The organism is Martinezella multihospitum (assembly GCF_900094585.1).
Classification (GTDB): Bacteria; Pseudomonadota; Alphaproteobacteria; order Rhizobiales; family Rhizobiaceae; genus Rhizobium; species Rhizobium multihospitium.
Map to the genome: position 1 here is coordinate 197,678 of NZ_FMAG01000002.1, position 55,624 is coordinate 253,301.

The window sequence follows — 55,624 nt, forward strand, 5'->3', positions numbered from 1 at the left end:
GTTCTCCGGATTTCGGCGAGCAGGGCGTTATGGATCGTTTCGGCCAGATCGAGCCGAAGCTCTTCATCGCCTGCAGCGGCTATTGGTATGGCGGCAAGCTGCAGGACGTCACCGCAAAGGTCAGCGCTATCGCACAGCGCCTGAAAGCGCCCACGGTCATCGTGCCCTATGCCGGTAATGCCGAAGCCGTCGTGGCCGCGACCCCGGGCGCGAGGACCCTTGGTGATCTCGTCGCGCCCTTTGAGGCGAAGCCGGTCGAATTTACGCCCGTGTCCTTCTCCCACCCGCTGTTCATCCTGTTTTCTTCAGGCACCACAGGCGTCCCGAAATGCATCGTGCATTCCACCGGCGGCGCCTTGCTGCAGCTCCTCAAGGAGCATCGCCTGCATTGCGGCGTCACACCTGGCGAAAAGGTCTTCTATTTCACCACCTGCGGCTGGATGATGTGGAATTGGCTGGTGACTGGCCTTGCCGCCGGCGCGACGCTTTGCCTTTACGATGGTTCGCCCTTCGCTCCCGATGGCAATATTTTGTTCGACTATGCGCAGGAAGAAAAATTCGCACTGTTCGGCACCTCGGCCAAATATATCGACGCCGCGCATAAGAGCGGCCTGACGCCGAAGGCCTCGCATGATCTCTCGAGCCTGCGGCTGATGACCTCCACCGGCTCGCCGCTGTCGCCGGAAGGCTTCACCTTCGTCTATGAGGGCATCAAGGGCGATATCCAGCTCGCGTCCATTTCCGGCGGCACGGATATCGTCTCCTGTTTCGTGCTCGGCAATCCGCTGCAAGCGGTCTGGCGCGGCGAGATCCAGGGGCCGGGCCTGGGCCTTGCCGTCGATGTCTGGAACGACGAAGGCAAGCCGGTGCGCGGCGAGAAGGGCGAGCTCGTCTGCACCAAGGCCTTTCCCTCCATGCCGGTCATGTTCTGGAATGATCCGGACCGCGCCAAATATCGCGCCGCCTATTTCGAGCGCTTCGACAATATCTGGTGCCACGGCGATTTCGCCGAGTGGACGGAGCATGGCGGCCTTATCATTCATGGCCGCTCGGATGCGACCCTTAATCCCGGCGGCGTGCGCATCGGCACGGCCGAGATCTACAATCAGGTCGAGCAGATCCCCGAGGTTCTGGAGGCGCTCTGCATCGGTCAGGATTGGGACGATGACGTCCGCGTCGTGCTTTTCGTCCGCCTTGCCGCCGGCGTCTCCCTGACCGAAGATCTGGTCAAGGCAATGAAGACCCGCATCCGCACCGGCGCCTCGCCGCGCCATGTGCCGGCGAAGATCATCGCCGTTGCCGATATCCCGCGCACGAAATCTGGCAAGATCGTCGAGCTTGCGGTGCGCGAGGTGGTGCATGGCCGCCCGGTCAAGAACAAGGAGGCGCTCGCCAATCCGGAGGCACTGGATCTCTTCGCCGGGCTGGAAGAACTCAAAAGTTAAGGTGAGCCTTAAAACTGAGGGGCAAACGATGACCATCGTTTGGTAACCTCGCGTTAAGAAAGCTTGGTCAAAAGTAAAGGCCAACTTGAGACCGTTCGCATGAGCTGGAGCGGATTTGGAGCCGGCCATGGTTCCCGAGACATGAAGTTCCCCGACTCGAGCTTGCTTTCGACAGCATAAACTTCAAAGGCAGCGCGGTTAGCTGCCTTTTTTTCGTTTCCCCGCCACGAATCCGTGTCTGCTCTGTACATTGACGCATTGAGCAAGTATGTGCACCCTTGAAGAAGAGGTTCGCGACGTGCGAACCACGATGATCGCCGCCGACTGGCGCGCGAAGAATTCCGAAAGACAGATGATGACTGAATTCGAAGGCATCGCTCCTGCGATTGCCCAGGCTTTGGCGAAGCGCGGTTACGAAACGCTGACGCCGGTGCAAAAGGCCATGCTCGATCCGGACCTCGCCGGCAAGGATGCGCTTGTCTCGGCCCAGACCGGCTCGGGCAAGACGGTTGCGTTCGGCCTGGCGCTGGCGCCCGGCCTGCTCGATGGCGCTGAGCGTTTCGGCCCGGCCGGAGCGCCGCTGGCTCTCGCGATCGCCCCGACGCGCGAACTGGCGTTGCAGGTCCAGCGCGAGCTGGAATGGCTTTATGCGCTGACGGGCGCGACCATTGCCTCCTGCGTCGGCGGCATGGACATGCGCACGGAACGGCGCGCACTGGAGCGCGGTGCCCATATCGTCGTCGGCACGCCCGGCCGTCTTTGCGATCACATCCGCCGCAATTCGCTCGATATTTCCGAACTCAAGGCCGTCGTGCTCGACGAAGCCGACGAAATGCTCGATCTCGGTTTCCGCGAGGATCTGGAATTCATTCTGGAATCCGCGCCGTCCGAGCGTCGCACCCTGATGTTTTCCGCTACCGTGCCGCGCTCGATCGCCAAGCTCGCTGAGAATTACCAGCGCGATGCCGTCCGTATAGCGACAGCGTCCGAGGCGAAACAGCATGTCGATATCGAATACCGCGCACTGACCGTGGTCCCGAGCGATAGGGAAAACGCCATCATCAACGTGCTGCGCTATTACGAAGCGCGCAACGCTATCGTTTTCTGCTCGACGCGCGCCGCCGTCAATCATCTGACGGCCCGCTTCAACAATCGCGGCTTTTCGGTCGTCGCTCTCTCGGGCGAACTCAGCCAGAACGAGCGCACCCACGCCCTGCAGGCCATGCGCGACGGCCGCGCCCGCGTCTGCATCGCGACCGATGTCGCCGCCCGCGGCATCGACCTGCCGGGTCTGGAACTGGTCGTTCACGCCGATCTGCCGACCAATCCCGACACGCTTTTACATCGCAGCGGCCGCACCGGTCGCGCCGGCAACAAGGGCGTCAGCGCCCTGATCGTGCCGCTCAGCGCCCGCCGTCGCACCGAGCGCCTGCTGGAAGCCGCCCGCATCCGCGCCACCTGGGCAAAGCCACCTTCGGCTGAAGAGGTGAGCCAGCGTGACGACGAACGTCTTCTCGCCGATCCGGTCTTTACTGGGGCGCTTGCCGAAGACGAGCAGTCGATCGTGCAGCAGCTGCTGGAGCGCCACGGCGCCGAGCAGGTTGCTGCCGCGTTCCTGCGGCAGTACCGGACCGGCCACTCCGCGCCCGAGGAGCTGCAGGACGTGCCGGCCGAAGGCGAACGCAGGAAGCCGCGCCGGGACGATTTCCCGGTCACGCCTCGCGACGAGGGCTCGTCTGCGGGCCGCAACGACTTTACCGATGGTCTCTGGGTATCGTTGTCTGTCGGGCGCAAGCAGAATGCCGAACCGCGCTGGCTGATCCCCATGCTTTGCCGTAACGGCAATCTGACCAAGCGCGACATCGGCGCCATCAAGATGCAGCCGGAAGAGACCTTCGTCGAGCTCTCGCAGGAGAGTTTCGAGCGCTTCCTCGCCGCCATCGGCCCGGACAAGACCCTGGAGCGTGGCATCCGCGTCAAGCCGCTGGCCGGCATGCCGGATTTCCAGGCCAAGCGCGAAGGCGGCTTCGCAAAGAAGAAGCCCTTCGCCGACAAGGGCGCTCGCGGCAATGATGGCCCGAAGCCGAAATGGAAGTCCGATCGCAAGCCGGAACGCGGGCATGCAGGCGAAGGCAGCGTTTCCGAACGCTCCGACAAGAAGCCCTGGTCAAAAAAGCCTGGCAAGCCGGGCTTCGCCAAGAACGACGGCCCGCCAAAGGGTGGCAATCCGAATTCCAGGGCTGCCCGCAAGGCTGCGAAGACGCGCGGGGAGTGAGCTCGAACGCTCTCGTGATCAGTTCAAAGGATCGTCGGGCTTCGGTTCCACACCTCTGTTGATCCAATAGTGCTCGGATATTTTTCGGCTGTTTTCAATGATATGGGCGGCGATCTCCGGATTGCCGCCCATGAAGGTCTCGGGGTCGGCGCCACATAGCAGCAGAAAAAGCTTCTGGTGCGCGACCGCGGCAAAATAGTCGCGGGGCGGAGGCATCTCCTGCGATCCGCTGGCGCTCAGCTCGTCCGCAGCCTGCCGGCTTGCATCCTCGATCGCCTTGTAGATCGTCGCCAGCATGACCCGTTCGGCCCGATCCTGGATATCGGCATATTGTCGCTCGGCCGGTGTCGGAACTGGGCAGCTCTCGTTCATTTGGTGCATCTCCTGCGTGAATGTCTCATCAATTGAACGCAAGCCAATGTCATGCGATTGCGTCCACTTTGGGCCGGTATAAAGATCTCTCCGGGGTTAGAAAACAGAGCCAAGGCCAGAGCATGGTCACGGGCGGGCTGAGATAGATGGTCGCGCTTAGGTCAGCGCGGCGTTTCGGTTCCTGTTACAGATGCTTCGCCACGACGGCATGTCGCGGGTAATCTGTGAGTAGACTGCAGAAGTCGCGAAAATGTCTGCCTGGTGCGGCAGGCGGTTATTCGGCTTGACATTTGGATAACGTCGAGGAGAAGATTGCCCATGGGGTTGCGATCACCCCACGAGGCTACGGCTGAAGAATCGCGTCCTTGAACCCGAGCCAACGGAGGACGCGCCGTGCCGTCATTTCTGGAAATCACACCCGACAAACTGAATCGTATTATCGGCACGCCCAGCTTGCCGACGATTATCGATGCCCGCACTGACGAGGATTTCGCTGCGGATCCTCGCCTTATCCCCGGTTCGATCCGCCGTGATTATCGAACGGTAACCGACTGGGCGAACGAACTGACTGGGCCAGCCATCATTCTCTGCCAGAAGGGACAGAAACTCGGTCACGGAGTTGCTGCCCATCTGCGCGTCGTTGGAAAGGAGGCGGAGGTTCTCGAAGGCGGTTTCGAAGCATGGCGAAGCGCGAAGTACATGCTGGTCGCCGATGAAAAGCTGCCTCCCCGCGATGCCAAGGGGCGGACCGTATGGGTAACAAGGGCACGGCCAAAGATCGATCGCATCGCTTGTCCATGGCTGATCCGGCGCTTCATCGATCCGTCAGCGATCTTCCTGTTCGTTCCGGCAACCGAAGTTGCGGCTGTTGCCGATCGCTTCAAGGCAACACCATTCGATATCGAAGACGTCTTCTGGAGCCATCGCGGCGAGCTGTGCACCTTCGATGTCATGATTGAGGAATTCGGTCTCCGCACCGAACCTCTCCTTCATCTTGCAACCATCGTTCGGGGCGCCGATACCGCCCGGCCCGACCTGGCACCTGAAGTCGCCGGGCTGCTCGCGGCGTCGCTCGGGCTTTCGCGGATGTTCAACGACGACCTGGAGCAACTGGAAGCCGGCATGACGCTCTATGATGCCTTCTATCGCTGGTGTCGTGATGCGACGGAAGAGACGCATAACTGGCCAAACCCGCGGAAGGTATGAAAGGCTATGACTGACCTCGTAAAGAACGCTGCCGCGCGAACAAGCCCGGCCGATCAGGACATCGTCCCCCTCCGTGAGGCCCTCAAGGTCTGGACCCGTGTTGCCGCTTTAAGCTTCGGCGGACCGGCTGGGCAGATCGCCGTCATGCACCGCATCGTCGTCGATGAAAAGAAATGGGTGGGAGAACACAGGTTTCTTCATGCTCTGAACTACTGCATGTTGCTGCCGGGTCCCGAAGCGCATCAGCTTGCCATCTATATCGGCTGGCTGCTGAACAGGACCCTGGGCGGCATGATCGCGGGCATTCTATTCGTCCTGCCGGGCTTCCTGGCAATTCTCGTGCTCAGTTACGTTTACGTCCTGTTCGGGAATCTGACCTTTATCGAAGGGATGTTCTTCGGGCTCAAATGCGCCGTGCTGGCGGTCGTCGTCCAGGCGGTCTTTCGCATCGGGGGGCGAGCCCTCAAGAGCAGGACTATGGTTGCTTTGGCCTCCGCCGCCTTCGTGGCGATCTTCTTCCTGCATGTTCCGTTCCCCATTATCATCATTGGAGCGGGGCTTATCGGCTACTTGGCCTCTCAGGCAGGGGTTGCGGCCTTCAAAATGGGGGGAGGGCACAAATCCGGCTCCGGGACAATTCTGGAAGACAAGGACTCCGTTCTTGGCGAGGAGATCCCGTTGCACGCTCGACCAAATCTCGCCTGGTCTCTGAAGACCTCGGGTGCGCTGGCGGCCGCGTGGCTCATTCCGGTTGCGATCCTCGTGATTACGCTCGGTACCGACAACGTCTTTTCCAAAATCGCGATATTCTTCAGCGAGATGGCAATCGTGACCTTTGGGGGTGCGTACGCCGTGCTGGCATATGTCGCGCAGGAGGCCGTGCAGCAATTGGGCTGGCTGCGGCCGGGCGAGATGCTGGACGGTTTAGGGATGGCGGAAACGACCCCTGGACCGTTGATCATGGTAACACAGTTCGTTGGGTTCCTGGCAGGCTATCGTAATCCCGGCACCCTCAGTCCTCTTGCGGCAGCAACCCTTGCCGCCGTGCTGACAACATGGGTCACCTTCCTGCCGAGCTTCCTTTGGATTTTCGCAGGCGCGCCATTCATCGAGAAGATGCGCGGAAATGTCGCCCTGACCGGAGCCATGTCGGCAATAACGGCGGCGGTCGTGGGGGTCATCCTGAACCTTGCGATCTGGTTCGGGCTCCATGTGCTGTTCCGTGAGACCACGAATTTCACCTATGGTTCTTGGAGGATGGACGTGCCTGTCCTGACCTCGCTTTCATTGCCCTCGCTCATACTGACCCTATTGGCCGCGATGGCCGTCTTTCGCCTGAAGATGTCGGTGATAACGACCTTGTTGACATCTGCCGCTTTGGGGGTCGGCTGGACCGTCCTTGGTTCCTGACCGAAGAGGCATTCGCTCCCTCATCTGCGAGACGTCAGCCAAACGCCCACCAGCGTCACCGCCAGCCCCGCGAACATCGCCGTCGTCAGCGGTTCGGAAAACAAGGCCCAGGCCCATAGCATGGTTACGGGCGGGCTGAGATAGATGGCCGCGCTGACCTGCGCCACCGGGAAGAGGCGCAGGCTGGTATAATAGACCGAATAGGCCGTGAAGGTCGCGATCAGCACCAGCCATATCATGCCGATCGCGAAACCGCGGGTCAGCGGCGGCGCAAGATCGCCCTGCATCATCGCGCAGATGCCGAAAAGCACCGAGGCCATCAGCGTGTGGATGCAGAGGCTCTGGTGAACGGGCATGTGCCAGCTGCGTCGCCGTTTGTGCAGGACCGATGCGAAGGCAAAGACGAGCATCGAGCCGACGGTCAGTCCATAGGCCCACATGGGAGCCGAGCCGAAGCTGAGGCTGTCGACCGACACGATCAGTACACCTGCGACCGCGATGGCCGTCCCCAGCCATTGGCGCCGGCTTAGCCGCTCTCCCAGCACGGGTTGTGACAGAGCCGCAATCGCGAGCGGCAGCAGATCCGAAATCAGCGCCACCAGCCCCGTCGGTACCCTTTGTTCGATCGCGAGCGCAAAGCCGCCGAGATAGAGGAAGACCGACATCACGCCGAACAGCATCTGTTCGGCGATCGTGCGCATCCGCATCCGCGGACCGATCGCGAGGGCAAACGGCAGCAGGATCAAACCGGACAGAAGCGTGCGCCAGAACAGGACCAGCATGACGCTGGCCTCCTGGCTGGCATAGCGGATGCCGATAAAGCCGGAGCTCCAGCTGACGATCAGCAACGCCGCCATTAATGGCCAAAGGAAGCGGCGTTCGTTCGGCGCGGTCCGGGATAGGCTCTGGTCTGTCATCAGGCTCTCGATTGAATGGCTTTCACGGGCAGCCATAGGCGAGAGCCGGATAGATAGCACATGACAAATATCGATCATGACATGACATTTGAGTTTTTTAGCTCATGAATATTTGCCTAATGCTGCCGGAATATGCATTCTCCCTGAAGAATTGTTATCTGAAGCGAGTTTGCCATGACCGAACTGACAAGCCGTCGCTTGGAAATCGACGCTCTGCGCGCCTTGTGGGCAATCCGCCATCACGGCGGTATAACCCGCGCTGCCGAGGCGTTGGGCCTGTCGCAATCCGCCGTCAGCCACAAGATCAAGCGGCTGGAGACGAGCCTCGATTGTGACCTCTTGAGCCGCAAGCCCGGAGCGTCGATGTTCACCACAGCCGGCGAGGACCTGCTTGACTATGCCGGGCGCATCCTCGGCCTGCATGACGAGGCGCTGCTGAACCTCTCGAAGACATCGCTTGCCGGCCGCGTTGCCCTCGGCCTTACCGAGGATACGACCTGTACCGACCTTGCCCGCATCTTGGGGCGTTTCCGTCGCCTGCATCCGAATGTCTCCGTGCGCACCAAGGTCCGCATGAGCCTCATCCTTCGTGGAATGCTGGAGCGAGGGGAGCTTGACGCCGCGATCGTGCAGGTTTTCGCCCATGAGGTCCGCCCGACCGATGTCGTTCTCTTTCGCGAGCAGCTGCATTGGGTCAAGCATCCGGACCTGGCTCTGCCGCCGGACGGCCCGATCCCTTTCCTCTCGTTCGATGACGAATGCTTCTATCGCCGATGGGCGCTCGATATCGGGCAGGATGGCGGCGCGGTTCTGGAAACCGTCTTCGAATGCGCGAGTGCTGCGGGCATCATCGCGGCCGTGACCTCGGGCCTGGGCGTGGCGTTGCTGAACGGCCGCCATTTGCAGCCGGATATGGAGATCCTCACTCACGGCTTGCCGATGCCACCCGATTTGGCCTATGTGGTGCGCCGTGGACGCAAGGTCAGAAATCCCGCGCTCGATACTCTGGTCGCCGAGATCGAAAGCGAAATCAGCCGTTACGGAGGCCTGGCTCTGGCGAGTTGAGCCGGTAGGGCCATTGACGATCCGACAATCGATGCCTCCATCCGGTCAGCATCCCTCGAATACTCGCTGATGTTCTGTGGCAAGCTGTTCCCGAGATTTGCAGGCCTTGCGCGACTGAGGCAGAATGCCGTTCTCTTAGGCAGCGAAATGGAGTGGCGCGCTTATGCTGATTGGCTCATGTCATTGCGGCAAATCAGGCTGGACACTCGAAGGCGATCCAGGCTCGGTCACGGCCTGCAATTGCACGCTCTGCCGGCGTTACGGTGCGTTGTGGGCCTATGACTACGAAGGGGAACGGGTCTCCGTGACCGGGTCGACGGCTTCCTATGCCCGCGCGGAAAAGCAACCGTCCCTCGAAATATTGTTCTGCCCATCCTGCGCCAACGTATTGAGCTGGCGCGGCCTGCGGCTTCAGAAGGATGGCCGCCGGCGCATGGCCGTCAACCTGCGGCTGGCGCCGCCGGATCTCGTCGCCGACCTGCCGATCGATCATTTCGATGGCCTCGACACGTTCGAAGATCTTCCTTCCGATGGGCGTTGCGTGCGCGATCTCTGGTTTTGACGACGAACCGAGATTGTTTCAGTTCGCCAGCACCCTCGGCGAGGGGAAGGTGATCTCGACCAGCGTGCCCTCGTTCGGAGCCGAGTTGATCGAGAAGGTCGCCCGGTTGGCGTCGACCATCGCCTTGGTCAGCGGCAGGCCTAGGCCGGTGCCGTCGCCGCGCTTGCGGGAGTTGGTAGACACCTGCCGGAAGGGCTTCATCGCCTGTTCCAGCTCCGAGCGCGTCATGCCGACGCCGGTATCCCGGATGCGCATTACGACGCTGCCATTGCCCTCATAGGCCGTCGATACGACGATCTGACCGCCCGATGGCGTAAAGCGGATGGCGTTGGAGAGGATATTGAGCGCGATCTGCTTGATCGAGCGCAGGTCGGCGACGACATTCGGCACGGCCTGAGACAGCGCCGTGCGGATGATGACGCGCTGGCTATTGGCCTGCGGCTGCACCAGCGACACGGCTTCGGTGATCGCTTCATTCAGGCCGACGGAGGCGAAATCCAGGTCCATCTCGCCGGCTTCGATCTTCGAAATGTCGAGGAGATCGTTGACGATATCGAGCACGTGGCGGCCGGAGCGGCCGATATCGGTGGCATATTCGACATAGCGCGAATGGCCGATCGGCCCGAAGCGCTCGCCGGCCATCATGTCGGAAAAGCCGATGATGGCGTTGAGCGGCGTGCGGATTTCGTGGCTGACGCGGGCCAGGAAGTCCGTCTTGTGCGCATTGGCGGTTTCGGCGGCGCGCTTGGCGTTGCGCAGCTCCTCTTCCGTGCGCTTCCATTGCGTGATGTCGCGGATGACGGCGCAATAACCGTTCGAGGAGTTCAGCCGACCCATGGTCATGAACAGCGGCACGAAACCGCCGGAAGCCTCGCGCCCGATCACTTCGCGGCCGTCATTGAGCACGCTCGCGACGCCATGGCCTGAAAGGCCGCCGAGATAATCGAGCACTGCCTTCTGGCTCTCATGCGCAAACAGCATGACGAAGGGTTTGCCGCGCGTTTCCTGGTCGTCATAGTTGAAGAGGGCGCTTGCCGAGCGGTTCATCGAGCGGATCTCGCCGTCCTGGCCGATGATGATGACGCCATCCGTCGCCGTTTCCAGCGTCGAGCGCAGTTCCTCGATCTCGACCTGCAGCTTCGCGACCTTTTCGAGGATGCGCTCGGGGCGGGCTTCTTCAGGAATTGGCTGCGCCACCGGTGCGGGCGGCTCGCTTCTTTCCACCGGCATCAGCGCCAGCATCAAGGCCGTACCGTCGTCTTCCCAGCGGATCGACTGCAGGCGGGCCGTCACCGGCACCAACGCATCGTCGGCGCGCACGACCATCATCGTGCCGGGCTGTTCGGTCTTGCCTTCGAGATCGTTGCGTTGCAGCAGTGCGTCCAAGCCGCCGACCTGTTCGAGCTCGTCGAGGCTGTCATAGCCGGTCAGCCGCAGGAATTCCGGATTGCCGTGGATCAGGCGATCGCCGGCGTGGACGAGAATCGCGAGCGGCAGCTGGTCGACGATGTCCGGCGACAGGCCCGTGCGCATCTTCACGCGCGGCGGAATGGCGCTGCTCAGCACATCCAGCGGGTCGAAATCCTCCTCCGGCTCGGCCGATGCCGGCGCCGCTTCGGCAGCAGCCACGTCATCCGCTATCGGGCCGTTATCATCTGTAGCCTCGACGAATTTCACGTCCGGCGTTGCTACATTCTCTTCCGCAATTGCCGCTGCCGGCGGCTGGTCATCGGTATGGCCGTGTCCATCCGTCGTTTCGGGTGCCTCGGAGAGGATTTCGTCGGCCGCATTCGGCTGCGGAGGAGCATCCGCACCCTCCTCATGCTCATGCTGCCCGTCGTGAGGCTGCTCCGCCGGCGATTCCGTGCGCTTGCCGAAGGGTTCGAGCTGTCGGGCGATTTCGCGGAAGGCTGCCTGTTCGCTCAGCGAAAGGGCAGTCTGTGTCAATGTCCGACGCTCGTGCAGACGAACGACCTTGTCCGACTCGCGACGGTTCGGCGTCTCGGAAATCCTTAGTGCCGGCGGTTCGTAGTGCGAGACCGGGGCGGTCTCTGCGCTATCCTGAGCGGAGCTTTCAATCTCTTCTGTCGCTGGGGATGGTTCAGCTTCGGTAGCTGGCGATTGCTCGTTGGATATAACTTCTGCTTCGGGGGGTGACTCGGCGACGGACGCGGTATCTTCAGCTGCCTGAGTGCCGAGCGCCATGCCGCGCTTCATCGGGTCTTCGATCGCGTCCGCCAGGCGGACGACGCCGAAGCCCCGGAAGCCGTCGAATTCGCGGCTGCGGGTATAGGTCGGCAAAGCGGCTAGATCGACCGGCACCGTCAGGCTCGTACCCTCCACCGGCCAGTAGATCGTGCGGCCGGACCATGTGTCGCGCCGCGCCAATAGTTCCGCGATCTTGCCGTCCGGATCGAGATTGAAGCGGCGGGCGACATCGGCAAAGGCCGTGCCGGCAATCTGGGCGGAATGCGGTCCCACAGCATCGGCAAATTCGCGGGAAACCTCGCTGAAATGGCCGGCCGCATCGATCTTCCAGACGAAGCGGGTGGCGCGCCCGTTGCGTTTGAAGCTGAAACCTTCCGCAGGTGCATTTTCAATATCGCTGTGGATTTCCGGATTGGTGCGAGTTTCCGGCGGACGCGGCTCCGCTGCCATCGTCGTCTCTAAGGCGGCGTCATCTTCGCTATCTGGCACGGTTTCCGGCTGATGCTCATCGGCGTGAGCTTCGGTCTCGGCAACTGCGCCGGGCGTGCTATCCGCATCGGCACTCGTTTCCGTTCCGGCTTCGCTTGAGTTTCCGGTCGCCGGGGCCACCTGCTGTTGCTCGTCCTCGCGATATTCCGGCGTCTCGTCCAGCTCCTCAATGCCCGCCACCGCATCGATGACGTCGCCGAAGGGGGCGGCCGGAGCGGGCTTCGGCTCCTCATCCGACGCTGCTGCCTCGAGCTCCTTGCGCGTTTCCTCCGCCTGCGGCTCGATGGTGGCGGGGCGAGCCTGGTTGGCAAGGCTTCCTGTCGGGTCGAGATGGCCAAGCACGGTTTCCACGACGAACAGCAGGTGCAGGGCCGGAATTTCAGAAAGCTTGCCGATGGCGGCAGGCAGATAGCCATGTCCGGTCGGGATCGGCCGCTTGATCAGCCGGTCAGGCTGTGCGCCGGCCATGGTCGTCAGCATCCGTGCGGTCTGCGGCGTTATGCCGAGCGTCCTGAAGCCGGCAGAGGCGGTAACGATTTCGCCGTCGCGGCCGATGACGGCAATGTGGGTATCAGGATCGTCGAACCCGTCGATCATGCGCTTGGCGCATTCGGCCGATGAAAGCGGCTTCGAAGAGACCGGAGAGGAAAACAGCACCGCCTCTTCGCCGGCCTGAATGCGGATCAGCTCGACGGCCGCATTGACGACAGCCCGCTGGAAGCCAGAGGCCATGCGGATCAGGAATGTGCGCTGATCGCCGATAGCACCAAGCCCGCGCGCCGTCGCCTCGATCTGGCGGAACGAGACGTCGCCGGGCTTCGGTCCCTGTTCGACGAAATCGTAGATAACGTCATAGCCGAAGAGGTTGGCGCCGGCCCCGTTGGCCCATAGCACGCGATCCATGCCGGTCGAGAACATGACCATGGCTTCACCGCGCGCGAAGCGTTCCCGAACGCGCGGATGCACGGCAATGTCAATGAACGGATATTGAATTGCGGGCATTTTCCAACCTGTTTTGCGGGCGTGATCGCCTCTCGTGATTTAACGGTTTATTAATAACGGCGCCCCGCTTTTCGGTCCAGCGAACGGCCCATTTTTCGGCCGGAAAGGTTAACGCCTTGTGCGGCGCACAAATATGTTGCACTGCACAATATTTTATATTATATACCCCTCACACAGGTTCACGACGGGCGCCTCAGGGAGGGCCCTTTTAGGAGCGTAATCATGGCTACTGTAAAGAAAGACGACGTTTTTTCAACGGCTGCATTCGATCCGTCCAAGTTCTCCGAATCCTTCCGCGACTTCGCGGAAAAGGGTGCTGCCCAGTCCAAGGAAGCCTTTGCCAAGCTGAAGGCTGCCACCGAAGAAGCTGGCAAGACGGTTGAAGCAACCGTGCAGACCGCACAGGCTGGCTCCGTCGAAATCGGCCTCAAGGCGATCGACGTTCTGCGCACCAATGCCGAAAGCTCGCTGGCTCACATGGAAGCCCTGCTTCGCGTCAAGTCCGTTGCAGAACTCTTCGAACTTCAGACCGCTTTCATCCGCAAGCAGGCCGAAGTCACTGTCGAGCAGGCCAAGTCCATTCAGGACACCACCAAGAAGGTTGCTGAAAAGCTGGCAAAGCCCGCCAAGGACGCCGCTGAAAAGGCAATGGCCTCCTTCAAGGCCTAATCACTTCCGATAAGCCTCCCAAGGCACGAATGTCCCGTTTCCAGGTGAAAGCCTGGGGCGGGACTTTTCATTTCGGCCGCAAGCCGGCGTGGCTGGTATCCTGCCGAGCATCATCATTGGATATCTGCAAAGCTTTTTTATATTGCAGGGAGATAGGACTTGAAATAATTTCAAAGTCCTCGTATGTCACCCCCGTTCGCGGCGACGCGAGCATGTGCGGTTGTAGCTCAGTTGGTTAGAGCGCAGGTTTGTGGCACCTGAGGTCGGAGGTTCGAGACCCCCCAACCGTACCATTCTTTCATTTTAGAAGCTCGCTCTACGGATTGCTGTCATCGAGCGATTTCCGTCATGATAGCTGTATGGCTTTCTTTTCGTAGCCGTTTCCTGTCGCGCGCCCTTTCACGACAGATCGAGAGGGGCGTGTTTTCTGCCACGAGCTCATCCACCTTCGAAAGAAATCGGCTGCCTTTTTTCCTTTGCATGCTTTTGATTGCTTTTGGTGAGAAGCATTTGAATTACACGGTCACTATGACGCTCAATTAATGTGAAATAAAAACTCGGCTCTACCGATTTGACAAATGCGATTCTACCCGCAAGGTGAGCGACTTCGCTCTCGTTGAGCTTACCACTTAGATAGTGATGCAATTGCGCCCTTAGGGTTCGCTTGTTGTCACGTCCGATTGTCACTCGCCCATCGTTTGATAGCGTCAAACCGGTCACTTTCCTATGGTATTTCATTGTAACATGAGTTGTTTTCTCATGATTTATTTTCAATGTTGGATAGGGAATTTCCCGCAGTGCTTTTTTTACCGCTTTTGATACGCCGGTGAGGTGTCCGGTGCGCGGTCCAGAAAACGTAAGATCGTCCGCGTACCTGGAATAGATTACATGGTCGTGGGCAACCGCAGCCGAAATCGCCTCGTCGAACGGGAACATGATGATATTCGAAAGCACGGGAGACGAGGGAGCCCCAATTGCCAATCTCAGCAACCGCCCCCCAGAAGGTCGGTGAAAAAGAAGAAGCGAAGACAATCGGACATCATTGGGATCAGTCAAACACTTGGTATGTTTACAATAAGCAACCCAGTCACTTTCAGTAATCGACGGGAAGAAATCTTTAAAGTCCAGCTTGAGGATTGGACCTGAATGACTATGTGGTAGTGCATTGTCCCGAATGCTTTTCCCTTTTCTGTATGCGGTCGCAGCCGAATGCACTGGTAATTTGCTTAAAAGAATATCCACAAACGCGCGCTGTATAAGCTTCAGTTCTCGAGCAGGTTGAGCAATTAGTCTGCTTCCGCCGTTTTTCTTTTTGATGTAATATTCCTTATAGCGGTCTGGAGCATTCGAAATGATGCTTTTAACGGTGTATTCCGGCAATCCCGTTTCTATAGAGAGCTGCTTCAAGAGGTCGGTCATCTCAAGCGCCCTTCATAACGTCAGAGATAGATCGGAATCTTAGTTCGTCGTGATCTTTCCAATAAGTCCGAATTTCAGCCTGCCACCGCATCCGGGTCAGCATTTTCTTTCCAGGTCGCGGATAAAATTGCACAGCAACGTTCTCTGTTGGCCTCGCCACGAAAAAGGTTTGCACGCCCCGTTTATGTGGGACGATCCATTTTGCGAATTCAGCGCATAACAGGTAATCGCTTATACGTTCAGGCTTGCTGCTCGCATCCAGGCAATATAATGCCGTTTCGATCTCTTCGAGTGTTAGCGCCCCATACCACTGAATGAGGCCGACGATCAATTTGATCATGTGGCCGCTGTAAGCTGCGTTGAAACTGCTATGCTCGGGAATTTTTTTCTCGCGCTGGCTGATCGCGTCCTTCACCAATTTCGAAAAAAAACCGGTATCTAAATTTTTCAGATCAGCAATGTCAGCGACACCCAAATCGGCGCGATTTACAACGCAAATCGCGCTATCGCCATTAGCGTTCTCGATGGCTCTAATAGGTCCTAATTTTATGAAAGAGTCTTCGCCGTAACGTTTGTCGTCCATTACGACCAATAGTTTATGTGAAATCTCCTGCACCATCGCGAAAGCGCCAAGTTCGGCGGCACTTCCAAAGCTCTCTGAAAATAACAACACTAAAGTTGATATCTGCGCTATATCGCTTTCGAGACTAAGAAAGTCTTTATAGTCGCCCTTTGGGAAAAAGGCATTTAGTTCTTCTGCCAGCATCGGTTGATATTTTTCGAAGTCTGACGAGTAAGCGACCCTCATGAAGGCATCTCGTAGTGAGAGAGGAGGGGTCGCGGTAGCATCGGTTTTGCCGCCGCAAATAAAAATTATCCGTGTGGGCTGATAGACCCGGATTTTTGCCGGGTCTATCAGTTCCAAAATATTCTCAATTTCTAGATCGTCGATCACTTACCAAAGGCTCGGAAGGTTCCAAAGTCTTACCGAGCGGAGCGGCCTCTGGCGGAGGCGGTAAGGCTTTGGAACCTTCCGAGCCGCAAAAAGGACACCAATTGAGTGAGGTCTAGCGAAGCGCCCGACCAAGCTACATTGCCATTCGCGTAAGTGTATCCGCATTTGATCCAAAAATTTAGGAAAGTCAATATTTCAACCCTGCGTGTTGTCGTTTGTAGAGCATAAATTAAGTGATTGAAATTAGCGCGTTGCCATGTAAATCGTCGTTTCGGGTGGCAAGTATCGGGGTTTTGGTAAATTCGCGGTATATACTAGGAGTATCAAAGACGCACCGGCTGCCACCATCGGCCTGCAGACGAATGTTGGTCAGCGCCGGGATGCTATTCTCTTCCGATCTATACGTCGCAAAATACCGACGCCTTTGGCTTCGCGGTATTATTTCTTGTCTTCAGGCTTCTTCGAGACATGGCCGGGCGATATCGGATCGCTTGCCGGAAAAGTCTCCTCCAGCGCTTCCTCCAGATAATCGTCCTGTTCCTTGTGTTCTTTCTCGTCCGGTTTCTGCTGCTTCTTGTCGCTCATCGTCCTGGCTCCTGATCTCTGTTTGAAATACTAGGCTTCGTCTGGCCTTTGTCCAGCAGCGAGGGACGAACGGTAGGGAATAACAAATCGCACCCATCTCGCAAATGCGGGCCGCATGCCGAAATTATCTTGGAACCGTCCGTATCGCTCGTCGTTGTGTCCATATCGGCAACGAGACGAAAGGAGCAGGCATGTCTGTACCGAACGAGCCGATCCCCGAGACGCCTCCGATGCCGGAACCAGGCTGGATGCCGAAGCCGCCAGTCGAGGAGCCGGATCCGGACAGGCTGCCGGATGAAATTCCCGTTCCCAATCCGGATGAGAACGAGGAACCGCCAAAGCATGCAGCTGCTTCGGCGTTGCCGCATCCGCCATCGTGGTGGAGTACCTTAATGCCGTGACCTTTGCCTGCAGGCAGTGGCGCATCCGCCAGCGCTGTCTCACAGGCCGACGTTCTTTCACAAGAAGGTCCGCCGCTCTTCGCTGACCAGCTCCTGCAGGAAGTCCGCGACGGTGCGCACGCGCACCAGGTCGCGGGCACTTTCATGATAGGTCGTCCAATAGGCGCGCTTGATGGAGACATCCGGCAGGATGCGCGTCAGCTCCGGAAACTGCCTGGCGATATAATCATGCAGGATGCCGATACCGGCGCCGGAGCGCACCGCTTCGGTCTGGCCGATGGCGGTGGAGATCTCGAAGGAGGCATCCCAGCTGCGCATGATCTCGCCTGAAAAATTGAGCGAGGCCGTAAAGATCAGGTCCTCGACATAACCGACGCGCGGATGGAGCTTCAGCGCTTCCACGCTGTCGGGCAGCCCGGCCTGCTCGAGATAGGCTTTCGAGGCATAGAGCCCGAGCGTGTAATCCGTCAGCTTCGATGAGACCAGACGACCTTGCTCCGGGCGTTCCAGTGTGATCGCGATATCGGCCTCGCGCTGCGACAGCGAGAAGGAGCGGGGAACGGGCACGAGCTGGATGCGCAGCTCCGGATAGCGAGCAATCAGCCGCCCGAGCCGCGGGGCGAGAAAGGAAACGCCGAACCCGTCGGGTGCGCCGATGCGCACGGTCCCAGTGATGGCGCTGTCAAGATGGCCGACACTTGCCTGCGCGCGTAACATCTCCGTTTCCATCCGTTCGGCAGCATGAAGGAAGATCTCGCCCTCGGCGGTCAGGTCGCAGCCATTGGTACGGCGCACCAGCAGCCGCGTCTTCAGCCGCTCCTCCAGTGTCGTCACGCGCCGGGAGAGGGTGGCGTGGTTGACGCCCAGCCGTTTGGAGGCGGCAAGGATCTGCCCGGTGCGCGCCACGGCGAGAAACATGCGGACGTCGTCCCAATCCATTTGCACATCCCCTTTCGCACAGGCCCTTTTGCACATGACGGACTTTAATTTTTGCACAACGGTTGCTTATAGCAGCTCATTGATTTGTGCAAATTGAAGTGCCATCCTGTCAGCATCCAAGAAAACGAGGAGGCACATCCATGCGTGAGATCGGTCATTTCATCGGCGGCAAGCACGTCGCCGGCACGAGCGGACGCACGAGCAACGTCTATAATCCGGCAACCGGCGAAGTGCAGGCGACCGTCGCGCTTGCCAGCGTCGAGGAACTTCGCGCCGCCGTCGCAAACGCCAAGGCCGCGCAGCCGAAATGGGCCGCAACTAATCCGCAGCGCCGCGCCCGCGTCTTCTTCAAGTTCGTCGAACTCTTGAACCAGAACATGGATGAGCTGGCGACGCTGCTCTCCAAGGAGCACGGCAAGACAGTCGAAGATTCCAAGGGCGACATCATCCGCGGTCTCGAAGTCTGCGAATTCGTCTGCGGCATTCCGCATCTGCAGAAGGGCGAGTTCACTGAAGGCGCCGGCCCGGCGATCGACATGTATTCCATCCGCCAGCCTGTCGGCGTCGGCGCTGGCATCACGCCGTTCAACTTCCCGGCCATGATCCCGATGTGGATGTTTGCGCCTGCGATCGCCTGCGGCAATGCCTTCATCCTGAAGCCGTCCGAGCGTGACCCGTCCTTGCCGATCCGCTTGGCCGAACTCATGATCGAAGCCGGCCTTCCGGCAGGCATCCTCAACGTCGTCAACGGCGACAAGGCCGCCGTCGACGCCATCCTGACCGATCCGGATATCGCTGCCGTTTCCTTCGTCGGCTCCACGCCGATCGCTCGCTACGTCTATGGCACGGCCGCCATGAATGGCAAGCGCGCCCAGTGCTTCGGCGGCGCCAAGAACCACATGATCATCATGCCCGACGCCGATATGGATCAGGCCGTCAACGCTCTGATGGGCGCCGGCTACGGCTCGGCCGGTGAGCGCTGCATGGCAGTATCGGTCGCAGTTCCGGTCGGCGAAGACACCGCCAACCGCCTCGTCGAAAAGCTGGTGCCGAAGATCGAATCCCTGCGCATCGGCCCCTATACCGACGACAAGGCCGACATGGGTCCGCTCGTCACCAAGGATGCCTATAACCGCGTCAACGGCCTGATCGACCGCGGCGTCGAGGAAGGCGCCAAGCTGGTCGTCGATGGTCGCGGCTTCAAGCTTCAGGGCTATGAGGATGGCTACTTCGTCGGCGGCACGCTGTTCGACCACGTCAAGCCTGACATGGATATCTACAAGACCGAGATCTTCGGACCGGTTCTCTCGGTTGTCCGCGCCAAGAACTACGAAGAAGCGCTCGACCTGCCGATGAAGCACGAATACGGCAACGGCGTCGCCATCTATACCCGCGACGGCGATGCGGCCCGCGATTTCGCCTCGCGCATCAACATCGGCATGATCGGCGTCAACGTTCCGATCCCGGTTCCGCTCGCCTACCACTCTTTCGGCGGCTGGAAGGCCTCGAGCTTCGGCGATCTCAACCAGCACGGCACGGACTCGATCAAGTTCTGGACGCGCACCAAGACGATCACCGCCCGCTGGCCGTCCGGCATCAAGGATGGTGCGGAATTCGTCATGCCGACGATGAAGTAAGCATCGCCATCACTGGCTCGTATCAGCCGCCGTCCATCTTTCGGACGGCGGCTTTTTTATTGCGTTTGTTTTCGATGGAGTCATCTTGTCAGGGCCGCCGTTTTCATCTAGAACAAAACGAGAACAACGGGAGGGCCGAGCGATGGCCGTAACCTATCAGATCGACTATCTCGAATTTCCGTCGAAAGACGGCCTGAAGACCCGCCGCTTCTTCGAGGAAGCCTTCGACTGGAGCTTTGTCAGCTATGGGCCGACCTACCACGTCATCGAGGCTGCCGGAATAGATGCCGGCATTGACGGGGATGCGGGGGAGGCGGCCGGAACGCCGTTGCCGGTCGTGCGCACCACCGATCTAGACGCCGCACAGCGCGCCGTCGAATTCGCCGGCGGCGTCATCACCCGTCCCGCCTTCGATTTTCCCGGCGGCCGCCGTTTTCACTTCCGCGAGCCGGGCGGCTGCGAAATGGCGGTTTGGATTTCCGTGCCATAAGTTTCGGGCATAGGCCGGGCAGCGATCGACAAGGCGGAACCGCAGAGCCTTCGATATAACGTGAATATGAATTTCATATTTTGGAATTGTTCAAAACTAAGAAAGCCACTATATACGGGTCCAGCCCCTAAGCAGCCTTGATTCCAGGAGATCGGCATGCGCTTGACCAAGCAGACAAATTACGCAGTGCGCATGTTGATGTATTGCGCCGCCAATGATGGCCATCTGAGCCGCATCCCGGAGATCGCAAGGGCATACAGCGTGTCCGAGCTGTTCCTCTTCAAGATCCTGCAGCCGCTGACCAAGGCAGGTCTCGTCGAAACGGTGCGTGGCCGTAATGGCGGCGTGCGCCTTGCAAAGCCGGCAACCGATATCAGCCTGTTCGACGTCGTCCGCGTCACCGAGGACAGCTTCGCCATGGCGGAATGCTTCGAGGATGGCGTGGTGGAATGCCCGCTGGTCGATAGCTGCGGCCTCAATTCGGCGCTGCGCAAGGCATTGAACGCCTTCTTCGACGTTCTGACCGAATATTCCATCGACGATCTGGTCAAGGCGCGTCCGCAGATCAATTTCCTGCTCGGCCTCACGGATCAGGATCACAAGGTGATCGCGAAGAAGCCGGCGGTTGCAGCGCCGGCCGCCTGATCAGCCATCCAGAATTCGATCGTGTTTTTGATCCGCGGTTACCTCCGGTAGCTGCGGATTTTCGTTTGTATTGCCTCCTATCCGGGCAATAAGCGGTTCGCGAATTGGGGGAAGAAAACGCCAAATCGTTCTGAATCTGCTAAAATCGTGCAATTTTTTGCCAGAATATTATCAATTCAGGGGTTTTTTCGTCCAAAAATTTCCAAACTCCATAAATTGGAAAAATTTTAGGCGGCGCTTGTTGCTTTCAAACTTAAAATAAAGTTCCATCGGCGCGATCCGGATGGGAACCTCTGGTGGTGTCCACGGCTTCAAAAGAATAACAAATCTGGGAAACGATATCATGAAAAAGATTTCTGTCCTGCTGGCAGTGACAGCCCTGGCTTCGGTCATGGCGACGTCCGCCTGGTCAAAAACACTTGTCTATTGCTCGGAAAGCTCGCCGGAAGGTTTCGATCCGGGTCTCTACACCGGTGGCAACACTTTCGACGCCTCGTCGCGCACGGTCTATAGCCGTCTCGTCGAGTTCAAGCATGGCAGCACCGAGATCGAGCCGGGCCTCGCTGAAAGCTGGACCGTGTCTCCGGACGGTAAGGAATATACCTTCAAGCTGCGCAAGGGCGTGAAGTTCCAGACCACCGATTTCTTCACGCCGACGCGTGACCTCAACGCTGATGACATCATCTTCTCCATCAGCCGTCAGCTGGGCACGGATAGCCCCTGGGCAAAGTATGTCGCCGGCGGCTCCTATGAATACGCCGATGGCATGGGCTTCCCGAAGCTCATCAAGTCGATCGACAAGGTTGACGATCTCACCGTCAAGTTCGTCCTGAACCGTCCGGAAGCTCCCTTCCTCGCCGACCTTGCGATGGACTTTGCCTCGATCCTGTCGAAGGAATATGCCGACAAGCTTCAGGCCGATGGCAAGATGGAGCAGATGAACCAGCAGCCGCTCGGCACTGGCGCATTCACGTTCGTTGCCTACCAGCCGGATGCCGTCATCCGCTACAAGGCAAACGAAACCTATTTCAAGGGCAAGGAAAAGATCGACGATCTCGTCTTTGCGATCACGCCGGACGCTTCCGTCCGTGCGCAGAAGCTGAAGTCCGGTGAGTGCAACATCATGCCTTACCCGAATGCAGCCGATATCAAGGACCTCAAGGCTGACAAGAACCTCAAGGTTCTCGAGCAGGCCGGTCTGAACGTTTCCTACCTCGCCTACAACACGATGGTTGCTCCGTTCGACAAGGTCGAAGTGCGCAAGGCGATCAACATGGCCGTCAACAAGCAAGCCATCGTCGACGCCGTCTTCCAGGGCTCTGCCAAGGTTGCGACGAACCCGATCCCGCCGACCATGTGGTCCTACAACAAGGACATCAAGGACGACGCCTTCAATCCGGACGAAGCCAAGAAGCTGCTTGAAAAGGCTGGCGTCAAGGATCTCAGCATGAAGATCTGGGCGATGCCGGTTTCGCGTCCGTACATGCTGAACGCGCGCCGCGCTGCCGAGCTGATGCAGGCGGACCTCGCCAAGATCGGCGTCAAGGTCGAGATCGTCACCTATGACTGGGCCCAGTATCTGAAGCTCTCCTCCGCCAAGGACCGTGATGGTGCGGCCATCCTCGGCTGGACCGGTGACAACGGCGACCCGGACAACTTCCTTGACACACTGCTCGGCTGCGACGCTGTCGGCGGCAACAACCGTGCACAGTGGTGCAACAAGGAATTCGACGATCTGGTGAAGAAGGCCAAGCAGACGGCTGACCTCAAGGAGCGCTCCAAGCTCTACGAAGAAGCCCAGGTTATCTTCAAGCGTGAAGCACCCTGGATGACCATCGACCATTCGGAAGAATTCATCCCGATGACGAAGAATGTCTCCGGCTACCATCAGGACCCGGTTGGCGTTCACCGCTTCGACGGCGTCGATATCGCCGAATAACAAAAAATCTGTAAGAATGCCCGGCTAGGACCGGGCGACCCGGCGGTCAGACACCCTGTCTGACCGCCGGAAAAATTTGGACAACTGTCATGTTGCGATTTTTTTTCAGCCGCCTTGCGGTGCTGATCCCGACATTCCTCGGCGTATCGATCGTCGCCTTTTCACTCATTCGCCTGCTTCCCGGCGATCCTGTCATGCTGATGTCGGGCGAACGCGTCATGTCGCCGGAACGTCATGCACAGATCTCGCACGATCTCGGCTACGACCAGCCGATGGTCGTCCAGTACGGCAAATATCTCTGGAACGTCCTGCATGGCGATTTCGGCGCCTCGATCACGACAAAGCGTGACGTATTGACCGACTTCTTCACCTTCTTTCCAGCGACGCTGGAGCTGTCGCTCTGCGCCATGATACTTGCGGCCTGTCTTGGCATCCCGGCCGGCGTTTTCGCCGCCGTCAAGCGAGGCACATGGTTCGATCAGAGCGTCATGGGCGTGGCCCTTGTCGGCTTTTCCATGCCGATCTTCTGGTGGGGCCTGCTGCTGATCATCTTGTTCAGCGGCTATCTGCACTGGACGCCGGTTTCCGGTCGTATCGGCCTTATTTATTTCTTCAAGCCCGTTACCGGCTTCATGCTGATCGACAGCCTGCTCTCCGGTCAGAAGGGCGCCTTCTGGTCCGCTTTCAATTCGCTGATCCTGCCGACCATCGTGCTCGGCACCATCCCGCTTGCCGTCATCGCCCGCCAGACACGCTCCGCCATGCTCGAAGTGCTCGGTGAGGATTATGTCCGCACCGCCCGCTCCAAGGGCCTGTCGCCGGTGCGTGTCGTTTCCGTGCATGCGCTGCGCAACGCCATGATCCCCGTCATCACCACGATCGGCCTGCAGACGGGTGTGCTGCTCGGCGGCGCCATCCTGACGGAGAGCATCTTCTCCTGGCCGGGCATCGGCAAATGGATGATCGATGCGGTCACCAAGCGTGATTATCCGGTGGTGCAGGGTGGCCTGTTGCTGATCGCCGGCATCGTCATGTCCGTCAATCTCGCCGTCGACCTGCTCTACGGCTTTATCAATCCACGCATTCGTCACTAGGAGCGGTCCATGAGCACGGTAAGCGTCAAAACCGACCGTCCTTCCGCTCTGGCGGAGTTCTGGTACTATTTTTCCCGCAACAAGGGCGCCGTCATCGGACTTGCGATCTTCGTCTTCGTTCTCTTGCTGGCGATCTTCGCCAGCGTCGTCGCACCCCATAATCCTGACGCCGCTTACGGCAGCGACATGCAGCGCTTGCCGCCGGTCTGGGCGGCCGGCGGCAACAGCAGCTTCCTGCTCGGCACGGACGCCATTGGCCGCGATTTGCTGTCGCGCCTCATCTACGGCACGCGGTATTCGCTGTTCATCGGCCTCGTGGTTGCTTCGGTTTCCGCGGCCGCCGGCGTCCTGATCGGCCTTGTCGCCGGCTATGTTCGCGGCTACACCGACACGATCATCATGCGCGTCATGGATATCATCCTCGCCGTCCCTTCGCTGCTGCTCGCCCTGGTGCTGGTGGCGATCCTCGGGGCTGGTCTGACGAATGCGATGATAGCCATCGCCATCACCTACCAGCCGCATTTCGTTCGCCTGACCCGCGCCTCCGTCATGGCCGAGCGCGACAAGGAATATGTCGTTGCCTCGCGCGTTGCCGGCGCTGGTTCGTTGCGGCTGATGTTCAAGACGATCCTGCCCAACTGTCTTGGGCCGCTGATCGTCCAGACGACGCTCTCCTTCTCGTCGGCCATTCTGGATGCCGCCGCTCTTGGCTTCCTCGGCCAGGGCGCCCAGCCGCCGACGGCGGAATGGGGCACGATGCTCGCGGACTCGCGTGAATTCTTCCTGAGCAATCCTTGGCTCGTCACTTTCCCCGGTCTCTGTATCCTGATTACGGTGCTCGCCATCAATCTGATGGGCGACGGCCTGCGCGATGCCTTCGACCCGAAGCTGAAGAGGTCGTAATGGCACTCCTCGATATTGAAAACCTATCCGTTGAATTCCAGACCTCGTCCGGCCTGTTCCGGGCGGTCGATGGTGTCTCGCTGAAATGCGACAAGGGAGAGATCCTCTCGATCGTCGGCGAGTCCGGTTCTGGTAAATCCGTCTCGATGCTCGCCATGATGGGCCTTCTGCCCTGGACGGCGAAGATCACCGCCGACCGCATGATGTTCGATGGCAAGGATCTGCGCGGTATCTCCTCGCGTCAACGCCGCAAGATCATCGGCAAGGACATGGCGATGATCTTCCAGGAGCCGATGTCGAGCCTCAACCCGTGCTTCACGGTCGGCTTCCAGCTCGGCGAGACGCTCCGCATCCACATGGGGCTTGACCGCAAGGCGCGCCGCGAGCGCTCCATCGAGCTTTTGAAGCTCGTCGGCATTCCGGCACCGGAAGATCGTCTGTCGAACTTCCCGCACCAGATGTCCGGCGGCATGAGCCAGCGCGTCATGATCGCCATGGCGCTCGCCTGCAATCCGAAGCTTTTGATCGCCGATGAGCCGACCACTGCGCTCGACGTGACGATCCAGGCGCAGATCCTCGATCTGCTCGTGCGCCTGCAGCAGGAGCAGGGCATGGCGCTCGTGCTCATTACCCACGACATGGGCGTCGTTGCCGAAACGGCAGAGCGGGTGCAGGTGCAATATGCCGGCCAGAAGGTCGAGGAGCAGCCGGTCAAGGCGCTGTTCCGCGATCCGCATCATCCCTATACGGCAGCCCTTCTCTCGGCTCTGCCGGAGCGTGCCGAAGTCGGCGAGCGCCTGCCATCGATTGCCGGCGTCGTTCCCGGTCAGCACGATCGCCCGACGGGCTGTCTCTTTGCGCCCCGCTGTTCCTTTGCCACGCCGGAATGCGACAAGGGCGTCAAGCGCCAGGGTAGCGAACTCGGCCTGACCCTTTGCAACTATCCGCTGGAACATGGCAAGCCGCTCGGTCACCCCGGCATTGCCGCCACGCAAGCAGCAGGAGGTGCCGCATGACCGGCGCTGTTCTCGAAGGGCGCGATCTCGCCCGCTTTTACACCGTCAAGCGCGGCACCTTCAAACCGGAAGCGACCGTCAAGGCGCTGAACGGCGTCAGCTTCAGCCTGCAGTCGGGCCGCACGCTCGCCGTCGTCGGTGAATCCGGTTGCGGCAAGTCGACGCTCGCCCGTCTGGTGACGATGATCGAACATCCGACGGCAGGCGAATTGCTGATCGACGGCAAGCCGGCAAAGCTTGGCGACCGCAACCTGCGCAGCGCCGTGCAGATCGTGTTCCAGAACCCTTATGGTTCGCTCAACCCGCGTCAGAAGGTCGGCTCGATCCTGGAAGAGCCGCTGAAGATCAACACGGATGATGACGCCGCCACCCGCCGCCGCAAGGCGGAGGAGATGATGGCGCGTGTCGGCCTGCGCCCGGAGCATTACGATCGTTACCCGCATATGTTCTCCGGCGGTCAGCGCCAGCGTATCGCCATTGCGCGCGCCCTGATGCTCCGGCCGAAGGTGCTGGTGCTCGACGAGCCGGTGTCCGCGCTCGATCTGTCGATCCAGGCACAGGTGCTGAACCTCTTGATGGACCTGCAGAAGGAGATGGGTCTTGCCTATCTCTTCATCTCGCACGGCCTTTCCGTCGTCCGCCATATCGCCGACGACGTGATGGTGATGTATCTCGGACGCCCGGTCGAAACCGGCACAGCCGAAGAAGTCTTCACCCGGCCGCGTCATCCTTATACGGCCGCCCTTCTGTCGGCGACGCCGATCGCTGACCCGGAGCGCGAGAAGAACCGCATCCGCCTGCAGGGCGAGCTGCCGTCGCCGCTCAACCCGCCGAAGGGATGTCACTTCAATCCGCGCTGCTGGCGTGCCCAGGACAAGTGTCGCCAGGTCGAACCGGAACTTGCGGGCGAGGGAACGCATAAATTTTCCTGTTTCTTTCCGCTGGATTGATCCAAGTTGTGAATCAGGCAGATGCCAGCTTTACCGCGCCTTTCTGCCTGACCCCTCACCCCAACCCTCTCCCCGCATGCGGGGAGAGGGGTCTGGTCCTGCGAACTGGCTCTGTCGTTCCCTCGCCCCGTTTACGGGGAGAGGGTTAGGGTGAAGGGCCAGGCAATCGGATGCGTCAACGGCACAATCCGCCTGACTATCACTATCGGCCACGATCCAAGGCAGAAAACAGCATGAACGAACCATCCAACACACCTCTCGCCATCATCGTCATGGGCGTGAGCGGCAGCGGCAAATCCTCGATTGGGGAAGGAGTCGCAGCTCAGCTCGGTGTCCATTTCATCGAAGGCGATGCGCTGCACCCGGCCGCCAATGTCGAGAAGATGAGCAAGGGCATTCCACTGACCGACGAGGATCGCTGGCCTTGGCTCGAACGGATCGGCCGTGAGATCACCGCAAGCCTTGCCAAGGGCGAGGGGATCGCCGTCTCGTGCTCGGCCTTGAAGCGTGTCTATCGCGAGCGCCTGCGCGCGTCTGCCGGCGGCCACCTCTACTTCATCTATCTCCACGGATCCAAGGAGCTGCTGACGAAGCGCATGGGCGAGCGCAAGGGCCACTTCATGCCGGCCTCGCTGCTCGAAAGCCAGCTGCAGACCTTGGAAGTGCCGACCGGCGAGCCCGGCGTCGTCACCGTCGACATCGATGCCACGATCGAGGAGATCGTCGATGCCTCTGTCAAAAGCCTGAAGGCTATTCTCTAAATCAGTAATTTAAGGCGCAAACCGGCCCGGAGCATAAGCCGAAATATCGATAAAGGGTGTCTCGCCGGTGATGAGCTCGGCCAGCACGCGGCCGGTCACCGGCCCGAGCGTCAGCCCGTGATGTGCGTGCCCGAAGGCGAACCACAGGCCGTTATGGCGCGGCGCCTTGCCGATGATCGGCATCATGTCGGGCGTGCAGGGTCGCGCTCCCATCCAGGGTTCAGGGTCGAGCCGCTCGCCGAGCGGGAAGGCAGTGCGGGCGACGGCTTCGGCACGGTCGAGCTGGACCGGCGTCTTCGGTGCATCTCGCAAGGCAAATTCGGCACCGGTCGTCAGGCGAATACCGCGGCTCATCGGTGCCAGCAAATAGCCACGCTCGGCATCCAGCATCCAGTTGTTGAGAACCGCATCGCCCTCGGGCGCATAATGCATGTGATAGCCGCGCTTGACACCGAGCGGGAAGGCATAGCCGAAGCGTTTCGTCACGATATCCGCCCAGGGGCCGAGTGCCACGACGACATCCTCCGCCTCGATCGAACCTTCCGCCGTCACCATTCTCCAGGCGGAACCGGCCATGCCGAGCGAGACGGCATCTCCCGTCGTCACACGCCCACCGATGCTCTCGAAATAGCGACGATAGGCCGCCGTTAGCCCATGCGGGTCCAGCACCGACCAGGGATCGCGCCAGCGAAGCGCGCCGGCAAAATTACCCCTTAGATGCGGCTCGGCTGCTGCGATCTCCGCGCTGTTCATCGCGTCGTAGCCGATCCCGAACTCGCGGCTCAGGCGTTCGGCTTCGGCAAACTCGGCGTCGCGCTTCCCGTTCGTACGGAACAGCTCCACCCAGCCGTTCTTGCGGATGAGTTCTTCGGCATGCGAGGCCTCGATGAGGTCGTTGTGCTCGCTGACGGAATGTTCGATCAGCGGCGCATAGGCGCGTGAGATCATTTCATGGCGCTTGGTATTGGAGTTCCACCAATAGCGAGCGAGGAAAGCGATCTGCGCCGGCAGCGCGCGCAGATGGTAATGCGCGTCGATGCGATTGTTGAAGGCATAGCGCAGCAGCAGGCCGAATTGCTGCGGAAAGCCATAGGGCACCACGCCCTCGCGCTGTATGAGGCCGGCATTGCCGAAGGAGGTTCCCTGACCGGGCGGCTGGCGATCGACGAGGACGACCTGTCGCCCCCGCCGCTGCAGATGGATTGCCGTCGAAACCCCGACGATACCAGCACCGAGAACGATTGCGTCCTTTGTCATCTTATCCTGCTATCCGCATGCTCATTGCCTTGTCACGTGACCTTCGGCATAGCCTGGGCCGTGCTCTAAGCATCGAAAATGCCTGCCAAATTTCAGCGGCGCAATTGAAAAATGCGGGTCAGGTCGCACTCTGTTTCAGGCAGGCGTTTTCGGCGCGGATGCGGATCGCAAGGATGATGCCGTTGAGCAGCGAAAAGATCGCGGCGTAAAGCGGCATACCGAAAGCGAGAGGCAAGACGGCGATCTCGCCGACGACAACGGCATAGTTGGGATGGCTGAGGAAGCGATAGGGACCGTTGGTCACTAGTGGCGCGCCGGGCAGGATGATGATGCGCGTTGTCCAGCGCTCTCCAAGCGTCGCCAGTACCCAGAGACGCAGTCCCTGCAGCACCATGAAGAGCAGGAACCAGACGGGATCGACTGGCCTCCCGATGGCGAGCAGCCATAGTCCGATCAGCCAGGCCGCATGCATCGCCACCATAAACGGATAGTGCTCCGAGGCATATTCCCGGGCACCACGGGCAAGGAGCGCTGCGGTGTTGTGCCTGGCATAGATGAGTTCTGCCAGCCGCTGCAGCGTCACGAAGGTCAGAAGCGCGATCGATGGCCACAGCATCAGGCGACCCTTTTCAAGGTGATGCAGCTCGCCGAAAATCCCGGCCCCATGGCGAGCAGGGCGGAACGTTCGGGCAATCCGGCCGCAATGGCGCGCTCCAACACGAACAGCACGGTGGGCGAGGACATGTTGCCATAGTCGCCGATCACCTCGCGCTCGATATCGAGCGAACCTTCTTCCAGGCGGAGTGCGCTTTCCAGCGCTGACAGCACCTTGGCGCCGCCGGGATGGCAGATGAAGCGGTCGATATCGGAGATCAATAGCCCGGATCGCTCCAGGATGCCGGCAACCGCGCCCCTCAGATGTGTTTCGGCAAAGACCGGCAGCGATTGTTCGAGGATGATGCCGAAGCCGGTATCGTCGATCTTCCATCCCATGATGCCGAGACTGTCGGGGAAAAGATGTTCGCCCGTCGATTCGATGTCCGCGATACCGCCTTCGCCGGCGCGGAGCACGCAGGCCGCTCCACCATCGCCGAACAGCGCCGTCGCGATAATGTTCGGCCGTGTCAGCTCATCCAGGCGAAACGCAAGCGAGCAGAGTTCGATCGCGACGAAGAGTATGACGGCGCCCGGCCGGCTTCTTGCCATTTTCGTCGCGACGGCAAGGCCGGACACGCCCGCCGCACAGCCGAGCCCGAAGATCGGCACGCGCTCGATATCCAGGCGGAAGCCCATCTCGCCCGCAAGCCGTGCTTCGAGGCTCGGCGTCGCAAGCCCTGTGGACGAAGCCGTGACGATGCAGTCCACCTCTCTGGCCTCGAGACCGGCGCGCTGCAACGCCGCTGTTGCGGACTGACGGAAAAGTTCGGAGGCTACCTCGGTATAGGCAGCCATGCGATCCCGCCAGCCGTGCGGCTCTTCGAACCAGGAAAGCGGCCGCGCCACATGGCGCTTGCGGATGCCGGTGCTTTCGAACACGCGGGCGAGATATTTGAAGTCCTGAAAGCGGTCCGAAAAGAGGCGGCCCGCCGTCTCGGTGGCATCGGTCTGAAGGATGATGTTGTCGGGTGTGGCGACGGCGAGGCTTAGAAGTTTGACTGTTGCGGTCACGGGTTTCTCCTGTGCCCTTGAGGGGCATGTCGGCGGAAACACGCGATGACGCTCGTCTATTCGATGCCGGACCGGTCACGAAAGAGTGACGGCATCTGAAAATGGGTTTGCTGAAAAAAGTTCGGAACCTATCCGAATAAAAGATGCCGGCGGTGTGTTCTCTCCTCGCAACGTTCATTTTGCCAAGGAGACATTCCATGACGACCAAAGCATTTCGCCTGGCTTCCATCGCCCTCGGCGCAGGCCTGACCCTCGGCGCTTTCGCCGTTCCGGTCTTTGCCGCCGGCGACGATTCCAGCACGACGCCGACCTGCAAGAAGGGCGAGATCTACGATCAGAAGGCGAAGAAGTGCGTCAAGCAGCAGAGCGCCAACGTCACCGACGAAAACCGTGCCGACTATGCTTATTCGCTCGCCAAGAAGGATCATCGCTACGAGGAAGCCCTGGCGGTTCTCGACACGATGAAGAACCCAAATACGGCCGAAGCGCTGAACTATCGCGGCTATGTCACCCGCAAGCTCGGCCGCACGGATGAAGGCATTTCCTATTACCAGAAGTCCGTCGCCATGGATCCGAAATACACGCTGGTCCGCGAATATCTCGGTGAGGCCTATGTCATCAAGGGCCAGATGGATCTCGCCAAGGATCAGCTGGACACGATCAAGACGCTCTGCGGCAATACGAGCTGCGAGGAATATCGCGATCTTCACGCCGCGATCATGAACCCGTCCAGCCTGTGATCGCAGGTTCGGGTCAACGATGAAGGCGACAAGCAGGGAGCTTTGCGAGGGATATGGGAGTGATGCCGGTCGCTCGTGGCGCGATTTCTGCTTATAGTCTGACGGCAACGGAGCCGCCGAAAAGGATGGCGGCTCCCCGACATGCGAATGCCGCGGAGGATGCCATAGCGAGCGAAGAGGATATCAGGACAGGCCTGTCCCAGCACCTGACGCGGCTGTGGCGCTATGGCTTGGTGCTGTCGCGCCAGCGCGACGTGGCCGACGATCTCGTGCAGGCGACCTGCGTGAGAGCGCTGGAGCGGGCGGCTCAGTTTGCCGCGGGCACGAGGCTTGATCGCTGGTTGTTTGCGATCCTTCATTCGATCTGGCTGAACGAGGTCCGTTCGCGCCGGGTTCGTATGGGGCAAGGCTTCGTCGATGCCGACGAGACGCTGGTGTTCGACGGCGCGCAGGAAACCGAAACGCATATTCTGGCCGGACAGGTGTTGCAGCGCGTGCAGGCATTGCCGGAAGCGCAGCGCACCGCCGTGTTCCTGGCCTATGTCGAGGGGCTTTCCTATCGCGAGGTGGCCGAGATCCTTGATGTGCCGATCGGAACCGTCATGAGCCGGCTGGCGGCAGCGCGGGCAAAACTGGCAGATGGTATGGGGATGGCGGCTGACGGAAAATCGTCCGGAGGTGGGCGACTGGGGAATGGAAATGAGTGAATTGAACAAAGAACAGATGGTTACGGACGAACAGCTGACCGCCTTCATCGATGGCGAACTGGATGCCGCCGACCGCGACAGGATCGAGGCGCTAATCGCCAGTGACGAGCGCGTGGCGGAGCGTTTCGATTTCCTGTCGCACAGCACGCTGCCCTTTTCTGAGGCGTTTCAGCCGATGCTTGCCGAGGCGCCGGCTGCGAAGCTGGATGCCATGCTCGCCGCCATTCCCTTGAGAGAGGAGAGCAAGATCCGCGCCGGTGGCATTGGCCGCCGTGGTTTTCTGGCCGCAATGGCCGCGAGCTTCGTGGCCGCCATTGCTATCGACCGCGCGGTGATCGGCATCGGTCGCAAGCTTTCGAAGCCGGACGAGGATACGGAATGGCGTGCCGTTGTGGCGGAATATCTTTCGCTTTACACGGCGGATACGCTGAGTGCTCCGGCCGGTGACCATGCGCAGCAGGTCGCGCAGTTGAATGAGGTCGGTGCCAAGTTGGATCTGCCGCTGGCGCCGGAAGCGATTGCCATGCCGGGCATAGAGTTCAAGCGTGCTCAGATCCTGAACTACGACAGCAAGCCACTCGCCCAGATCGCCTATCTCGACCCGGAAAGCGGCCCGATGGCGCTCTGCATCGTTCAATCTAACAGGGGTGTGGTCGCGCCGGACATGGAAAATCGTCGCGGCATGAATGTCGTCTATTGGTCGAGCGCCACACACGCCTTCATGCTGATCGGTCATGCGCCGATCGATCGCATGCAGCAACTTGCGGCTGATGTCAGGGTGCGCCTCGTCGCCTGAGGGCTGTTTCCGGCGCGACTAAAATGGCGTGATTCAAAAAGAATTTGGCGAAAACCCATCCTGCTGGTATTCTTTGGCCAACGAAAATCGAACGAGCGCCAGCAGCATGCCCCCAAGGCCTTGCGCGGTGCGGTGGAAAAGATACGTGAGTGACCCCGAAAGCGGCCTAGCGCCGCAGGCAGACGGGGCGTCGGCAGCAGAGCGCAGGAAGGGTAAATCCTCCCGGCGCGCGAAGCGTAAGCGCGGTCATGGCCGCCAGAACGCTCATTCTGCGGAGGCTAGCCAGGCAGGTAAGTCCAGCCAGGCGGCACAGCGCCCAGCAGAGGACGAGGCCGGTTCGCCGGCCAGAAAGCGCAAGCGCCGCCGCCGTGCACGCGGCGCAGCCCAGGGCGGCGCGCAGCCTGCTTCCCCAACACAGCAGTTTTCGTCACCGGCGGAGCATCGCGCTTCGCCGGAGCATGGCCACCCCTCCTCGCATAAGAGCGGCAAGAATCGACGCAAGCATCGCAGCAAGCGCGGCCTGCAGGGTCGGCCTCTCGCGCATGAGAAGACGGCACAGATCGTCGCTCCAGCGAATACGCAGGCGAATGTCCACGCTCCGACCCATGACGATCACCGTCAGAACCGGCAGCCACAGCCGCGACGCGAAGGGCAGGGGCAGCATCATTATGCCGAGGCTGACTCCCGGCCGCTCGACCTCTATGCCGCCCTCGATCTCGGCACCAACAATTGCCGCCTGCTGATTGCGCAGCCGACACGCCCGGGTCAGTTCCGCGTGGTCGATGCCTTTTCGCGCATCGTGCGCCTCGGTGAAGGGCTTGGCGCCAGCGGGCGCCTCTCCGGCGATGCGATGGATCGGGCGGTCGAGGCGCTGCGTATCTGCGCGGCCAAACTGAAGACCCGCGAAATCCGCCGTATGCGGCTAATCGCGACCGAGGCCTGCCGTGCCGCCGACAATGGCGAAGCGTTTCTTTCGCGCGTCACCGAAGAAACCGGACTGCAGCTCGAAATCATCGACCGCGAGACGGAGGCTCGGCTTGCCGTTTCCGGTTGCTCGTCGCTCGTCGGGCCGGAGGCGCGCTCGGTCGTGCTGTTCGATATTGGCGGCGGCTCTTCCGAAATCGCCGTCATTCGCATTGGCGAGAATCGCTCCAGCCGGCTTGCCAATCACATTACCCATTGGACTTCGCTGCCCGTCGGCGTTGTCACGCTCTCGGAGCGGCATGGCGGACGCGATGTGACGCCGGAACTGTTCGAGACCATGGTTTGCGAAGTCCAGCGCATGCTCGAGCATTTCGATTGCCCGCCCGTCCAGGGCGCGGCGCGCGACAGCGGCGACTTCCATCTGATCGGGACTTCGGGCACGGTGACGACGCTTGCCGGTGTCCATCTCGATCTGCCGCGCTACGATCGGCGTCGGGTCGATGGCGTCTGGCTGTCTGATGATGAAGTGAGCGCGATGCAGGCCAAGCTCTTGTCCTGGGATTTCGCGGGCCGCGCCGCTAATCCCTGCATCGGGCCGGATCGCGCCGATCTGGTGCTGGCCGGTTGCGCCATTCTGGAGGCGATCCGCCGCCGTTGGCCGAGCCCGCGCATGCGCGTGGCCGATCGCGGCCTGCGCGAGGGATTGCTGACCGACATGATGGCAGACGATGGCGTGTGGCGGCGAGGCCGCTCGCGCAGAGGTCATCGACCGAGGGATACAAAGGGGCCGCAGACGTGACCAAGCCAACCATCGCCGGCAACCGCACGGGCCGCAAGCTCGGCCAGCGCGTCAAGAAAAAGAAGCTGAAGGCCTCGTCGCGGCAATGGCTGCAACGGCATATCAACGATCCCTATGTGCAGCGCGCCCAGCTTGAAGGCTATCGCGCCCGCGCCGCCTTCAAGCTTTTGGAGATCGATGAGAAGCATCAGATCCTGAAGGGCGCGCGCCGTATCATCGATCTCGGCGCGGCACCCGGCAGCTGGTCGCAGATCGCCGCCAAGGTCACAGACTCGACTGAAGAGGATATCCGCGTTGCCGCCATCGACTTCCTCGAAATGGCGCCGATTCCCGGCGTCACCATCCTGCAGCTCGATTTCCTCGATCCGGAAGCGCCGCAGCGGCTGATCGACGCCGTCGGCGGTACGCCGAATCTGGTCATTTCCGATATGGCCGCACCGACGACAGGCCATCACCGCACTGACCACCTGCGCACCATGCATTTGTGTGAAGTCGCGGCGCACTTTGCCGTCGAGGTGCTGGCGGAAGGCGGTCATTTCCTCGCCAAGACCTTCCAGGGCGGCACGGAGCGTGACCTCTTGACCTTCCTCAAGCAGAATTTCCGTCAGGTCATCCATGTGAAGCCCGGCGCATCCAGAGCCGAGTCGGTGGAAATGTTCCTGCTGGCAAAAGGCTTCAAGGGCCGGAAGCCGGAAGGCGAAACGGAAGAAGCGGAAGCCGCCGCCGATCGTTGAGCTCGGCGGCTCTTGATCCATAAATTAGCGAGATTTCGACCACGCTGCGGTTTTGCCGAAGCGTAGGGGTCGTATTGTCACTTGGCGGCAGGCTGTTGTACCTGAGGCTGCAGTGCGTCGACGCGCTTGAGGCCGGCCTTATGGCCGGAAACCATGGCGCCGGCGCTGCGATCCATCCGGATGAAGGGGATGGTCGCAACCACGGTCAGAATCGAGATGCAGAAGAAGGCGATGTGGAAATCGCGGACCTGCAGCTCCGTACCGCTGAAGAAGGTCGAGGTTTCCAGGATCATGGCGGCGACGGCAACGCCGAGCGCCAGGCTGATCTGCTGCATGACCGAGCTCATCGACGTCGCCTGGCTTGCCTGCTTGTCGCTGATATCGGCGAAGGCCAGCGCATTGATGCCGGTGAAGAAGAAGGAGCGGGAGAAGCCGCCGATCAGCAATATCGCGACGATGATGAGATGCGGCGTCCAGGGCTGGAAGAAGCCGGTGCAGATCGTGGTGATGGTGGTGACGGCTGCTGCCGAAAGCAGCGCCGTCTTGAAGCCGACGGCAGTAAAGACGCGGCGGGCAATGAACTTCGTCGAAATCGCGCCGATGGCGCCGGCGAAGGTGATGAGGCCGGACTGGAACGGATTGAGGCCGAAGCCGAGCTGCAGCATCAGCGGTGTCAGGAAAGGCATGGCGCCGATGCAGATGCGGAACAGCGTGCCGCCCGTCACCGAAGCGCGGAAGGTGGCATTCTTCAGCAGCGTCAGATCGAGGATCGGAGCCGGGTGACGGCGCGCGTGGCCGATATAGAGGAAGCCGCAGACGAAGCCGATGACGACGGCAGAGATGCCGATATAGGGCGGCAGCGCCGGCAGGCTGATGACGGACATGCCGAAAACGACGCCGGAGGCTGCAAAAGATGTCAGCAGGAAACCGATGACATCGAGCTTCGGCGGCATGGTCGCTTCCACATCGGGCAGGAAGATCGACGAGAGAATGACGCCGAGAATGCCGACGGGCACGTTGATGAGGAAGATCCAGTGCCAGGAGGCATAGGTGGTGATGAAACCGCCGAGCGGCGGGCCGGCAAGCGGGCCGACGAGCGCGGGAATGGAGAGGAGCGCCATCGCCGACACCAGATCGCTCTTCTGCGTGGTGCGCACCAGCACAAGGCGTCCGACCGGTGTCATCATCGAGCCGCCGACGCCCTGCAGGAAGCGGGCGAAGACGAACTCCAGAAGGCCGCCGGAAAAGGCGCACATGATAGAGCCGATGACGAAGACGCAGATGGCGACGCGGAAAATGTTCTTCGCGCCGAAACGATCCGCCATCCAGCCGCTGATCGGGATGAAGACCGCCAGCGACACCATATAGGAGGTCAGCGCCAGCTTCAGCGTGATCGGGCCGACATGGAGGTCGTTGGCGATGGCCGGCAGCGCTGTCGCGATGACGGTGGAATCCATCTGTTCCATGAAAAGGGCTACGGCGAGGATCAATGGAACGATGCGATTCATGGGCATCCGCCTTGATAGGTCTGTCTTCGGAAAGCCGTCGCTCAGGGTGCGATCAGCCGCTCTGTAGTCCTATGCGAGGCTGCTGCCAATCCTGGATTTTGCTCCATGAAGGCTTGGGGATCACGTCTTCGTGATATCCACTGCCGCATCGGGTAGGACGCAGGATTTGACATATGCTAAGAGCATGGAAATGCTAAGCGCATAAAACGTCGTCCGGTCTATTAGCGGATTTGGATTGTCTTGTCATGACCAAATTTTCGGTTGTAGGCGAGGACCTTCCGGGCCGCTGTCGCCGGCGACGACGATAGGCGCAGCTTACGCTGCGCATCAGCACAAGGAGTGAGTTCATGACTGCCGTCCTGCCCCCGGATACGCATCAGTTCAAATTGGGATCCTGCACAGTCACCGTCGTCAAGGACGGCGCCAACATCATGGACAATCCCTGGGAGACCTTCGGCTCGAACCAGACGCCGGACACCGTTCGCAAATTGCTGGAGCAGAATTTCCTGCCGACGGAAAAGTTCGTCAACAGCTATGCGCCGGCCGTCATCGATACCGGTTCCGACGTGATCGTCGTCGATACGGGTTTTGGTGCGGCCGGTCGCGCTCGTGGCCTCGGCCGCTTTCGTGAGGGGCTGAAAGCTGCAGGCTACGCGCCGGAGCAGGTTACGGTCGTCGCTCTCACGCATCTGCATGGCGATCATATCAACGGGCTGATGGAGGAAGGCGGTCCTGCCTTTCCGAACGCCCGCTATGTCGCCGGCGAGATCGAATATGGGTTCTGGACCGACACGGCGCGCGAGGGAACCCCGGCGGAAGGCGGCCATAAGGCAGTCCTCGCCAATGTCGTGCCCTTCGCCGAAAAGATGACTTTCCTTAGGGATGGCGACCAGATCGTCGGCGGCATGACCGCCATGCTGGCGCCAGGCCACACCCCCGGCCATCTTGTCTTTCATCTCGAATCAGACGGCAGGCAGCTCGTCATGACCGGCGACACCGCCAACCATTATGTCCTGTCGCTCGGTCGCCCGGATTGGGAAGTCCGCTTCGATGCTGATAAGGCACAGGCCGCGAAAACCCGCCGACGCATCTTCGACATGATCGCCGCCGACCGCATCCCCTTCCTCGGCTTCCACATGCCTTTCCCCGCCGTCGGCTTCGTCGAAAAGCAGCCGGAAGGCTTCCGCTACATCCCGAAAACCTATCAGCTCGACGTTTAAGGACGGCAAATGCTATTACTTAAACGCGGAATGTGAGCTCAAGAACGGTCGCGAAAGAGACCGTCATCCCGATGCGCAACAGCGCGGATGGCATCTGCAAAAACAGCAGGCGCCTCCTGAGGCAGATTATGTCCAACCCTTGCAATAATGCGGCGTTGATAAAATGCCGTTTTGAAATGGCGCGCGGCGTGGTCGGTTGTATCGGGTGGATCGACACCGTCATCGGCACCCTGCAGAACAAAGCTCGGCACGACGATGTCAGGTTGCTTGGCTAGTTCTGCCTCTATGGACTGCAGCCGCGGATCCCCCGGAATGCCGCCAAACCGATGTCGATAGGAGTGAATGACGATATCGACGAAATCCGGATTTTCGAACGCCGCAAAGCTCTGCTCATAGGTGGTGTCATCGAAATCCCATGTGGGAGACCATAGCTTCCAGATGAAACGGCAAAGCTCGTGGCGTTTCTCGGTCAATCCCGTCCGGCCGCGCTCCGAGTGAAAGTAATATTGGTACCAATAACGGTATTCTTCCTCGGGCGGGACAGGTTGTCCTGCGGCAGCGATGTTCTGGATGTTGTATCCCATGCCGCAGCTTACCAGTCCGCGAACGCGCTCCGGCCAAAGGGCAGCGAGAATACAGGCTGCCCGGCCACCCCAATCATAGCCGCCAAGCGTCGCCGAAGAGATGCCAAGCGCGTCCATGAAAGCCAGAAGGTCTGAACCTAGAGCGGCTTGCTCTCCTGACCGGAAGGTTTCGTCAGAAAGGAATCGCGTCGAGCCGAATCCACGCAAAAACGGCACGAAACAATGCCATCCATCTAAAGCAAGTTGCTCGGCCACTTGGTCATAAGCATGAATGTCATACGGAAAGCCGTGCAAAAGGATCACCGGCTGGCCGTCGAGTGGTCCGCTTTCGCGATAGGCAATTTCCAGAACGCCGGCTGTGACTGTCTTCATGTGCCATTCCTCTTCCGGCCAGATGCGCATGCGAGAGGCTTTTGAGCATGACAAAACCGGCTCTAGGTCACAATCGAAATTCGCGAAGCTCCGTGCTTTCAATTCCGGACCACGGCATTTCGCCCAAGACGAGGTTCCGTTCCTGCCAGCAGTCGCTGAATGTTCGTACGATGGCGCGCTATCACGTAAAGGCCGCCGGCAATCACCAACAATCGATAAGGTAACGGCTGCTCCAGGCCGCAAATAAGGGCAATCGCAGTCAAGGCTGCCAGGATTGAGCCCAGAGAAACAATCCGAAAAATAGCCAAGGCAACCCCAAAAACGGTCACTGCACCTAATCCCACCGGCCAGGCTATGGCCAGCAAAAGGCCAAGTCCCGTTGCAACGGATTTGCCGCCTCTAAAATTCAACCAAATCGGGCGGCTATGTCCCAGCAACGCGGCAAGTCCGGCCAAACAAACAGCCCAGGGAACCAAGCTTTGTTGGCTCTGCGAACCAAGCGCGGTCGGCAGTGTATCGAACCAAGGATAGAACCAACGGGCAAAGACGATCGCCGCGGCGCCCTTCAGCACATCGATCGCGAGCACCGCCAGGGCGGCCCATTTCCCGAGAGTGCGCAACACATTTGTTGCGCCGGTGGATTTGGAACCAAGTTCCCGAATATCAACGCCCTTGAGCAGTCTTCCCGCCAGATAGCCCGTGGGTATGGAGCCGAAGAGATAGGCGATCGCCAATCCAGCGACATTTGCGATCCAGAAACCCATGAGCGTCACCTCTGTCTAAGTCTTTGCCCGTCATCGGTCGCGAGCAGGAATTGCGATGTCGCGAAACTCTTGGAGACTGTCCGAAAGCTCGTAAAGGCCATGGTCCTATGCTGGTGTCAGTTTGCTCGGGGCATCGGCTGCAAGAAAGTTCGCTCGTAGCTGATGAATGGCGGGTTTTTGCCGAAGCGTTCATTTGCGGCAATTCCGTCCGGGTCGGCTGCAACACGCTCGCGGTATTGCAAGTAGGTTGTCTCATCTGGAAATGTGAATAGTGCGACCGCTGTATTGCCGGGTCCTTCCTCACCTATACCCGGAAAGCTCACTCCGGCCTCTGCCGGCTTGTCCCGGGGTATGAAATAGCCGTGATGTGTTCCGCCATGGCGTTCGATGAGCTCAATCCAAATTCGGCTGTAAGCTTCGAATTCCGAAATTCTGTGGAGATCGATGCGGTAGCGAACTTCGCACGTAACCGGGCTTTTGAGCATTGAAAGACCATTTCCTTAGATCACAGGCAGGCACCAGGGTTCCTGCATCCAATCGGCCGTGACCTTATGCCATGGCGCACCTTTCCGGAATAGACTGCCCGAACTGCTGCTTCTGCCGGAGGCGACCGACGATTACGCAGGTCCGGACAATCCGGTGCGCTGTGACATCTGAAACCAGACGTTCGCAACACCCGCACAAAAATCTCCGAACACCGCAGCCAAATCCCGCATTGAAGCCAAGGCTTAGCATGTCTGCCCCGCGCTTTTTGCTATTCCCTTCCTGTCATGAACGTGTTACCAGCCCTCGCCAACTTCCAAGCAACACTTGCAAGATCGCCCGGTAGACGATTCGTTCCGGGCTTTCCTGTTTTTCACAGACGAAGGAATTGGCCATGGCACGCATTATTGAAACGTCAACCGGGTTGGATGCTCTGACATTCGACGACGTGCTCCTGCAGCCGGGACACTCCGAGGTCATGCCGGGCCAGACGAATATCGCGACCCGCATCGCCCAGGACATCGAGCTCAACCTGCCGATCCTCTCCGCCGCGATGGATACGGTCACGGAAAGCCGCCTTGCGATCGCCATGGCCCAGGCCGGCGGCATGGGTGTTATCCACCGCAATCTGACGCCGCTGCAGCAGGCTGAAGAAGTCCGCCAGGTCAAGAAGTTCGAAAGCGGCATGGTGGTCAATCCGGTCACCATCGGTCCGGATGCCACGCTTGCCGAAGCGCTCGCTTTGATGAAGGCGCACGGCATTTCCGGCATCCCGGTCGTCGAAAAGTCGCATCGCCTCGTCGGCATCCTCACCAACCGCGATGTCCGCTTCGCCTCCGACCCATCCCAGAAGATCTACGAGCTGATGACCCGCGAAAATCTGGTCACGGTCGCGGAAAGCGTCCAGCAGCAGGAAGCCAAGCGTTTGCTGCACAAGCATCGCATCGAAAAGCTACTTGTCGTCGATGCTGACAGCCGTCTGGTCGGTTTGATTACCGTCAAGGATATCGAGAAGTCGCAGCTCAACCCGAACGCTTCGAAGGATGCGCAGGGCCGGCTTCGCGCCGCCGCCGCCATCAGTGTCGGCGACGATGGCTATGAGCGCGCCGAGCGCCTGATCGATGCCGGCGTCGACCTTCTGGTCGTCGATACGGCCCACGGCCACTCGCAGCGCGTTCTCGATGCCGTCACCCGCGTCAAGAAGCTTTCCAACTCGGTGCGCATCATGGCCGGCAATGTCGCCACCTATGACGGCACGCGGGCGCTGATCGATGCCGGTGCTGACGCCGTCAAGGTCGGTATCGGCCCCGGCTCCATCTGCACGACCCGTATCGTCGCCGGCGTCGGCGTGCCGCAGCTCGCCGCCATCATGTCGGCTGTGCAGGCCGCGCAGGATCAGAACATCCCCGTCATCGCCGATGGCGGCATCAAGTTCTCGGGCGACCTGGCAAAGGCGATCGCCGCCGGTGCCTCCGCCGCGATGATCGGTTCGCTGCTCGCCGGCACGGACGAAAGCCCGGGCGAGGTCTATCTGTACCAGGGCCGCTCCTTCAAGGCCTATCGCGGCATGGGCTCCGTCGGCGCCATGGCCCGCGGCTCGGCTGACCGCTACTTCCAGGCAGAGGTTCGCGACACGCTGAAGCTCGTGCCGGAAGGCATCGAAGGCCAGGTCCCTTATAAGGGTTCCGTTTCCGGTGTGCTGCACCAGCTCGCAGGCGGCCTCAAGGCGGCCATGGGCTATGTCGGCGGCTCCGACCTCAAGGATTTCCAGGAGCGCGCGACTTTCGTGCGCATCTCCGGCGCGGGCCTGCGTGAAAGCCATGCCCACGACGTCACGATCACGCGCGAAAGTCCGAACTATCCGGGCGCAGGCGGCTGATTGATGGCAGATCGCGCTTCGGGCAACGTCAGGTCCCTACTGCATAATTCCTTAAATCGCGATCGATTTAAGGATAAAATTATGCAGCAGATTAAACGTGCTACAGCGACCTTTGCGTGTCACATATGACACGCGGCGCTGTAGAGGGCCTGACAGCGATCCTCGCAGCGCTTTCGCTGGCACTGTTTGCCTGGATCTATGCCGGCTTCGTCCGCGCGTTCAGCGATGCCGCAGCCGGCCAGTCGATGCTCGATGCCCGCATCGGCGGCTATGAAAGCGACGACGTCGTCGCCATGCTGCGCTATCTCAAGGAGCATCCCGATCCGGCCGCGATCCTGCATTCCATGTATCTCGGGCCGGAGCTGATTTTCCCGCTGGTGTTGGGGGGATTGCTGTTTTGCCTGATGCGGCTGGTCGGGCCGGGCGGCTTTTTCTTCGGCCGGCCGATCCCACCCGGCGCGACCATAGTCATTTTCTGCCTGCCGATCTTCTACACACTCGTCGATTATGCCGAGAATATCGCCGGCCTGATGCTCTATCCGCCGGCAACGCCCTCGGATGCCACGGTATCGCTGCTTGCGAGCCTGCTGCCCATCATCGTGCGGCTGAAATTCCTGACGCTGGTCGTGACGGTTATTCTGCTGGCCCGCTTCGCGATTTTTCGCTACCTCTCGCCGGGCGGCTCCAAGCCGTCCTGATCGATTACAGCGACCTTTGCGCGTCATACGTGACGCGCAAAGGTCGCTGTAGCACTTTAAATTTACTGCATAGCTTTGTCCTTAAATCGGAATCGATTTAAGGACAAAGCTATGCAGTGGTTCGGCTTTCGGAAATTCCAAAGGAGTTGGCGGCGTGACAGGCTATGAAATGTTCTGGCCCATGGTGGCGCATGCGGTGCTGGTCTTCATCCTCTACGCGCTCCTCGGATGGCGTCGCCGCGTTCTCGTCAAAGCCGGCCGGATACAGCCTGCGAACTTTCGCGAGAACCATGCCGCCAATGAGCCGGCCGAAAGCCTGGTGGTGCGCAACAGCATCGCCAACCAGTTCGAGGTCCCGTTGCTGTTCCATGCCTGCTGCATCGTGCTCTATACCACCCAGGCGGATAATCTGGCGGCCATAATCCTCGCCTGGATCTTCGTCGTGGCGCGCTATGCGCATGCCTACGTGCACGTCACCAGCAACAATCTGCGTTATCGTAGCCCGCTCTTTGCTCTCGGCTTTGCGGCGCTCGTCTTTATGTGGGCGTGGCTCGCCATCTGGCTTGCCTTCTCCTGATCAAGGATGATGACCGCAGCAGCAACCTGTGGTAACGCATTTGTGTTTTTCCTTTATCGTTACGCCTCCACCCGTTGACCTATCTTGTCAGCGGGTAGCTGGTCGTTTGTTGCCTGCTGCCGGGGAAACAGGGAGAACAGGACCATGAGCACGGAAAAGCCCGTTGTAACGCAGGCGATGATCAACGCCTATGACGAATATACGCATTTGACGCTCGATCGTCGGGGTTTCATGGAAAAGCTGACCAAGCTTGCCGGCTCGGCCGGGGCCGCCGCCGCCATCGCGCCGCTGCTTGCCGCCAACAAGGCAAGCGCCGAGGTCATTGCCGCCGATGACAGCAGGCTGGAAGCAAAGGATGTGACTTTTGCCGGTAGCAAGGGTGAGATGAAGGGGTATCTCGCCCGCCCGAAGGATGCGGCCGGCAAGCTCGGCGGCGTCATCGTCATCCACGAGAACCGTGGCCTCAACCCGCATATCCGTGATGTCGCCCGTCGCATGGCGCTGGAAGGTTTCGTCGCGCTGGCACCGGATTTCCTGTCGCCGCTCGGCGGCACGCCCGGGGATGAAGACAAGGCGCGCGACATGTTCACCAATCTCGATCCGGCATTGACGGCCGCCAATGCCGAGGCGAGCCTGACCTACCTCGCGAAGACGGATGGTGCCAACGGCAATGTCGGCGCCGTTGGCTTCTGCTGGGGCGGCGGTCTCGTCAATCGTTTCGCGACGATCTCGCCGGAGCTGAAGGCGGGGGTCGCCTATTATGGCGCTCAGCCGCCGGCGGGCGACGTTCCAAAGATCAAGGCGGCCCTGCTGCTGCACTATGCCGGCCTCGACGACCGCATCAACGCCGGCATCGATGCCTATCGCAAGGAGTTGCAGGCCGGCGGCAAGACTTTCGAGATCTTTGTCTATGACGGAGTCAATCATGCCTTCAACAACGATACCTCGGCTGCCCGATATGACAAGAAGGCGGCCGACCTCGCTTGGGGCAGGACGGTCGAATTTTTGAAGAAGTACGTGTCCTAGAACGACACAAATCGCCGATGTGGGCGTGTCGGCCATAGGTTGGTTACGAGGGCGAAACCATGTTTCGGCCTCGTTTCCCGGAGTTCGATTACCGCTCCTAAGTGATGATTAAAATTGAGCTTTTCCCGTTTACGCGCATTGAACGCGTCTGGTGTCATAGCGTCAGCGCGCTTGAGCGTCGTTCAGTATGACAATGAAACGGGTAAAGAATGAAGCCGAATAAGCCTGACCGCGTCACGTTCCGAAAAAGGCCACAGCAGGAGCGAAGTATCCAGCGTGTCGATGCCATCCTGTCGGTTGCGGCTGCGCTGATCGCCGAGAAAGGCGTCAGCGCCATGAAGATGACGGAGCTGGCTGCGGTTGCCACGGTCCCGATCGGTTCCGTCTATCAGTATTTTCCCGACAAGGCCGCGATCGTCAGAGCTTTGCTTGACCGGCACTCCAGTCGTATCCAGCAAAAGGTGAGCGAAGCCTTTGCCATCGTGACATCGCTCGATCACGCCATCGAGCTCGCTTGCGGCATGATCGATTGGTACTATCGCGAATATCGCAGCGATCCCGCCTATCTCGGCGTCTGGCTCGGCACGGATATCGATAGGGATATTCTCCAGCTCAACATACAGCACAGCAATCGTGTCGCCGAAATTTTCCTGGAAAGCATTCGGCCGTTCCTGCCGACCGAAAGCCGCATCGACCTTGAGGCGCGCACCCAGCTGTTCAGCCATCTGATCGGCGCATCCGTCCGTTTTGCCATCATGAGCGACGACGAGATGGCCAAGCGCATGCTGCACGAATGGAAGCAGGTGATCCGCGCCACCCTGCTGGCGGAGCCGGCGCAATAACCATCGTCGAAGCTAATCGGCTGGTGCGCTTCTAGCTCACCAGCCCGGTAGAATGTGCCCGGCACGCAGTCGCGGGTAGAAGCGCGTATAGGTTTTCACCTCGCCATCAAGATCGTCATCCACAGCAGCCGGCGTGATGTTGTCGAGGCACGCCGAGATATGTGCGGTGATGGCATTCATCAGCGATACGGAGAGGCCGGCCCGCTTCATGATGCCGATCTGCACCGGCGGCAGCGGCGGGAAGCCGTCAGCCTGGGTCAGCACCTTCATGCCGGTGCGCAGAGCTGATTCCGGCATGACCGAAACCGCCATGCCGGCAAGCACGGCCGCTGCGACGACGGTGCAGGACCAGCTGGTGAACAGGATCTGATAGTCGCGGCCGCCGGCATCGAGCGCTGAGCAGGCGAGCTGTCGCCACTGACAGTCGCGACGCCCGACGGCAAGCGGAATGGGCGCGTCGTCACGCAGCGGATGGTTGGCCGAGCCAACCCAGCAGAGCGGCTCCGTGCGCACCACATCCGACATACGTTCGCGCGGATTATGGGTGACGAGCGCGATATCGAGCTCGCCGCGATGCATACGCTCGGCAAGATCCACCGAGGGTTCGCAGACGATGTAGAGCTCGACATTCGGATGCGTCTTGGCGAAGCGGCCGATGATTTCAGGCATGTAGCGGTCGGCATAATCGTCCGGTGTGCCAATGCGCAGCGTGCCTTCAAGACGGTTGTCGTCGAAGGCGGCGATAGCTTCGTTGTTCAGGCGAATGATCCGGCGGGCATAGTTCAGCAGCTTGTCGCCTTCCGCCGTCAGGCGGTTGCCGCGGCCGTCCTTGATGAAAAGCTGCTTGCCGACCCGCTCTTCCAGCCGGCGCATCTGCATGGAGACGGCCGACTGGGTCTTGAATACCCGGTCGGCAGCCTTGGTGAAGCTGCCGGAATCCACGATTGCGATGAAGGTCTGCAACTGATCGATATCAAGCGGCGCGGACATGGATCTCACCTATAAAGGAGTTTGATAGTTATCATTAGAAACATTCGTTGGACTGATCAATAGGGCTTTGGCATCTTCTGAATGCAATTCAGCATACCAATCGAACAGAGACACCTGTCGAACTCCTCCCGGCCTTCGCCCCTTTTCCGGATCATCGGGAAGGGGCTTGGCTCGCGTGTGCCCAAAGAAAGGAATACGGAAATGCGCACGACAGATCGGACCCTTGACCTCGGCCTGGCAACGCCATCGCTGTCGCTGACGGCACGCATGATGCTTGCTTTGGGCAACGTTGCATCGATCTGGCGCGCAATCCGAAATCGCCAGGAGATCAACTATCTGAATGAGCTAAATGATAGCCAGCTGTGCGACATCGGCCTCAGCAGGCAGGATGTGAGCTCCGCGCTGACTACCTCGACCTTCTTCGAGGACCCGTCCAGCTACCTGACCAATTCCGCGCGTCGCCGCACGCGCCTTTCCGCCTTCAGCAGCTTTAGAGGCTGACGGCGGACAACAGTTTCCCCGCAGGGTGATAGCCAATAAGCCCTGCCTCTTTCCCGGTGTTCGGCCCAAGGGCCAACACCGGGTTTTTTCTTTTTGGGCGCTGTTTCGGCGATGAAACATGCGCGGCGAAGTTGCCTCGGGCGGCAATGACCTTATCTTATGATCCGATGCGAAGAATGGGGATTCGACGATGGCAACGGTAATCTTCTTCCACTCCGTCTATGGTCTGCGCTCGCTTGAGCATGAAGCGGTCGAGCGTGTGCAGGCGGCGGGGCATAAGGCTTTCGCACCGGATCTCTATGAAGGGCTGATCGCGCGATCGATCGACGAGGGTTTCGAGTTCAAGGACGAGGTCGGCTGGCCGACGATCTGCGAACGTGCTGAATGGGCGCTCGCCGGTCTGCCTGCCTCGACCGTGCTTGCCGGCTTTTCGATGGGCGCCGCCGTCGCCGCCAGTCTCTGGCCAAAGCGGGAGAAGACCGCCGGCATCCTGTTCCTGCACGGCATTGCCTCCATCGCCGACAATGCGCGCAAGGGTTTGCCCCTGCAGCTTCATCTGGCCGATCCCGATCCGTTCGAGCCGGAGGAAGACGTTGCCAGCTGGCGACAGGCCGTCGCCAAGTCCGGCGTCGCGGCAGAGATCTTCCGGTATCCGGGCGGTGGCGGCCATCTCTATACCGATGCCAGCCTGCCAGATTATAGCGCCCAGGCCGCCGATCTCACCTGGAAGCGTGTCATCGACTTCCTTGACGCAGTCGATGCCAATGCGTGAAATGCCTGCATCTTCACTCGCAGGACTTGAACTGAAGATGCCGCTCGCCTAGTTTGTGAGCATCGTTGATACCAACAGGATGTGTGCCCCGATGAAAATTGACCCGACCGCAATGCCGTTCAGCCTTGCCATCGGGGAAATTCTTGCTCATGCCCATATCCATCACTCTATCCAATCTTTCGTGGTCCACGCCTGACGGCCGGCCGCTTCTTTCCCATCTCGACCTGAGCTTTGGCGCGGAGCGCACCGGCCTCGTCGGACGCAACGGCGTCGGTAAGACGACGCTGATCAAGCTCGTCTCCGGCGAACTGCAGCCGCAATCCGGCAGCATCTCCTTCAACGGTCGATTGGGAATCCTGCGCCAAAGCGTGCAAGTGGAAGCCGACGAAACTGTTGCCGATCTTTTCGGTGCGAGCGAAGCCCTTGCCGTCCTGAAGCGGGCGGAAGCCGGCGAAGCCACAAATGACGAACTCGCCTCGGCCGACTGGACGCTCGAGTCGCGCATCGCCACAGCCCTTGATCGTGTTGAGCTCGACGTCACCCCGGAAACGCGTCTCGTCACTCTGTCCGGCGGGCAACGTACGCGATGCGGCCTTGCTGCCCTCATCGTCGACGATCCCGATTTCCTGATCCTCGACGAGCCGACCAACAATCTCGATCGTGACGGCCGCGTCGCGGTGATCGATCTGTTGGCCGGCTGGAGGGCAGGGGCCATCGTCATCAGCCATGATCGCGAATTGCTCGATACCATGGATGCGATCGTCGAGCTGACCTCGCTCGGCGCCTCGCGCTATGGCGGCAACTGGAGCCAATATCGCGAGCGCAAGGCACTGGAGCTTTCCGCAGCCGAACATGATTTTGCCGAGGCGGAGAAGCGTGTCGCCGAGGTGGAAAGAAGTGCCCAGGCAGCCGTCGAACGGCAGGCGAGGCGGGACAAGGCCGGCCGGAAGATGGCCGCGAAAGGTGGCATTCCGCGCATCATGCTCGGCGGATTGAAGGAGCGGGCCGAAATGACGAGTGCGGAGAATACGCGGCTCGCCGAACGGCGTCGCGGCCAGGCTCTGCAAGATGCTGTCGCTGCCCGCGAGAAGATCGAGGTCCTGCAGCCCCTGACCGTGAAGTTGCCGACGTCAGGATTGCCGGCAAACAGGATCGTCCTGCGGATGGAAGCTATTACCGCTGGCTACGAGCCGGAGCAGCCAATCCTGCGCGACTTCGATTTCATCATGACGGGGCCGGAACGCGTTGCCGTCACCGGGCCGAACGGTTCGGGCAAAACGACACTGCTGGCGCTGGTCTCCGGCGCGCTAAAACCCTGGAGCGGCACGGTGCGGGTCGTCCATTCCGCCCTGCTGGACCAAAGGGTCAGCCTCCTCGATCCATCGCTTTCGATCCGCGACAATTTCCGCAGGATCAACCCTGATGCGGACGAAAATGCCTGCCGAGCCGCCCTGGCGCGCTTCATGTTCCGGGCGGACGCCGCGCTGCAGATCGTCTCCAGCTTGAGCGGCGGCCAGCTTCTGCGAGCCGGGCTTGCCTGCGTGCTTGGCGGCACGGTGCCGCCTTCGTTGCTGATCCTCGACGAACCGACCAACCATCTCGATATCGATTCCATCACCGCGGTCGAAGCCGGGTTGCGGGCCTATGACGGCGCGCTTCTGGTCGTCAGCCACGACGAGGTGTTTCTCGACAACATCGGCATAGAGAGACGGCTCGAGCTCTCTGCCCGAGCCGTCTCGGATCGGTGAAGGGACGCCTCAGGTGTGGCTGGCGCTGGCGATGCGATCGAGTTCGGCGATCGCATTCTCCGGCAGCTTGAGTTCGGCGGCCGCGATATTCTGCTTGAGATGCGCAAGCGACGACGTGCCCGGAATAAGCAGGATGTTCGGCGAGCGGTGCAGCAGCCAGGCGAGCGCCACCTGCATCGGCGTTGCATTCAGCCGGGCAGCGACATCGGACAGGGCCGAAGATTGCAGCGGAGTGAAGCCGCCGAGCGGGAAGAAGGGCACATAAGCGATGCCGTCACGATTGAGTTCGTCGATCAGCGCGTCGTCCGTGCGCTGCGCCAGATTGTAGAGGTTCTGCACGCAGACGATCTCGGCGATCGTGCGCCCCTCGGCGATCTGTTTGCGCGTGACGTTGCTAAGCCCGATATGGCGCACCAGACCCTGCTGTTTAAGCTCGGCTAGGGCAGTCAGCGGCGCCTCGATCGATCCTTCAGCGGGACCGTGCACGTCGAGCATGATGCGCAGGTTCACGGCATCGAGTACATCCAGCCTAAGATTGCGCAGATTGTCGCGCACCGCCTGCTGCAGCTCATCGGCGGAGAAGGCCGGGACCCAGGAGGCATCCGCGCCGCGCCGTGCGCCGATCTTGGTGACGATGACAAGATCGTCTCGATAGGGATGGAGCGCTTCCCGGATCAGCTGGTTGGTCACATGCGGGCCGTAGAAGTCGCTGGTATCGATATGGTCGACGCCGGAGGCAATGGCTTCGCGCAGAACCGCAAGTGCCGTCTCGTGGTCCTTCGGCGGACCGAACACGCCGGGGCCTGCAAGCTGCATGGCACCGTAGCCGAGCCGTTTGACCTTGAGGTCGCCGAGGGTGAAGCTTCCGGATTGTTCGATACTGGACATGGCTGTCTCCTTTTCAAGATGAAAGGAGAAATAGGCAGTGTTTGAATGTAAGATAACTGGGGCCAATGTGCACGGGCTGTGCGATAGGGCGAACAGTGAGCGCCGGCCATGAAGGACAGGTCGACGTGCAATCGCGATATCGCATTGGGCGGGTTTGTCCGGGCCGCCGGCTGATGAGCCGCTCTCAGACCGGGATGAGACGGTGTTACACCTCGCGAAGCCGCTCTCGCAGGAACTCGATAAAGCGTTGTGTCTTGGCGGGAAGCAGGCGTGTCTCCGTAACAGCATAGACCGAAGTGGGGGCCAACTGCCATTCCGGCAGGATGCGCCGCAATTGTCCGCTTGCAAGCTCTTCCACGACGACCCTCTCCGGAACGGCGGTAATGCCCATCTCCAGTGTTGCAAGCCGCCGGATCATGGCAACGCTATTGCCGCGAAAACGGCTTCCTGCCTTGGTCTCGACGCTTTCCGTTCCGCGATGGAGGATCCAGCTGCCGATATTCTGCATCGTCAGACATTGGTGCCGTTCCAATTCGGACGGATGTTGCGGTTCGCCATTTTGTTCAAGGTAGCCCGGAGCGGCATAGAGCCGGGGTGTCAGTCGGGCGATGACCCGGGCAATCAGGTTTTGCGTTTGAGGGGCAGCCATGCGGATTGCCAGATCGAAAGGCTCTGCAACGAGATCGACGTTGCGGGGCGTCAGGTCGAAATCGAAATCCAGGCCCGGGTAAAGCGCGGCGAATTCCGGCAGTAGCGGCGCCAGATATGTTGTGGCGAAATCCACGGGCAGGGAAACCTTGAGCAGGCCGCTTGGCCGCGCCACCATCTCGCCCAACTGCTCGTGGGCAATTTTCGCCTCCTCGACGATGCGCTTGCTGCGTTCGTAATAGAGCTGTCCGGCCTCGGTCAGCTCGATCCGACGCGTGGTGCGATGCAGAAGACGCAATCCGATCGACTTCTCAAGGAGGCTGATCCTGCGGGAAAGCGTGGAGTTGGGTATCCCGAGCACTTCCGCCGCGCGGCGAAAACTTCGAGCTTTCGCGACCTCAACGAAAAGCGCCATGTCATTCAGGTATTCCATCGAGATTGCGCCATTATTGGAATAATCATTTCCACAATAGCCTGTTTATGCCACCACAGAAAGGTCCCATGTCTTGTTCGAACCGACAGAAAGGACGTTCCATGAGCAAGATCTTCACATCCACTCGCCTCGGCCGAACCGAGATCGCCAACCGCCTTGTCATGGCCCCGATGACCCGCTCCCGGGCCGATGATGATGGTGTGCCGGGAGATCTGACCGTCACCTACTATGCGCAGCGTGCCGGTGCGGGTCTTATCGTCACGGAAGGTGTCTTCCCGACATCCGGCGGCAAGGGCTATGTGCGCACACCGGGCATCCAGACGGAGCCGCAGCTCAAGGCCTGGAAGGCCGTGGTCGATGCCGTTCACGCTGCGGGCGGCCGGATTTTCCTGCAGCTGATGCATACCGGCAGGATCTCCCATCCCTTGTTGCTGCCCGACGGCGAACTGCCGGTCGCTCCTTCGGCCATCCGTCCTAACGGGCAGACCTGGACCAATGAGGGTCAGAAGGATTTTGTCACACCCCGCGCGCTTTCGCTTGTCGAGATCAAGGAGACTATCGGAAGTTATCGTGTCGCGACCCGCAACGCGCTTGCCATCGGCTTCGACGGCGTCGAACTCCATGGCGCTTCAGGCTACCTTCCGGAGCAATTCCTCTCGACCGGCAGCAATGAGCGCACGGACGAATACGGTGGCTCTGTGGCCAACCGCGCCAGGTTCATACTCGAAGTTCTCGCCGGGATGATCGAGGAGGCCGGGGTCGGCCGGGTTGGTCTCAAGATCTCGCCGGAGATGAATTTCAACGATATATCGGACGCCAATCCGCAAGAAACCTACTCCTATCTGGTCGAGCATCTTCCAGCCTCGGACATGGCCTATCTCCACGTCGCATTGTTTGGCGCTGCGGTGGACTATCACGAGCTGCTGCGTCCGCGTTTTGCCGGATCTTACATCATCGGCGGCGGGCTCAATCAGGCGCGTGCGGAGGAACTCTTGCAACAGGGCAAAGCTGATGCCGTGGTTTTCGGCAGCGCATTTCTCGCCAACCCGGACTTGGCAGAGCGTTTCCGTCGCCATGCGCCCTTGAATGAACCGGATCGCTCGACCTTCTACACGCCTGGAGCCAAGGGCTATCTCGATTATCCGGTACTTGCCAGGTCGATCGGCCAGCAGGCCGGCAGTCTTTGAGGGGTGGGACGAAATGAAACGTGACAAGTCGCTCGGATGGCGCCACGTCGAGGCGGACAGCCTCGATCTCGGCAGCATGAACGTTGCGATCGTCGGAGGCACGGGCGGGATAGGCCGTGCCCTCGCGCATACGATGACCGCGCGAGGCGCCCATGTCGTCGTGATCGGTCAGACATTCAGGGATGCCGGCAGCCGTGGGATCGAGTTCGTCAAAGCCGATTTGAGCCTGTTGAGCGAGGCCAGGCGCGTCGCTACGGACCTGCCCGCAGGCAATCTCGATCTTGTTGTCATGACAACCGGGGTCATGGCTGGTCCCCGGCGCGAGCAAACCGCCGAGGGGCTCGAGCGCGATTTGGCGATCAGCTATCTCAGCCGGTTCGTCATTGTGAATGAGATCGCGTCGCGGCTTGGCAAAGATCGGCCAAATGCCGGAATGAAACCGCGCATCTTCGTCACAGGCTTTCCCGGAACAGGTCAGGCCGGGGCCGTGGACGACCTGAATACGGAGAAGAAGTATGGCCGATGGCGCGCGCACTCGAACACTGTGGCTGGAAACGAGGCGCTTGTTCTGGACGCCGCTAGACGGTTTCCGGAGGTTGATTTTTTCGGGCTAAACCCCGGCTTCGTTAAAACCAACATTCGCGGCAATCTTTTCGGATCGAACAGGCTGCTGCTGAGGACGATCGAGTGGATGTTCGGCTTTGCAACCATCAGCGCGGAAACCTATGCCGCACGCATGATCCCGCTCCTTGTCTCGCCCGATCTCGAAGGTCACAGCGGTGCCATGTTCAACAACAAGGCAGAGGCGATCCTGCCATCGCCAAAGCTGATGGACGCATCCTATGTAAGGGCTCTCATAGACGCTTCGGAAGCTCTGATCTTGCGGGCAAGCAAGTCAAACACCAAGGGTGCGGGTTAGGATTCGCGCCCCGGCGTTTTGATCCCGTCGCCCGCGGATTTATAACTGTCGAAGATCGCCTCCATGCTCTTCTGGTAGCTCCTCTGCACTTCGAGACCGCTGTCGAACATGGCGTTGAACATCTCGGTATAGGCCGCCATGTCGACGCCGACGGCGGGCTTGGTCTTCGGCTCTTCCTTCGGCGGCTCTGATGGCATCGGGAAGTTCTTCATCATGTCCTGGAACGCCTTGGCGAAGGGATTGTCGAGGAACGGATTGGTCGGCGCCGGCTTCTCGCGCTTGACGGCGTCGGCGCCGAACATCAGTTCCATCGCCTGGGTGAAGGGATTGTCGAAGATGCTCGCCTGCGGCGTCGGCTGTTGCTTGGGCGCAAAGCCGATGCTCTGCAGCCAGCCCTGCATCATCTCGCCCATCGCGGTGTTGAGGAAGGGATTGGCCATCTGCGGGATCTGGCCGCTCGTTTCCTTGAAAAGGCCGCCCATCAGCGTGTCGGCCATGGCGGGCAGCATGCGCTTGTAGATCTCCTGGCCGATGCCGGTCATCTGCGCTGCCTGTGCCGCAACCGCGCGGGAAACGTCCTTGGAGCCGAACAGCCTGCCCAGCACCGCATTGCCGTCGGCAATGCCCTCGGGCGTGAAAGCTTTCGTCATATCCTCGAAATATTTCGCGTAGTTGCCGGAGCTGATGTCCTGCATCACACCCATGAAATTATAGGGATCGGTGGCGCTGCGCTTGAAGCCGGAGGAAAAAGCCGGCATCAGCGCGGCCATCGCCTTGGTCGCCTGCTCCTGCGCCAGATTGAACTGCTTGGCCATGGCCTCCGTGGCGGCGCCATTCTGTGCCTGCATCATCATGTCGAAGAGTGGCAGCATCGAAGTCCCTTTCCCCGCTATGAAGCCGCTTCGGAATCAGGCGGCGCTTGATTCCGATAGTATAGCGGGAAAAAAGAGAGCGCATACCGGTTTCTGCCGGAGACTCGCCAGGTAGCGACGGCAGATAACCGCCTATCAGTACTGATATTCCTCGAAGATCGGCTCGACCGATTGGTTCCAGCGGCCGTTGTAGAGCATCAACAGATCGTCTGCGAGCGTGCCCTTCTTGGCGAGCACCTCGTCGAGCGGAGCAAGGAAGACGGTTTCGTCCTGCCCGTCGCCATTCAAGCGATTGCGGTTCTTCAGGCCGAGGCGGGAAACGCCGACGACTTCGCGCGCGACATCGAGCAGGCTGTGGCCCTTGATGGAGGCTTTCAGACCCTGAACCGGCACGACGTCACGCAGCGCGTTGACCTCGTTAAAGCTCCAATCCTTGGTCAGCTCGTCGGCCGCCGTCAGCGCCTCGTCGTCATAGAGCAGGCCGACCCAGAAGGCCGGCAGTGCACAGATGCGCCGCCACGGGCCGCCATCTGCGCCGCGCATTTCAAGGAAGCGCTTGAGACGCACGTCGGGGAACAGCGTCGACAGATGGTTTGTCCAGTCGCCCATCGTTGGTTCCCAATCGGCGATTTCACCCTTGAGCCCACCGTCCATGAACTGGCGGAAGGTGACATGCGTACAGTCGTGGTAACGACCGTCACGAACGACGAAATACATGGGAACGTCGAGCGCCCACTTCACATAATCCTCAAAGCCGAAATCGTCGCGGAAGGTGAAATCGAGCAGGCCGCCGCGGCGATTGTCGGTATCCTTCCAGATCTCGCCACGCCAGGAGGAAAGCCCGTTCGGCTTGCCATCGGTGAAGGGCGAGGAGGCAAACAGTGCGGTTGCCAGCGACTGCAGCTTCATCGAGACGCGCATCTTGCGGCGCATGTCGGCTTCCGAGGAGAAGTCGAGGTTCACCTGGATGGTGCAGGTGCGGTACATCATGTCGAGACCCATGGTGCCGACCTTCGGCATGTAGCGGGTCATGATCTCGTAGCGCGATTTCGGCATGCGCGGCGTTTCGGCGAGCGTCCATTTCGGGCTGCCGCCGACACCGAGGAAGCGGATGCCCATCGGCTCGGCGATTTCACGCACCGTCGCCAGATGAGCGTTCGATTCCTTGCAGGTCTCGTGGATGGTTTCGAGCGGCGCACCCGACAGCTCGAACTGTCCGCCCGGCTCGATCGAGATCGCGCCCATGCCCGAGGGTTCGCCGAGCCCGATGATGTTGTCGCCGTCCATGATCGGGTCCCAGCCGCTCTTCTTCTGCAGCCCCGTGAGGAGCGCGGAAATGCTGGCTTCGCCGAAATAGGGAACGGGGCTGTTGTCGGCGCGGAAGAACACGAATTTCTCATGCTCGGTGCCGATGCGGAATTTCTCCTCAGGCTTGTTGCCGGCGGCCAGATAGGCCGTCATTTCCGAGACCGAGGAGAGCGGAGTCTGGTCGGTAGTATCGCGCGCCATGGTATACCTTAGATCTCGGAGGAGAACCCGCGCCAGCCGCAGGTCAATTGGAGGCTGATTGACGCGGATTGAGGTACGGTGCAAGTGAATTTCTTTCAAGGGTCGTTCAAAAAAATAGGATTTTATGTCTCGCAACTGCATCACAGCCGTGCCAGCCACCGGCATATTTGCACAAGCGTTCAAGACGTCTCGCTCCTGGCACGGATAGTTTCGCTTCCACTGACA

53 protein-coding genes and 1 tRNA gene (1 of these 54 only partly in view) are annotated in these 55,624 nt (G+C 60.2%); 34 read left to right on the forward strand and 20 right to left on the reverse strand.

Annotated features, from left to right (window positions below; genetic code table 11):
• Positions 1–1,445: the 3' portion of an acetoacetate--CoA ligase gene (locus GA0061103_RS07770; RefSeq protein WP_092709231.1), read on the forward strand. It extends 508 nt beyond the left edge of the window; the window shows 1,445 of its 1,953 coding nt (coding positions 509–1,953); its start codon lies off the left edge, out of view; its stop codon occupies positions 1,443–1,445.
• A 355-nt stretch (positions 1,446–1,800) separates the two neighbouring features.
• Positions 1,801–3,720: a DEAD/DEAH box helicase gene (locus GA0061103_RS07775; protein ID WP_092711157.1), complete on the forward strand. Its 1,920-nt coding sequence runs from the start codon at positions 1,801–1,803 to the stop codon at positions 3,718–3,720.
• An 18-nt stretch (positions 3,721–3,738) separates the two neighbouring features.
• Here GA0061103_RS07775 and GA0061103_RS07780 read toward each other — a convergent pair whose 3' ends face one another.
• On the reverse strand, positions 3,739–4,092 hold the full coding sequence (locus GA0061103_RS07780; RefSeq protein WP_092709233.1) for a hypothetical protein: 354 nt from the start codon (positions 4,090–4,092) through the stop codon (positions 3,739–3,741).
• 393 nt (positions 4,093–4,485) lie between these two features.
• Between GA0061103_RS07780 and GA0061103_RS07785 the strand changes: the two genes are divergently transcribed.
• Together GA0061103_RS07785 and chrA are read left to right on the forward strand one after the other, a co-directional pair.
• Positions 4,486–5,298, forward strand: a complete 813-nt coding sequence (locus tag GA0061103_RS07785) for a chromate resistance protein ChrB domain-containing protein (RefSeq protein ID WP_092709236.1) — start codon at positions 4,486–4,488, stop codon at positions 5,296–5,298.
• A 6-nt stretch (positions 5,299–5,304) separates the two neighbouring features.
• Positions 5,305–6,708, forward strand: a complete 1,404-nt coding sequence (gene chrA / locus GA0061103_RS07790) for a chromate efflux transporter (protein WP_092709239.1) — start codon at positions 5,305–5,307, stop codon at positions 6,706–6,708.
• Positions 6,709–6,728: 20 nt separating this feature from the next.
• Here chrA and GA0061103_RS07795 read toward each other — a convergent pair whose 3' ends face one another.
• Positions 6,729–7,625 (reverse strand): DMT family transporter, encoded by an 897-nt coding sequence (locus tag GA0061103_RS07795; protein ID WP_092711159.1) that lies wholly within the window; start codon positions 7,623–7,625, stop codon positions 6,729–6,731.
• Positions 7,626–7,799: 174 nt separating this feature from the next.
• Here GA0061103_RS07795 and GA0061103_RS07800 point away from each other — a divergent pair, with 174 nt between their 5' ends.
• Positions 7,800–8,690, forward strand: a complete 891-nt coding sequence (locus GA0061103_RS07800; RefSeq protein WP_092709242.1) for a LysR family transcriptional regulator — start codon at positions 7,800–7,802, stop codon at positions 8,688–8,690.
• A 163-nt stretch (positions 8,691–8,853) separates the two neighbouring features.
• Complete coding sequence (locus GA0061103_RS07805) at positions 8,854–9,252, forward strand: GFA family protein (protein ID WP_092709245.1); 399 nt, start codon at positions 8,854–8,856, stop codon at positions 9,250–9,252.
• A gap of 18 nt (positions 9,253–9,270) precedes the next feature.
• Here the strand turns inward: GA0061103_RS07805 and GA0061103_RS07810 are convergent, their stop codons facing one another.
• Positions 9,271–12,951 carry an ATP-binding protein gene (locus tag GA0061103_RS07810; RefSeq protein ID WP_092709248.1) on the reverse strand — a complete coding sequence of 1,227 codons (3,681 nt, stop codon included), beginning with the start codon at positions 12,949–12,951 and terminating at the stop codon, positions 9,271–9,273.
• A 222-nt stretch (positions 12,952–13,173) separates the two neighbouring features.
• Between GA0061103_RS07810 and GA0061103_RS07815 the strand changes: the two genes are divergently transcribed.
• Together GA0061103_RS07815 and GA0061103_RS07820 are read left to right on the forward strand one after the other, a co-directional pair.
• The gene (locus GA0061103_RS07815) at positions 13,174–13,620 is read left to right on the forward strand and encodes a phasin (protein ID WP_069612335.1); all 447 of its coding nucleotides are present in this window, start codon (positions 13,174–13,176) and stop codon (positions 13,618–13,620) included.
• Between the two features lie 216 nt (positions 13,621–13,836).
• Positions 13,837–13,913 (forward strand) — tRNA-His (locus GA0061103_RS07820).
• A gap of 145 nt (positions 13,914–14,058) precedes the next feature.
• On the opposite strand, the gene GA0061103_RS07825 is transcribed toward GA0061103_RS07820, so the two are convergent.
• From GA0061103_RS07825 to GA0061103_RS34990, 3 genes are all read right to left on the reverse strand, one after another.
• A complete protein-coding gene (locus GA0061103_RS07825; protein ID WP_092709251.1) occupies positions 14,059–15,039 on the reverse strand; it encodes a retron St85 family RNA-directed DNA polymerase in 981 nt (326 codons plus the stop codon).
• A gap of 1 nt (position 15,040) precedes the next feature.
• Positions 15,041–15,994, reverse strand: a complete 954-nt coding sequence (locus GA0061103_RS07830) for a retron St85 family effector protein (RefSeq protein WP_092709254.1) — start codon at positions 15,992–15,994, stop codon at positions 15,041–15,043.
• Positions 15,995–16,432: 438 nt separating this feature from the next.
• Complete coding sequence (locus tag GA0061103_RS34990) at positions 16,433–16,579, reverse strand: hypothetical protein (RefSeq protein WP_167376545.1); 147 nt, start codon at positions 16,577–16,579, stop codon at positions 16,433–16,435.
• A gap of 191 nt (positions 16,580–16,770) precedes the next feature.
• Here GA0061103_RS34990 and GA0061103_RS07835 point away from each other — a divergent pair, with 191 nt between their 5' ends.
• Complete coding sequence (locus tag GA0061103_RS07835) at positions 16,771–16,980, forward strand: hypothetical protein (protein WP_092709257.1); 210 nt, start codon at positions 16,771–16,773, stop codon at positions 16,978–16,980.
• A 57-nt stretch (positions 16,981–17,037) separates the two neighbouring features.
• Here the strand turns inward: GA0061103_RS07835 and GA0061103_RS07840 are convergent, their stop codons facing one another.
• Positions 17,038–17,919: a LysR family transcriptional regulator gene (locus GA0061103_RS07840; protein ID WP_092709260.1), complete on the reverse strand. Its 882-nt coding sequence runs from the start codon at positions 17,917–17,919 to the stop codon at positions 17,038–17,040.
• A 140-nt stretch (positions 17,920–18,059) separates the two neighbouring features.
• Here GA0061103_RS07840 and GA0061103_RS07845 point away from each other — a divergent pair, with 140 nt between their 5' ends.
• The 9 genes from GA0061103_RS07845 to GA0061103_RS07885 all read left to right on the forward strand — a co-directional run bounded on the left by GA0061103_RS07845 (position 18,060) and on the right by GA0061103_RS07885 (position 27,354).
• Complete coding sequence (locus GA0061103_RS07845; protein WP_092709264.1) at positions 18,060–19,556, forward strand: CoA-acylating methylmalonate-semialdehyde dehydrogenase; 1,497 nt, start codon at positions 18,060–18,062, stop codon at positions 19,554–19,556.
• 142 nt (positions 19,557–19,698) lie between these two features.
• The gene (locus GA0061103_RS07850; protein WP_092709266.1) at positions 19,699–20,046 is read left to right on the forward strand and encodes a VOC family protein; all 348 of its coding nucleotides are present in this window, start codon (positions 19,699–19,701) and stop codon (positions 20,044–20,046) included.
• A 156-nt stretch (positions 20,047–20,202) separates the two neighbouring features.
• The gene (gene rirA / locus GA0061103_RS07855; RefSeq protein ID WP_092709269.1) at positions 20,203–20,691 is read left to right on the forward strand and encodes an iron-responsive transcriptional regulator RirA; all 489 of its coding nucleotides are present in this window, start codon (positions 20,203–20,205) and stop codon (positions 20,689–20,691) included.
• 343 nt (positions 20,692–21,034) lie between these two features.
• Positions 21,035–22,630: an ABC transporter substrate-binding protein gene (locus GA0061103_RS07860; protein ID WP_092709272.1), complete on the forward strand. Its 1,596-nt coding sequence runs from the start codon at positions 21,035–21,037 to the stop codon at positions 22,628–22,630.
• A gap of 89 nt (positions 22,631–22,719) precedes the next feature.
• On the forward strand, positions 22,720–23,724 hold the full coding sequence (locus GA0061103_RS07865) for an ABC transporter permease subunit (RefSeq protein WP_092709274.1): 1,005 nt from the start codon (positions 22,720–22,722) through the stop codon (positions 23,722–23,724).
• A 9-nt stretch (positions 23,725–23,733) separates the two neighbouring features.
• The gene (locus GA0061103_RS07870; RefSeq protein ID WP_092709277.1) at positions 23,734–24,627 is read left to right on the forward strand and encodes an ABC transporter permease subunit; all 894 of its coding nucleotides are present in this window, start codon (positions 23,734–23,736) and stop codon (positions 24,625–24,627) included.
• On the forward strand, positions 24,627–25,643 hold the full coding sequence (locus GA0061103_RS07875; RefSeq protein ID WP_092709280.1) for an ABC transporter ATP-binding protein: 1,017 nt from the start codon (positions 24,627–24,629) through the stop codon (positions 25,641–25,643). Before GA0061103_RS07870 ends, GA0061103_RS07875 begins: the two co-directional genes overlap by 1 nt.
• Entirely contained in the window at positions 25,640–26,593 is a 954-nt protein-coding gene (locus tag GA0061103_RS07880; protein ID WP_092709283.1) for a peptide ABC transporter ATP-binding protein, read from the forward strand. Before GA0061103_RS07875 ends, GA0061103_RS07880 begins: the two co-directional genes overlap by 4 nt.
• Before the next feature lie 233 nt (positions 26,594–26,826).
• Positions 26,827–27,354 (forward strand): gluconokinase, encoded by a 528-nt coding sequence (locus tag GA0061103_RS07885; RefSeq protein ID WP_092709286.1) that lies wholly within the window; start codon positions 26,827–26,829, stop codon positions 27,352–27,354.
• 9 nt (positions 27,355–27,363) lie between these two features.
• On the opposite strand, the gene GA0061103_RS07890 is transcribed toward GA0061103_RS07885, so the two are convergent.
• The 3 genes from GA0061103_RS07890 to GA0061103_RS07900 all read right to left on the reverse strand — a co-directional run bounded on the left by GA0061103_RS07890 (position 27,364) and on the right by GA0061103_RS07900 (position 30,279).
• Positions 27,364–28,611 (reverse strand): NAD(P)/FAD-dependent oxidoreductase, encoded by a 1,248-nt coding sequence (locus GA0061103_RS07890; RefSeq protein WP_092709288.1) that lies wholly within the window; start codon positions 28,609–28,611, stop codon positions 27,364–27,366.
• A 118-nt stretch (positions 28,612–28,729) separates the two neighbouring features.
• Positions 28,730–29,227 carry an isoprenylcysteine carboxyl methyltransferase family protein gene (locus GA0061103_RS07895; protein WP_092709291.1) on the reverse strand — a complete coding sequence of 166 codons (498 nt, stop codon included), beginning with the start codon at positions 29,225–29,227 and terminating at the stop codon, positions 28,730–28,732.
• Positions 29,227–30,279 carry a type III polyketide synthase gene (locus GA0061103_RS07900; protein ID WP_092709294.1) on the reverse strand — a complete coding sequence of 351 codons (1,053 nt, stop codon included), beginning with the start codon at positions 30,277–30,279 and terminating at the stop codon, positions 29,227–29,229. The genes GA0061103_RS07895 and GA0061103_RS07900 overlap by 1 nt, the downstream gene beginning before the upstream one ends.
• A 197-nt stretch (positions 30,280–30,476) precedes the next feature.
• Between GA0061103_RS07900 and GA0061103_RS07905 the strand changes: the two genes are divergently transcribed.
• The 5 genes from GA0061103_RS07905 to GA0061103_RS07925 all read left to right on the forward strand — a co-directional run bounded on the left by GA0061103_RS07905 (position 30,477) and on the right by GA0061103_RS07925 (position 34,979).
• A complete protein-coding gene (locus GA0061103_RS07905) occupies positions 30,477–31,019 on the forward strand; it encodes a tetratricopeptide repeat protein (protein WP_092709296.1) in 543 nt (180 codons plus the stop codon).
• A gap of 62 nt (positions 31,020–31,081) precedes the next feature.
• On the forward strand, positions 31,082–31,726 hold the full coding sequence (locus GA0061103_RS07910; RefSeq protein WP_092709299.1) for an RNA polymerase sigma factor: 645 nt from the start codon (positions 31,082–31,084) through the stop codon (positions 31,724–31,726).
• Entirely contained in the window at positions 31,719–32,522 is an 804-nt protein-coding gene (locus GA0061103_RS07915) for an anti-sigma factor family protein (protein WP_245304706.1), read from the forward strand. The genes GA0061103_RS07910 and GA0061103_RS07915 overlap by 8 nt, the downstream gene beginning before the upstream one ends.
• Positions 32,523–32,667: 145 nt before the next feature.
• Positions 32,668–34,245: a Ppx/GppA phosphatase family protein gene (locus tag GA0061103_RS07920; RefSeq protein WP_092709302.1), complete on the forward strand. Its 1,578-nt coding sequence runs from the start codon at positions 32,668–32,670 to the stop codon at positions 34,243–34,245.
• Entirely contained in the window at positions 34,242–34,979 is a 738-nt protein-coding gene (locus tag GA0061103_RS07925) for an RlmE family RNA methyltransferase (protein ID WP_092709305.1), read from the forward strand. The genes GA0061103_RS07920 and GA0061103_RS07925 overlap by 4 nt, the downstream gene beginning before the upstream one ends.
• Positions 34,980–35,056: 77 nt before the next feature.
• Here GA0061103_RS07925 and GA0061103_RS07930 read toward each other — a convergent pair whose 3' ends face one another.
• Entirely contained in the window at positions 35,057–36,487 is a 1,431-nt protein-coding gene (locus tag GA0061103_RS07930) for an MFS transporter (RefSeq protein WP_092711163.1), read from the reverse strand.
• 347 nt (positions 36,488–36,834) lie between these two features.
• On the opposite strand from GA0061103_RS07930, the gene GA0061103_RS07935 reads away from it, so the two are divergent.
• Positions 36,835–37,707 (forward strand): MBL fold metallo-hydrolase, encoded by an 873-nt coding sequence (locus tag GA0061103_RS07935; protein WP_092709307.1) that lies wholly within the window; start codon positions 36,835–36,837, stop codon positions 37,705–37,707.
• Between the two features lie 38 nt (positions 37,708–37,745).
• Here GA0061103_RS07935 and GA0061103_RS07940 read toward each other — a convergent pair whose 3' ends face one another.
• The 3 genes from GA0061103_RS07940 to GA0061103_RS07950 form a co-directional block, all read right to left on the reverse strand.
• The gene (locus GA0061103_RS07940; protein ID WP_092711165.1) at positions 37,746–38,663 is read right to left on the reverse strand and encodes an alpha/beta fold hydrolase; all 918 of its coding nucleotides are present in this window, start codon (positions 38,661–38,663) and stop codon (positions 37,746–37,748) included.
• A 98-nt stretch (positions 38,664–38,761) separates the two neighbouring features.
• Positions 38,762–39,427, reverse strand: coding sequence for a glycerol-3-phosphate 1-O-acyltransferase PlsY (plsY, locus tag GA0061103_RS07945; RefSeq protein WP_092709310.1), 666 nt, complete (start codon positions 39,425–39,427; stop codon positions 38,762–38,764).
• A 116-nt stretch (positions 39,428–39,543) separates the two neighbouring features.
• Positions 39,544–39,912 (reverse strand): NIPSNAP family protein, encoded by a 369-nt coding sequence (locus tag GA0061103_RS07950; RefSeq protein WP_092709313.1) that lies wholly within the window; start codon positions 39,910–39,912, stop codon positions 39,544–39,546.
• A 392-nt stretch (positions 39,913–40,304) separates the two neighbouring features.
• Between GA0061103_RS07950 and guaB the strand changes: the two genes are divergently transcribed.
• The 5 genes from guaB to GA0061103_RS07975 all read left to right on the forward strand — a co-directional run bounded on the left by guaB (position 40,305) and on the right by GA0061103_RS07975 (position 44,932).
• Complete coding sequence (guaB, locus tag GA0061103_RS07955; protein ID WP_092709316.1) at positions 40,305–41,789, forward strand: IMP dehydrogenase; 1,485 nt, start codon at positions 40,305–40,307, stop codon at positions 41,787–41,789.
• Between the two features lie 125 nt (positions 41,790–41,914).
• Positions 41,915–42,487: a hypothetical protein gene (locus GA0061103_RS07960; protein WP_092709319.1), complete on the forward strand. Its 573-nt coding sequence runs from the start codon at positions 41,915–41,917 to the stop codon at positions 42,485–42,487.
• A gap of 154 nt (positions 42,488–42,641) precedes the next feature.
• Positions 42,642–43,064, forward strand: coding sequence for an MAPEG family protein (locus GA0061103_RS07965; protein WP_092709322.1), 423 nt, complete (start codon positions 42,642–42,644; stop codon positions 43,062–43,064).
• 144 nt (positions 43,065–43,208) lie between these two features.
• The gene (locus GA0061103_RS07970; RefSeq protein WP_092709325.1) at positions 43,209–44,090 is read left to right on the forward strand and encodes a dienelactone hydrolase family protein; all 882 of its coding nucleotides are present in this window, start codon (positions 43,209–43,211) and stop codon (positions 44,088–44,090) included.
• A gap of 209 nt (positions 44,091–44,299) precedes the next feature.
• The gene (locus tag GA0061103_RS07975; RefSeq protein WP_092709328.1) at positions 44,300–44,932 is read left to right on the forward strand and encodes a TetR/AcrR family transcriptional regulator; all 633 of its coding nucleotides are present in this window, start codon (positions 44,300–44,302) and stop codon (positions 44,930–44,932) included.
• 36 nt (positions 44,933–44,968) lie between these two features.
• On the opposite strand, the gene GA0061103_RS07980 is transcribed toward GA0061103_RS07975, so the two are convergent.
• A complete protein-coding gene (locus GA0061103_RS07980) occupies positions 44,969–45,922 on the reverse strand; it encodes a LysR substrate-binding domain-containing protein (protein WP_069612360.1) in 954 nt (317 codons plus the stop codon).
• 201 nt (positions 45,923–46,123) lie between these two features.
• Here GA0061103_RS07980 and GA0061103_RS07985 point away from each other — a divergent pair, with 201 nt between their 5' ends.
• The gene (locus GA0061103_RS07985) at positions 46,124–46,423 is read left to right on the forward strand and encodes a DUF1127 domain-containing protein (protein ID WP_092709331.1); all 300 of its coding nucleotides are present in this window, start codon (positions 46,124–46,126) and stop codon (positions 46,421–46,423) included.
• Between the two features lie 190 nt (positions 46,424–46,613).
• Complete coding sequence (locus GA0061103_RS07990) at positions 46,614–47,195, forward strand: dienelactone hydrolase family protein (RefSeq protein ID WP_092709333.1); 582 nt, start codon at positions 46,614–46,616, stop codon at positions 47,193–47,195.
• Positions 47,196–47,208: 13 nt separating this feature from the next.
• Here GA0061103_RS07990 and GA0061103_RS34995 read toward each other — a convergent pair whose 3' ends face one another.
• Positions 47,209–47,346 (reverse strand): hypothetical protein, encoded by a 138-nt coding sequence (locus tag GA0061103_RS34995; RefSeq protein ID WP_162747669.1) that lies wholly within the window; start codon positions 47,344–47,346, stop codon positions 47,209–47,211.
• Between GA0061103_RS34995 and GA0061103_RS07995 the strand changes: the two genes are divergently transcribed.
• Positions 47,345–48,943: an ABC-F family ATP-binding cassette domain-containing protein gene (locus tag GA0061103_RS07995; protein WP_092709335.1), complete on the forward strand. Its 1,599-nt coding sequence runs from the start codon at positions 47,345–47,347 to the stop codon at positions 48,941–48,943. The genes GA0061103_RS34995 and GA0061103_RS07995 overlap by 2 nt on opposite strands.
• Before the next feature lie 9 nt (positions 48,944–48,952).
• Here the strand turns inward: GA0061103_RS07995 and GA0061103_RS08000 are convergent, their stop codons facing one another.
• Positions 48,953–49,831 carry an aldo/keto reductase family oxidoreductase gene (locus GA0061103_RS08000; RefSeq protein WP_092709337.1) on the reverse strand — a complete coding sequence of 293 codons (879 nt, stop codon included), beginning with the start codon at positions 49,829–49,831 and terminating at the stop codon, positions 48,953–48,955.
• A 205-nt stretch (positions 49,832–50,036) separates the two neighbouring features.
• The gene (locus tag GA0061103_RS08005) at positions 50,037–50,912 is read right to left on the reverse strand and encodes a LysR family transcriptional regulator (protein WP_092709340.1); all 876 of its coding nucleotides are present in this window, start codon (positions 50,910–50,912) and stop codon (positions 50,037–50,039) included.
• 101 nt (positions 50,913–51,013) lie between these two features.
• Here GA0061103_RS08005 and GA0061103_RS08010 point away from each other — a divergent pair, with 101 nt between their 5' ends.
• A complete protein-coding gene (locus GA0061103_RS08010) occupies positions 51,014–52,099 on the forward strand; it encodes an alkene reductase (protein WP_092709343.1) in 1,086 nt (361 codons plus the stop codon).
• 13 nt (positions 52,100–52,112) lie between these two features.
• A complete protein-coding gene (locus GA0061103_RS08015) occupies positions 52,113–53,018 on the forward strand; it encodes an SDR family NAD(P)-dependent oxidoreductase (RefSeq protein ID WP_092709346.1) in 906 nt (301 codons plus the stop codon).
• On the opposite strand, the gene GA0061103_RS08020 is transcribed toward GA0061103_RS08015, so the two are convergent.
• Together GA0061103_RS08020 and GA0061103_RS08025 are read right to left on the reverse strand one after the other, a co-directional pair.
• Positions 53,015–53,890, reverse strand: coding sequence for a DUF937 domain-containing protein (locus GA0061103_RS08020; protein ID WP_092709349.1), 876 nt, complete (start codon positions 53,888–53,890; stop codon positions 53,015–53,017). The genes GA0061103_RS08015 and GA0061103_RS08020 overlap by 4 nt on opposite strands.
• A gap of 135 nt (positions 53,891–54,025) precedes the next feature.
• The gene (locus GA0061103_RS08025) at positions 54,026–55,399 is read right to left on the reverse strand and encodes a glutamate--cysteine ligase (RefSeq protein WP_092709352.1); all 1,374 of its coding nucleotides are present in this window, start codon (positions 55,397–55,399) and stop codon (positions 54,026–54,028) included.
• Between the last annotated feature and the right edge of the window lie 225 nt (positions 55,400–55,624).

What these genes read in the sequence shown, in the direction of transcription:
- GA0061103_RS07775 (WP_092711157.1), top strand. Translation starts at nt 1,801, where the DNA reads ATGACTGAATTCGAAGGCATCGCTCCTGCGATTGCCCAGGCTTTGGCG.
- GA0061103_RS07780 (WP_092709233.1), bottom strand. Translation starts at nt 4,092, where the DNA reads ATGAACGAGAGCTGCCCAGTTCCGACACCGGCCGAGCGACAATATGCC.
- chrA (WP_092709239.1), top strand. Translation starts at nt 5,305, where the DNA reads ATGACTGACCTCGTAAAGAACGCTGCCGCGCGAACAAGCCCGGCCGAT.
- GA0061103_RS07795 (WP_092711159.1), bottom strand. Translation starts at nt 7,625, where the DNA reads ATGACAGACCAGAGCCTATCCCGGACCGCGCCGAACGAACGCCGCTTC.
- GA0061103_RS07800 (WP_092709242.1), top strand. Translation starts at nt 7,800, where the DNA reads ATGACCGAACTGACAAGCCGTCGCTTGGAAATCGACGCTCTGCGCGCC.
- GA0061103_RS07805 (WP_092709245.1), top strand. Translation starts at nt 8,854, where the DNA reads ATGCTGATTGGCTCATGTCATTGCGGCAAATCAGGCTGGACACTCGAA.
- GA0061103_RS07810 (WP_092709248.1), bottom strand. Translation starts at nt 12,951, where the DNA reads ATGCCCGCAATTCAATATCCGTTCATTGACATTGCCGTGCATCCGCGC.
- GA0061103_RS07815 (WP_069612335.1), top strand. Translation starts at nt 13,174, where the DNA reads ATGGCTACTGTAAAGAAAGACGACGTTTTTTCAACGGCTGCATTCGAT.
- GA0061103_RS07825 (WP_092709251.1), bottom strand. Translation starts at nt 15,039, where the DNA reads ATGACCGACCTCTTGAAGCAGCTCTCTATAGAAACGGGATTGCCGGAA.
- GA0061103_RS34990 (WP_167376545.1), bottom strand. Translation starts at nt 16,579, where the DNA reads ATGAGCGACAAGAAGCAGCAGAAACCGGACGAGAAAGAACACAAGGAA.
- GA0061103_RS07835 (WP_092709257.1), top strand. Translation starts at nt 16,771, where the DNA reads ATGTCTGTACCGAACGAGCCGATCCCCGAGACGCCTCCGATGCCGGAA.
- GA0061103_RS07840 (WP_092709260.1), bottom strand. Translation starts at nt 17,919, where the DNA reads ATGGATTGGGACGACGTCCGCATGTTTCTCGCCGTGGCGCGCACCGGG.
- GA0061103_RS07845 (WP_092709264.1), top strand. Translation starts at nt 18,060, where the DNA reads ATGCGTGAGATCGGTCATTTCATCGGCGGCAAGCACGTCGCCGGCACG.
- GA0061103_RS07850 (WP_092709266.1), top strand. Translation starts at nt 19,699, where the DNA reads ATGGCCGTAACCTATCAGATCGACTATCTCGAATTTCCGTCGAAAGAC.
- rirA (WP_092709269.1), top strand. Translation starts at nt 20,203, where the DNA reads ATGCGCTTGACCAAGCAGACAAATTACGCAGTGCGCATGTTGATGTAT.
- GA0061103_RS07860 (WP_092709272.1), top strand. Translation starts at nt 21,035, where the DNA reads ATGAAAAAGATTTCTGTCCTGCTGGCAGTGACAGCCCTGGCTTCGGTC.
- GA0061103_RS07865 (WP_092709274.1), top strand. Translation starts at nt 22,720, where the DNA reads ATGTTGCGATTTTTTTTCAGCCGCCTTGCGGTGCTGATCCCGACATTC.
- GA0061103_RS07870 (WP_092709277.1), top strand. Translation starts at nt 23,734, where the DNA reads ATGAGCACGGTAAGCGTCAAAACCGACCGTCCTTCCGCTCTGGCGGAG.
- GA0061103_RS07875 (WP_092709280.1), top strand. Translation starts at nt 24,627, where the DNA reads ATGGCACTCCTCGATATTGAAAACCTATCCGTTGAATTCCAGACCTCG.
- GA0061103_RS07880 (WP_092709283.1), top strand. Translation starts at nt 25,640, where the DNA reads ATGACCGGCGCTGTTCTCGAAGGGCGCGATCTCGCCCGCTTTTACACC.
- GA0061103_RS07885 (WP_092709286.1), top strand. Translation starts at nt 26,827, where the DNA reads ATGAACGAACCATCCAACACACCTCTCGCCATCATCGTCATGGGCGTG.
- GA0061103_RS07890 (WP_092709288.1), bottom strand. Translation starts at nt 28,611, where the DNA reads ATGACAAAGGACGCAATCGTTCTCGGTGCTGGTATCGTCGGGGTTTCG.
- GA0061103_RS07895 (WP_092709291.1), bottom strand. Translation starts at nt 29,227, where the DNA reads ATGCTGTGGCCATCGATCGCGCTTCTGACCTTCGTGACGCTGCAGCGG.
- GA0061103_RS07905 (WP_092709296.1), top strand. Translation starts at nt 30,477, where the DNA reads ATGACGACCAAAGCATTTCGCCTGGCTTCCATCGCCCTCGGCGCAGGC.
- GA0061103_RS07910 (WP_092709299.1), top strand. Translation starts at nt 31,082, where the DNA reads ATGCCGGTCGCTCGTGGCGCGATTTCTGCTTATAGTCTGACGGCAACG.
- GA0061103_RS07915 (WP_245304706.1), top strand. Translation starts at nt 31,719, where the DNA reads ATGAGTGAATTGAACAAAGAACAGATGGTTACGGACGAACAGCTGACC.
- GA0061103_RS07930 (WP_092711163.1), bottom strand. Translation starts at nt 36,487, where the DNA reads ATGAATCGCATCGTTCCATTGATCCTCGCCGTAGCCCTTTTCATGGAA.
- GA0061103_RS07935 (WP_092709307.1), top strand. Translation starts at nt 36,835, where the DNA reads ATGACTGCCGTCCTGCCCCCGGATACGCATCAGTTCAAATTGGGATCC.
- GA0061103_RS07940 (WP_092711165.1), bottom strand. Translation starts at nt 38,663, where the DNA reads ATGAAGACAGTCACAGCCGGCGTTCTGGAAATTGCCTATCGCGAAAGC.
- plsY (WP_092709310.1), bottom strand. Translation starts at nt 39,427, where the DNA reads ATGGGTTTCTGGATCGCAAATGTCGCTGGATTGGCGATCGCCTATCTC.
- GA0061103_RS07950 (WP_092709313.1), bottom strand. Translation starts at nt 39,912, where the DNA reads ATGCTCAAAAGCCCGGTTACGTGCGAAGTTCGCTACCGCATCGATCTC.
- guaB (WP_092709316.1), top strand. Translation starts at nt 40,305, where the DNA reads ATGGCACGCATTATTGAAACGTCAACCGGGTTGGATGCTCTGACATTC.
- GA0061103_RS07960 (WP_092709319.1), top strand. Translation starts at nt 41,915, where the DNA reads ATGACACGCGGCGCTGTAGAGGGCCTGACAGCGATCCTCGCAGCGCTT.
- GA0061103_RS07970 (WP_092709325.1), top strand. Translation starts at nt 43,209, where the DNA reads ATGAGCACGGAAAAGCCCGTTGTAACGCAGGCGATGATCAACGCCTAT.
- GA0061103_RS07975 (WP_092709328.1), top strand. Translation starts at nt 44,300, where the DNA reads ATGAAGCCGAATAAGCCTGACCGCGTCACGTTCCGAAAAAGGCCACAG.
- GA0061103_RS07980 (WP_069612360.1), bottom strand. Translation starts at nt 45,922, where the DNA reads ATGTCCGCGCCGCTTGATATCGATCAGTTGCAGACCTTCATCGCAATC.
- GA0061103_RS07985 (WP_092709331.1), top strand. Translation starts at nt 46,124, where the DNA reads ATGCGCACGACAGATCGGACCCTTGACCTCGGCCTGGCAACGCCATCG.
- GA0061103_RS07990 (WP_092709333.1), top strand. Translation starts at nt 46,614, where the DNA reads ATGGCAACGGTAATCTTCTTCCACTCCGTCTATGGTCTGCGCTCGCTT.
- GA0061103_RS07995 (WP_092709335.1), top strand. Translation starts at nt 47,345, where the DNA reads ATGCCCATATCCATCACTCTATCCAATCTTTCGTGGTCCACGCCTGAC.
- GA0061103_RS34995 (WP_162747669.1), bottom strand. Translation starts at nt 47,346, where the DNA reads ATGAGCAAGAATTTCCCCGATGGCAAGGCTGAACGGCATTGCGGTCGG.
- GA0061103_RS08000 (WP_092709337.1), bottom strand. Translation starts at nt 49,831, where the DNA reads ATGTCCAGTATCGAACAATCCGGAAGCTTCACCCTCGGCGACCTCAAG.
- GA0061103_RS08005 (WP_092709340.1), bottom strand. Translation starts at nt 50,912, where the DNA reads ATGGAATACCTGAATGACATGGCGCTTTTCGTTGAGGTCGCGAAAGCT.
- GA0061103_RS08010 (WP_092709343.1), top strand. Translation starts at nt 51,014, where the DNA reads ATGAGCAAGATCTTCACATCCACTCGCCTCGGCCGAACCGAGATCGCC.
- GA0061103_RS08015 (WP_092709346.1), top strand. Translation starts at nt 52,113, where the DNA reads ATGAAACGTGACAAGTCGCTCGGATGGCGCCACGTCGAGGCGGACAGC.
- GA0061103_RS08020 (WP_092709349.1), bottom strand. Translation starts at nt 53,890, where the DNA reads ATGCTGCCACTCTTCGACATGATGATGCAGGCACAGAATGGCGCCGCC.
- GA0061103_RS08025 (WP_092709352.1), bottom strand. Translation starts at nt 55,399, where the DNA reads ATGGCGCGCGATACTACCGACCAGACTCCGCTCTCCTCGGTCTCGGAA.